Here is a 43,654-nt window from a genome sequence, read left to right as displayed (position 1 = left end):
GTTGTATTGTTATTTTCCATTATTGTCAAGGGGTTAATGGGTTAGACTCTATTTTGAGTTTAGATTTTCGTAGTAGATGGTGGCGGCGAGGAGCGCCGCCATAGGAGTTTCTTATGGAACTATCGGGGCAGGATAGTTCCATAAGAGTTATAATTTAAAAGGAGAATATTTACTTGATCCGATACTTAATAGGGAGGACTTTTCCTTTGAAGATAACAAATATTTCTTTGGTTACATTTGCTGTAATCATTACAGTTTTAAATCACTTTGTTTCTCCAATTTTCTTCGATGAGGGACCTGATAGTTTAGGGCTGGCTTATCAATACTTTTATTAGCTATTGCACTATTAAATCATCTTAGGGAAAAATAATAATTGTACTAATCGGTTGCTTGATATTATTAAGCTTTTTTCTTGTTGCACTAACAGATGTGTTAACTGAAGATATCGGAGCTGTCTTTATGGCAGCTTTTTCTTCTAACGGGGCAATTTAGTTGAAGATGGAACCACCCATTTTTTAGCAATTCACTTAAATTCGATGGCCAACCGGGATACCGAAGATGGCGGGTGTAAACCAATTAGAACGTGATCTTATCCGTATGCGGCAGCGTGAAGGGATTGAACTGGCTAAGAAAGAAGGAAAGTTTAAAGGTCGGTTAAAGAAGTACCATAAAAATCATGCAGGAATGAATTATGCAGTAAAGCTTTATAATGAGGGAGATATGACTGTAAATCAAATTTGTGAAATTACAAATGGTCTAGGGCCTCATTATATAGAAAGCTATCGGAAAGGAACAGTTAATGAGTTATACCAAAAATCGGAAATATATAATAGAAAATAAATTCCATATAGAGGTGGAATTATATGCCTAAAATTGACAATATGTTAGCAATTCTATGGATGCTTCGTTCAGGTGAAAAAGTTACTGCAAAACAAATTTCAGAAAAGTTAGAGATGAATATAAGGACTGTGTATCGTTATATTGATACAATTTCAACAAGTGGCGTACCTATAATTTCAGAACCAGGACATAACGGTGGATACACTTTATTGAACAATTTTATTGAGGCTCCTCTTTTTTTTGATTTTGAGGAGCAAACTTCACTATTTCACGCTGCTGTTTTTGCAGAAGAAGCCGGATATTATGGAAGTGAAGCACTAAATAGGGCCATTTCAAAACTAAGTAAATACTCAAATCAAGAGCAGGAAACAAAGATAAACCAACATTTAACTAGTCTTGAAGTAATAAGTCGATTAAGTTCAATCTCTATGGAACCTTTTTTGAAGGAGTTGGAGCAGGCCGTAGCTGACGGGTACTCAGTAAAAATTCTTTACCATAAAAGTGGCGAAAAGCAATTAAATTATAGATTGGTCGATCCGTACAGAATTATCTATTGGAATAATAAGTGGTATGTGATTGGATTTTGTCATCTTAGGGATGATATCCGTAGTTTTAGAGTAGATCGAATTGAAAGTCTAATGCTAACCGAAAATAAGTTTAACCGGCCAGAAAATTTTTCAGCACGTGACTTTTTTATGAAAAACCTCCTTCCAACTATAGAAGATAAGGGAGGGAATACTTCTTTAATTATTAATGGGAATACAAGGACGTTGGGAGATATTTGCCAACATTGGTTTTTAGGACATTATTTACAAGAACGGACTTCAAATCAAGCAGTATTTCTTCTTGAAAAGGATATGATACATACATATGTACCTTATTTACTTTTACCGTACGGTAAATCTATTCAAGTTATTGAGCCAATAAGTCTAAAGAAAAGACTTATTGAAGTTCTGTCGGAATTAATAAAATTTCATCAAGTATGATAACTTCCCTGACGTTAGCTGTCAGGGAAGTTATATTATAATTGGCTATATCAATTGTGATTGGGAGTGTTATTGGATGCAAACAAAAAAAGTTTATCTATATGTATTTAACACAATGTCAGACTGGGAATATGGATATTTAATTGCCGAACTAAACACAGGAAGATATTTCAAAAAAGATATAGCACCTTTAAAAGTAGTTACAGTAGGAGCTAATAAAGAAATTATTACTACGATGGGGGGACTGAGCATAAAACCAGATATTCCCCTTGATGAGTGTACTCTTGAGAGTAAAGATCTTTTAGTTTTGCCTGGAGGGAATACTTGGGGAGAAGCTATTCATCAACCAATCATGAAAAAAATTGGCGAAGCTTTAAAGCTTGGCACTATTGTTGCTGCAATTTGTGGTGCAACTGAGGCCCTTGCGAATATGGGATACCTAGATTCTAGAAAGCATACAAGCAATAACTTAGAGTATATTAAAATGGTTTGTCCTAATTATAAAGGAGAAAAATTTTATGAGATGGGACCTGCGGTATCTGGTGAGAATTTGGTTACTGCATCAGGAGTAGCTCCTCTGGAATTTGCGATGGAAGTACTGAAAAAATTAGATGTATTTGCACCAGATACATTACATTCATGGTATAACCTAAATAAGACTCACAAACCTGAATACTTCTTCCAGTTAATGAATTCAATAAATAGATGAGCTAAAAAAATCAACTTAGCAGATTTATATTAGTTTAAATAATTACCATGCTTTAGACAATGTCAAAGCATGGTTTTTGAATATAACTTAAAAATGCTTATGGAGTAATGAAAAAGCCCTCAGTGATTTGTCAAATATTGAAACATTAAATCTAGCTGGTAATCAAATCAATGACGTATCATCTATAAACACATTATCTAAATTACACACTGTGAATCTGACTCAAAACTACATAGTGGAAAATCCACTCAATATTGAAAAGATGATAGCAGATCAAAATTTTTTATCAGATACAGCTAATCAATACCAGGTGTCTGTTCCTGAATCAATCCGTATTGCACTAGGGACCAGTCTAGACGTTCCCTTGTCATGGACTTACGACGGCTTAACGCTAACCGACCTCTCTAAGACTCACTTTAGCCAAGTTAAACCTGTGGTTACAACCTCTGAATCTGGACTTCAGATTGATTCTGCATCCATTCAAAAGGTGTCATTAACAGGTCAAGAAGCTGGAACATACCAAGTAACCATTGAACCAGTTCCAGGATATATAAAAACGGTATCAGTCGAGGTTGGCGATTTACCTGAACCACCAAACTTACAGCCCCTTTCCATTCTGAATACGTCTATTACAGGTACAACCAAACCTGGATATACCGTTCATGCAATGGTTGAGGGGAAATCGTATACGGGGACAGCAGATTCGGAAGGTCATTTTTCGATACCAGTCCCATCCCTATACCAAGGTACTAAAGTAGAAGTAAGGGTTGCTGATGCAAGGGGAGTTGAGAGCGATCCTACGTATATTACAGTTGTTGATGGAGTAGCCCCTAAACTGAATGCTGTTACCGAACGTCTTCAAGCTGTTACTGGCTACGTCATCGATGGGCACAAGACCGTCCGCTTACTCGTAAATGGGGTTCCTCAACGAATTGCAACGGTGGAGGAAGACGGGTATTTCACGATTCCAACTCGTTTCATTAAAGTAACGGATACGATAAGCCGCCCTATACGGAATGCCGATCAGATTACAGTGGATTATGGACTGCGGACCCCAGAACATTTACAAGCTCATATGAAGGTGGGGTGGACCATTACATCTCCAATAAGGGTTAACACCGTTGAATCAAAGGCGGACTATGTCACTGGTACAGCCGAAAAAGGGACACAGACGTTGCGTCTTGTGGTCAATGGAATCCCTCAACGTGTGATTACACCTAAACAGGCTGGGGCTGGAAAAATTGAAAAAGACGGAACATATCGCGTCTATAGTCGTTTTGTTGTCACGAAGTCAGGAGACGTACGCCGTCTTCAAAAGGGAGATGTCGTAACGATCGATGAAGGCGTCCAAATTAATGGACAATACACGTCAAATAAAAATGCGACAACAGTTCAATAATACGAAGAGATGTATGGCCAAGGGGCATACTCTCCTTGGCCATACATGAGTTCATAAATGAGAAAGATCGGAGACCTATATGCACCCGATTTACAGCAAAGTTGGAATCGTATCCCTATTCATGATATTGTTCTTCTCACTTTATACGACTGCTTATGGAGAAACGTGTGAAACGAAAGAAGACATCTATATTCAAATAGATAAAGTCTTGTCGTGGTCATCTAGTTTACCCTCTGCATGCAGAGTACCGATAAAAAGGGAGGCAAACCAAACATAGCCCCCAAATACACCATCCATGTAGTATTTGGGGGCTACTTGACGTTTACCTTTATAGCGAATTTACTTAAAATAAGGAACCTTTTTCAATGCCACACAAACTGGAACGGCAACGATAATTCCTAATATATTTTGAACGAGATCTCCAGGTATCGAAGCTAAAGGTGCAATCCAATTACCGTATAGAATCCCTTCACCCATATAATAAACAGCTATCATAAATGGAATGGAAACGATTGTTGCTATTACATTGAAAGCAATGCTAGTACCGTTGCGACCCTTTGACCAAGCAATTTTACCAACTATATATCCTTGCAAACCACGCGCCACAATGGTGATAGGTGCCCACAATGTCCACCCTCCAACTATATCAAATAACCCCATTCCTATCGCACCAGCAAGAGCTGCTTTTTTAGGACCAAATAAAATAGATGCAATAAAAAGCATAGCTGTTCCTAGATGAACTAACCCTCCATTTGAGGCAATTGGCAGTTTAATATTCAAAAAGAAAGTAGATAGGAACACAAGTGCAATCAACATTGCGGTAATAATTAAATCCATAGTTTTTTGACTTGACCTTGAATAACTTTGTGTATTTTGCATATCTGTAAACCTTCCTAACTAGTATTTTCCTATGATTTTAGCAAAAGACTGGTGTCTATAAAAGTGTCAATTTATTAAAAAACTATGAGGTCAGTTGATAAATAATACAGATATTATACGTATTGAAAAGATAGAGGAGATGACTGTTTTTAGCTGATTTATGATAAGATAAATAAAGTTTAAAGTGGATAGGCCATATGGAGGTTATTATGAAAAAAGTTGCTGTACTACAGGATTTATCATCTTTTGGAAAATGTTCATTAACAGCTGCAATTCCGGTTCTTTCGGTCATGGGCGTGCAGGCATGCCCTTTACCAACTGCCATATTGACTGCGCAAACCGGATATCCAAGTTTTTTTTGTGAAGATTTTACATCCAAAATGAAATACTTCATAGAAGAATGGAGCAAGCTTAATGTAACCTTTGATGGAATCTATACCGGCTTCGTTACTGGTGAAGAGCAAATTAATAATATTTTCCATTTTTTAGATAAATTTTATACAAAAGAAACCATTTTACTTGTTGATCCAGTAATGGGGGATATAGGAGAAGTCTATAAACTTTTTACCGATGAATTACTGGTACTTATGAGAGAACTGGTGAAGCGTGCAGATGTCATTACACCAAATGTTACAGAGTGCTGTTTATTAACCGGATTGTCTTATGAAAAGCTGCATAGCTATTCAAACGAAGAGGACTATATTAAAGCGATAGAAGAAGCAGGGAATATGTTGCAGCAAGAAACGGGAGCTCAGGTTATCATCACTGGAATGAATCCACCGTCAGCAGATTCAGAGAAGCAGTTTATCGGAAATATGTATTTGGACGGAAGTAGAACCTTTTATAGTGCGACGCAGTATAACGGTGAAAGCTATTCAGGTACTGGTGATTTATTTGCATCTGTGATTATGGGAAGCATGATGCGTGGAGAGAACCTAGAAAAATCCGTACAGCTCGCAGTGGCATTCCTGACAGAGGCTATCAATGATTCCTCCTTGGAGCAAATTCCTAAAGTAGAAGGAGTTAACTTCGAAAAATATTTACGAATGTTATTATGAATGCTTTAAAAAATGGAAAAAATAGAGTAACAAAAGCTCGGCTTTTTGACTAACCGAGCTTTTTGTATAAATCAAATAGTACTTATATTTTGCCGAATATTGTAAAAAATCACTTGAATAATAAGGAAACTTTCAATTTACCTCACAACAGCCAGTATTTATGTTCGTTAAAGTTTGAAAATATTTAACTTCCATAGACCTTTACTTCCGGCCTTACCACATTTGAAGATTTTGTTTATGAAAATCAGTAACTCTTAATAAATAGAAATTAAAGTATAATAAACTAAGATTAAATGTAAAGGGGAGTATTTTAAATGGGGAATGAAAGATTTGGATAATATGTTAGGCAATATATTGCAGATTGTTGGTGCGGTATTAACACTTACTTCAGGATTGTTGAAACAAATGGATTTTGAGAAATTGAAAGATATAGTGTCGCTACGCTTCTATTCATTCCATAAAGATAGGGTGGCTAGGAGAAATAAATACTATATAAACATAGGTGTTTCCTTAATCATCATTGGATATATTTGTGCTACAATGGGGTGGAATCTAGAAGAACCAAAGTATTACCTTTGGGCTTTTTATGCTTTAATAACTTATGTTTTTTTCATTATTATATTGAATTATATAATGATAAAAAAACAGGGTCTTGTTTCGAAATTTGCATACACATTTTGGAGTTTTTTTTGGTTTTTTGCAGCAATAGGTAGTGGTGTAAGTTTAACTCAGTGGGATTCTACTCACAAAGCAACTTTTACTGGATCTGAGAATGGTTTGCTATCTTTTCGATTTTTATCCTTCATTGTTACAAGTTGGCTATTATATATAGTTTTAATTTGGTTGATAGATATTTTTTCAAAAATAAGAGCAAAAAGGTTACTTAATAATCAAAAATCATTGTAAGGACTTAACTAAAATGTGTCCATAGAACTATACTAACTCCAAAAGCCTCTAATTTTAGAGGCTTTTTATTTTGAGAAATATTGTTGACTTCATGTAAGTTTTTTATTCCACTTTGTATAAATATCAAAAATGTAGTTGAGTAAAAATAAATTTTTATTCATTAAATTGTATATTTATTACTTGAATACCACCTATAATGTTAATTACGTATTGGACTTGGAGGAAATTACACTTGTAGTGAATAATTTTATACATGGCACTTTAAATACTGAAATTAGTGGGTATTGACCATCATTAGGAAAGGGAATATAGTTACTTTAACAGCAAGATCAAGATTCACAACAGAGTATAATTCAATTGAGGAGACGTAAATGTGAATGAATAAAAGGTTTAATAATATGCATGAAAACACCATTGATAAATGAAATTATAAAGAATGAAGTAAGTTTTTATGTACTTTTAAATAATTATCAATTCGTATTTGCCAAATGAAAAAATACCGCTACAATTAGAACTGTAAGGAAGAAACGACAAAATGACAAGACCATTTTGGTATTGTCTTAGTTTCCTATATTCTTTTTTCAGTATTTTGAATAAGAAAGGCAAGTGGAAAGGGCCATTTCTATAAAAAGAATTATATCAACAAGTTTATAAAAGGTCAACAAATAGTATAGAAAGGAGGTGTGAACATGGTGAAAAAAGAAAATCTAATATTTTGTTATGATGTGGTGCTACATAGAAAAATCAAACGTGAAGGCTATTCGTATCTTACTGCAGCAATTAGCCTATCCGATAGGAAGTTTTGGCTATATCCGAGATGTAGCGAAATTGATAATATCATGAAAGAACATACTCAGGCGTCAAATTAATTAATTATTCAATTAAACAATTAAACAGGAGGATGCGTATAGAAGAAACTGCTCAAAAGAAAAAGTTATACGTGCATGTGCCTACTCACATTGTTAGGAATGAGGATATTTACTTAAGCAATGATGAATTTGCAATGTATACACGACTTTGTTTTTTACATTTTAGAAATCCCAAGGAAAAGGGAAATATATTGAATTTGGATCATCGTAAACTGATGAACTTTTTGAAGATAACCGACACGAGAACTTTTAAAAAGAGGATTAACCACTTACATAGTTTGGATTTAATTAAGAACAAAATTGAGAAAGTCCCCACAAAAGGGCAAATAAATATCGTGGTCAATGAGTCAATCGCAGAAAATAGAACATTTACAAAATTATCAGCTTCAATTTTTACATACTAACGATCAGATTGATACCTATGCATTTAGACAAATTTTCTACTATAAGAGTCGCATCAATAAAAGCCTAGATGGGAACGGACATGATTATTGTTTTTCAGGTTTTGAGTCAATGACTAAGAGGTTTCGTATATCTAGATCAAAAGTGGAAGAGGCGAATAAGCAATTAAAGAAAGCGAAGTTGCTTAAAATAGTCAAACATAAATTGGAACCAACTCATGAATAGACGATGAGCTGCAATATGACCGCTATAATAATCATTATTTTGTGGCTGATATGCTCCACTAAAAACAAGGGTTTTCTCTAAGTACTCTACATGCAGAGGTAGCGTTTAACAATGCAGAAGTAGAAAATTAGAATGCAGAGGTGCGGTACTCCTAGTGCAGCATTGGCAGTACTGTAAGTAGTATACAATTTAATATTAATATACATACAAGATAAAACAATATACAGTATTTCAATTTCGAAAAAATACGCTTCGAAATGTGGAATTACATTATTCATATCATAAGTTTTAAATTTAATTTTTACATAATCAATAAACTTTTCTCAATGTGTTGGGAAGAGGTTCGTTAAATAATATTCATTGGTCAGAGATGGTCAAATTAAACAATTATGCAAAGGGGAGAATGATTTAATGGTAAATAATAAAATTGTTAAGGTAAACAAGCCGGTGTACATTCCAAGTATAGAGGCAGAAACAATCATATGAGTGAACGTGGATTAGAAAATATCACTAAGTATGAATATGTCGGCATGATTCCTTGGTCACTTGAATTACTAAAGTTACGCGCACATAAAAAAAGGTTTATTGAAAATGAAATCTCCAAAAATGGAAAAGTTAAATTTCAAACTGATACAGTAATCAATATCAAATTTAAAAATAAAATGAAAAACGGTAAGCAATTCACATCGGCTGTTAGAGGTTATGAAAACCTAATGTCTCGTCTACTGAACCATTTTAAACATCTGAAGAAGACTATAAGGGATAACAAAAAAGAAATAAAGTTATCTAATAATAAACGGATGATTGATAAATTGGAAAAGTCGATTAGTTATTTGGAAAATAAATCTGATCTTGTCAAAGGGCATTATAAACGTATCAAAGTGGATAGGGATAATGTAATTTATCGTGAAATAAAAGCAGATGATTTGCGGAATCACTTATACATAAACGGAATCAACTTTAAAGGTAGGCATTATAAGTTTTATAAACGCACAGCATCAAAATCTAGACAGTCACAGGGTCTTTGGATTTTGGATGAATTGTATGAGCCAATGAAAGAATGGTCACATATGGGACTAAGTTTAATCGGTAAAATTGATGTAGCGTCTCTTTGTGCCTATGAGAGTCTAGTCTCATCTAGCCTAGAATCCATCATAGAGATTAACCCTAAAAATATTTTTGTTATAGATGATAAGTTTAGTGAATTTGAATATCCAGCCATTGAAGTAGGTAATGATTTAAAAGCTAAATTTAATAAGAAAGCTAAAATTAAAAATAATATTTGGGACGGTCAAGCTCTCATTGATATTTCTTTGATGCAAATGGCTAATCGAGGTAATAAGGGAATGGCTTTACTTCGATCACACTTTTTTAAGTCATGTGCATTTAATTGTAATCTTCAAAAGTATTTAGAGGATATACATAAAGAGATGACAAACCCTGAAAAACAGAACTATGATCCCACAGTTAACCCTAATTATACAAAGTGGAAGCTAACGGACAATTTCGGAAATGTGGTATTCGCCAAGGATATATTACTTTTGACGACACCTAGCTCATTAAAATTCCTTAAATTTGCTGGTAAAGGGTATGAAAAAGAAGCATATGCAAATTGGTGTAATCGTGTTCGTGCAGATAGAAATATTATGGGTATTTGTAAATCGGAGAAGGCCAGTAAACATGGTGACAGGTCATTTACCTCATATCAAATGATTAACACGCTAGATGTGGAAAAACAAGATATCGAGGACTTAGCAGCGTTCGAGGTTGACTTTATTAAAGAGTTACAAGGTAAAAAAGATGCTAGTGGCACTTTTGATGAGAAACCATTCATCAATTACCTGATTAAAAATAAAGAAATAACAAATGCTTATCAAATGTTTTCTGATATCTATAATATTAATCCTGAAGTTGTTCGTACACGAATGTTTAGAGACTATCGTGCCAAACAAATTAGTAACTATCGTACCAAGGTAAAGGGTGGAAAATTACGTTTAGAGGCAGATTATTGCACTGTGTTATCTTGCCCTGAATTAATGCTACACTCTTTGATAAGTGGTAATGGCCATAAGTTAATAAGTGAGTTAAAAGACAATCAAATACATACTCAGCTATATGATTATGAGAAAGAATATACACTCGTCCGTAACCCACATAACAGTCAAAACAACTTCTTTAAGTCAATTAACGTAGATAATGAGTTTTATAATACATATCTAAACTTAACAAATAATATCGTGGTGATTAATAGCATAAAGAGTCCTATTTTAGATCAACTGAACGGAATGGATATGGATAGTGATACGGTGTTGATATTTAATTCAAATGTTTTCAATCGTATGGTAAATAAAACTTTGGAAAATAGAAGTTATCCCATTATCCTGAATACCATTGTATCGGAACCTAATCCTGTTGAGTTGGCCAATAAATATAGCAGAAATCGACCGGAGAACTAGTAAAAGCCAGGGGTGGATAGGTGAAGTGACTAATGCTGCACAGTTTCAAGTTAGTGTACTGTGGGACATACAAAACACAGAACCAGATACACCGGAGAGACAGAGGAAGATTGAAAAGATATTGAAAAATGTAGCCGTCTGTGTAGTGCTATCCAATGTAGCCATCGATTACAGTAAAAAGATTGTAGAGGTTAATGTGGATAAGGCATTACGAAATATTAGATCTTGTAAAGAGGCTAAGGTAAGTGCATTGAATAAAAAGGGTAAGAGCAAATTAGTTACTCGAAATAAGCCGATGTTTTGGAAGTATGTCTCCACTGCAGATGTTGAAATGACTGAATATTATTGTCCAATGGATTTACTTATTAACCATATTAATAATGACATTGAAAAAGGGGGTTATCGTAAAAATTTACCTTTTGGTGATTTACTACTCGATCTAAGTAGCGAGGAGTTAGGCGGGAAAGCAGACGATAAGCAAATAGGGGATATTATTGAATTACTAAAGGAGTTTACCAAGGGTATTAACAAAATAAAATCATCAGGAGATGACAAGGAAGGGAAGAAATGTAAGGAGAGGCAGACATTAATAGAAGATTCTTATAATGAACTTGATGCCAAGATAGCTAAAAAATCCATCAGGAAAGCAACTATGTATAAAATTTTAAAGATGATTGCTGATCAGTACGATGGAACAAAATTAAAGAAAACAAATGACTTGTCAGGTATTGTCGTCCACTTATTGAATACCTTATATCGTAATCACAGAACGACATTTCTTAATCTATTAAAAAGTGTTGATTATCCCAAAAATAACTCATTGAAAAGCCTTCAAACCCTTGCTGGGTAAGGCTTTTTCTTTTCTTAATTTGATTCCCTAATGGGAGAGGATGGCGAAACACAAGAGTACTCATTATGTGGCCGAACGACAAAGTATCTTAAAGTCGAAGTAGATAGTCAATGATTTCTCTCTCTTTATTGTTTTTTTTAAAATAAAAAAGTTCATACGATTCCGTAATTATTAATTCTTATGTTAATAATACATCAAGGTGATCCCGATTGCAAGCTATTATTTTTGATGAACTGGATAAAAGTGAACTGTACATTTATTGGAGACTCCACATCTCAATTTAGCGTATATAGAATCCATCTATTAATTAGTTGGATTTTATTATGCGTTAAATTATGTGGTGCTGCAATAAGTGTATAGGCAAACGTTTATACGCTAAAAAAATATGTGGAGGAATGTAAAATGAAAGAAGCAGTAAAAGAATTACCGAGTTTTGAGGAAGTAAAGCATGAGATGATGAGGTTGCCTGAATTTGACGGTTATCTAGTTCATCCACAACTAGGGAAAATATGGTGTCTGAAGAAACAAGGATGGCTTTTGGTTGATGCGATAGGTGTTGGTGATCGGGGGTATTTACTTACTAAATTGTTAAATAACAAAGGGAAGTCTATTCCTGTTCACGAACACGAGGCTGTTTTTTCGTGCGTTTGGGGTAGCTGGAAAAGTTGGAGGGCATATGGTCAGAAGATGGAAATCGACCATATTGACCGCAATCCTAAGAATAACAATATAGAAAATTTAAGGTTAATTGACAGAGCGTCACAGTATACTCCAGAAGTATTAGCTGACATGAGTAAACGAAAAGATTTAAACATGGATATCTAGACAGGTTAGAAGCGATTATGAAAATCGGACTGGTGGTAAAGTGAAATTCTACAAAAGTCAGGCAGAGAAATATGGGACATGTGCTAGAACTATTCAAAATATTATTCTTGGAGTATCGTATAAGGAGAAATCTTAATATAGAAATGGAAATAAAGAATTTACTGATTATAGCTTAATTCCTTAGGAAGTAATAAAGCTGATAAATATTACATAGTAAATCACGATAGAATACATAAGTGATACATAGAATAACAGCAGTCAGGGTGTTTCCGAATGCTCTGACTGCTATACTGGAAGCGAAAATTTATTTGAAGGATTATTGAATAGTATAATGGATAAAAATTAAAAAAAGAAGGTAAAATATGGTATAATAATTACAGGGATTATTAATCCGCTTGATTAGGTATTCAAATTACTAAACGGGAGGTAAAGAAAATGAGAGTTGGGGAGGATAAAAAAGCAATGACGCAATCAGAAGCTATCAAGAAAATAAGAAGTGTAATGCAGCAGCATATGAAAAAGACCGGATATACGTATGAGGATGCAAAAAAATTAATGGATGAGTATAAAAATGGGAGATAAATTAGTTGTAGATACAAATGTCTTTGTTGAAAGTTTCTTTGGTCCGGAAGAAAACGCTAGTTGTCATCTGCTGACCAATCTTGAAGAATTAGACATTCGACTATTATTCTCTCAAGATACAGTTGGTGAATTGTTTTATATTTTAAAAAGAACGTGCAATGAATCAGGATTAGAACTTGAAGATGCGCAAGATGTGCTCTATGCGGCAACTCAACTATTCCAACAGGGAAAATCTATAAATACAAATTACCACAAGCATAAAATTAATAAATTGCTAATCAATGATGAAAATGACCAAATGTTTGTGGACACTGCTTTTGCAGGAAATGCTACTCATTTAGTAACGTTTGATATTAAAAGTGGGATATTAGGTTTGAAAAAAGTACCCTTTTTGCCGTGTACTCCACACCAATATTTACAAATTAGATATTCACCTGAGCCTTCTAGTTGATAGCATTGTTGATAAAAAAAGCACTTTACCTTAATGGTCAGTGCTTTTTTGTGTATGTGAGAATGATATTATTTAGCAAATGGTCGAGATACAAATAGATGTTCTTTTCGGTTATAATGATGATCATTAATTTTAACATAGTCATCAGTAAATTCTTGAATAAAACCAGTTGTAAGAACGGCTTTGTCTTCTGTTAAATACTCTACATGAACAGCTGTTAGTAAATGCTGATGTGCTTCAAAATCTTTATCAGACTTAAGAAAGTCACCATCTTTAGTAACGTACATTTAAATCCCTCTTTTATTTACAATGGTAGAATATGTGGTGTTTTTTGGACTTGTCATATCAGGGTTTGTCTTTCTATGCTTGGACATACGAAGAAGCAGAGGAGTTACGGTGAATCAATACATTCCCCCATACTTCGTGGAATTAGACAAATGTAAAAGTCCTATTGAGAAGAAGGTACTGAAAGCATTGTGGATGAGGGATTACAAAGCAACTACCCAGTATCCAATAAGAAGGTATAGAATTGATGTAGCACTCCCAGAATATCGCATTGCTATTGAATGTGATGGTAAAGCTTTTCACTCAAGTAAGAAAGCTAAAGCGCACGACAGAAAGCGAGATGCATACCTAAAATCAATCGGATGGAAAACGCTACGATTCAGTGGAAGTAATATCAATAGGAATATGAGCAAGGTAATTACTCGAATTGAATCTGAAATACAGAAGAAACACTCTGATTAAAAAGTGTTTGTTACGTTTTCTGTCACAAATAAAAAATAATTGCTAATCTATTCACAATACTGTCACGAGGACTTTTTACCTATATAATGAATATATAGGCTATGAGGGAGGCTGATTTTGTGAAATTGAAAGAATTGAGTTTTGAGCGAACCGGTTACATAAAGGCTAAGTTACAGTTATTTGATGATCATGTATTCTTAATGGCTGAGGATTGTATGCCTGTGAAGTTGTGCCGTGAAAAGTATAGTGAAGAAGAAGCAATCCAATTTGCAATAAAGGAATTGAAAAACTGAATAATGTAATTTTGACGTAATCGATTGACATTTGGAGGAATAAACATGCGCAACCTAGAAGGCTTAAAAATAATTGATACTGATGAATACACTTATATAGAGGGAATTGGTACAGCTACTGAAGAGGGTACTCTGGACTTAGAGGGGTTAATTAAAACACTTTTACAGGAAAGATATTTCCGTTATCTATAGAAGGGAAATTTTCCCCTTCATTTTTTTTGACTAAACTAAGAACAAGTGTTCTATAATGTATTTATAGAATGAATGGAGATGTTCTTATGTCTATAAAAGATCGTGGAAAGCTTAAATGGCAACCTGCTTTGATGCTGCCTGAATACGTTAAATTATTAAATGACGTAAATAAGGATTATTACCGTCAAGTAAAGCCGATATTAGATGAGTACCAGTTAGAAGAGTTTGAGAACAAGATACACACTGCTATGGAATTTGCTTCACCTGTAATGTTTACTGTTTGGGAAGATGGTTTTGATTGGGAGTATGTTGGGATGATACATAGGTTAGATCAGTTTACAAAGGTGATTCATCTGGAGTTGGAAAATGAGAAGGGACATATTATCAGGGTGAAGTTTGAGGATTTTGTAGCGGTAGAGATAAGGGAATGAAAAAAATGTATTTAATTAAATGGATTGAAAATGGTGAAACTAAAACATTTGTCGCTGAAGGACACATTGAGCATTTGGCATATCAAGAAAAATTAGAAGAGAGAAATATTACCTTCTCAACTGAAGCATTATAGGGATCAGTGTTAAGGAAAAATTAAAAAACAATACAAAAGTATTAGATTAATATGGTAAAATTACAAAGAGTGTAATTTTTAGGGGGATTATAAATGAAAAAAGTAATAGCTGGTCTAGTTGTTTCAGTAGGACTATTAGCAGGATGTGGAGCAGAAAAACCAACTGATACAGTTGACGAGTTTTTAACAGCATTCCAAAAAAGTGACTTTGAAAAAGCAGGAAAACAAATAGATGAAGGCTTGGAAGAGTTACAATCTGAAGAGGAATCAATGAGTAGTGAGAAGTTTCTAAAAGCGATAGCTAAAGATTATAAGTTTGAGAAACCAAAAGAAGTGTCAAGCGAAGACGACAAGGCTAAGGTAAAGGTTGAAATTACATCAGTTGATGTTGGTGTAGCAACTACGGCTGCGATTGCTGAGGTAATGCCAGTAGCGTTTGCAACAGCGTTTGATGAAGATTCAGAGAAGGCTGATAAAGCAATGGAGAAGCTAATGGAATCATCCATGCTTAAGCATATCAAATCAGAGGATACGCCAAGGGTTACTCGTGAGGTTACGTTAAATCTTAAGAAGAATAAAGACGGAGAATATAAAATTGTATCAGATGATAACTTTAAAGAGGCTGTATTAGCAAACTTTGATCAAGTTGAAGATGCTTTTGGGGAAGATGCAGAAGAGACTGATTCTGCTGAGAATCAACCAGAACAAAAAGTTGAAGTGCTACGTGAGATAGCTAAAGACAAAGAGTATGATGCAAATCCAATCAAATTTAAAATTGAAGAAATCTCTTTTAAAAAGGTATCTAATGTAAGTGTAGATGAGCAAGATAGAATCTCCATGTATACAGAAAAAGAAGTCGGAGATGAATTCCAATATCTATATATTAAATCACATGCTGAAAACACATCTGATGAAGACTACAGTTTCCAAAACATTCAAGAGGTAACTGTATTCGCTAATGGCAAACAAGAAACAGTAGACTCATTGAACTATGACTTTATCGATTATGACGAAGGTGAAGATGATAATTATTATGGCAAGGTTAATAAAGAAAGTGAAGTAGGAGTAATTTTTAATACTCCTATAGAGGATATTGAAAAGATTAGACTTCAAATCAGTCCATCAAACGATGAGAACTTTGAGAATGGAGTAGATCCGCAGGTAGCTGAATTTGAAGTAAAGTAAACTAAACAATGGAATACACCTTAGCTCAAAAGAGGGGAAATTCATGAGTTAAAACGCAAGCTACAATTGTATTATTCACAATAAATTACCTTTTATACAAAAAACCACCAACAGTTTATTTTGATTGGTGGTTTTCTTCTGTTTGAATCAATTCAATTTCAAATAAGTCTTCTATAGATATCCCTAACGCTCTAGAGATTAAAACTGTATGAGTATCCTTGTGACTTTCTAATTTATCAAACCTTGAAATGTTTCCTTGAGCGATTCCTGTAAGTTCACTCAATTTAACTTGTGTCATTCCTCTTTCCTTCAATACTTTACCTAATCTTGGAGTGACCTTCACTGTAGTTTTCATTCTCATACAACCCCTTTTATTTACTTATATAATTATACTATATCTTATATCGTCTAGAACATAAAAAGATAATTTGGAAAAGTTGTAATTTATTGTTGATATAATATATACTATATAGTATAGTTAACTTATCAGCAAGACGGACAACGAAAAAATCCAAACAAAAAACAGCCGAAAGGCAAAAGGGGATATTTAATATGACAACAACAATCGAAGCTAAAAAGGTATTCGTAACTGACAACGAAGCACAATGGATCGTATTTGAAAAAGAAATGCAAGCAGGGTTCCAATATCAACTTGCTTCTATTGAAGACCTACACGACTATGCAGCTGGAACAGGTGAAGTATTTACATACAACGTTGAAACTGCAGAAGGTGTGGTTCAATGGCATGAAGAACAATTTCCTTATGATTCTTCAGTTGACTATGTTTGTGAGTACCGGGTGATCAACTAATCTTATGAGAAAAAAGAGAATCTACCTAAACGTAGCAGGGAAGGGGAAATTTATAACTTTGGAATACAAGAACATGAAGTTGTATGAAAACAAGTTCTAAAAGAAAAGAGCCTAAGTAGCAGTATTTACTTAGGCTCTTGATAAGCATGCATTTCTAAAAAAATATATAACTTCTTAATTGAAAATAGAAGTTAGTAGTTAAATTTAAGAGTATTAATAGTATTTTAAGGGTCTAAAATTGATCACATACTGCTCACATTTTTGCTCACAAAACCTTCCTCAAACCTTCCTACTAATCCGCTCCACAATCTCCATCAAATCATCCGGCCTATGAAACTCAATCGGCGAAACGCCTTTATCGAACTCTATCGTATCGGATTCTATCATTAATACATATTTTCCATTAATCTTCCCTAAATGAATGCTGTCGCCAAAATCGGCTAACAGTCCTTTGATAGATGTACTGCCAAGCTTCATTCGTAATTCAGCTTCAGGTGTGTGTTCGACAATCTGGGCTGTGGCTTCGACGACCTGATGTGTTTCTAGACGTTCCTGGATTTCACGCTTATCGCTGGTTTCCCAGATTTCCAGGTCCTGTTCGAATTTCTGCAGTTCGTCACTGTTTTCTTCGAATTGAGCAGATACATGCTCATGGACCATGTGGATGACCTGGTTTTTCATGATTTCTGGCATCGATTCGCCATATTCAACGAATTTCAAGAAGTCCTCGAAGTAGCGGGCATGTGAGGCCTGATGGATTTTCAGTTCGCCTTCTTCGACCATACCTTCTTCGGGCATGTATGGAAAAGGGTATCTAAGCCTTTGATACAACTAGTATTAGGTTGCGATGATCACAAAATTGGTCACAATTGAAGTATTTTATCAAGTTCAATTGCTACACTTTGCTGCATATTTTGCGAAACGTGACTGTAAATATCAAGTGTCGTTGAAATATCAGCATGACCTAATCTTTCACTAATTAGCTTTACGTTTACATTTTGCTGAATTAGAAGAGATACATGTGAATGTCTAGATGAGTGAAATTTTATTCGAGGTAATCCAATTTTATCGGTTAAATTGTAAAACTCTTTCCTGAAATTTCGTGGAATCATCGGCGTTCCATGTTGTGTGCAAATTATTAAATCATTATCTTCATACTTCTCACCTAGTAAGAGTTTTTCTTCAATAATCATTTGTCGGTGACATATAAGTTCGGGTATTAATTTTGCAGGAATACTAACTGACCGAACACTAGAATTATTCTTTGCTCCTGCTTTAATTTCAGCCTTTTGAGTTAAAGTTTGACGTATATATATAGTGTTAGTATCAAAGTCTATATCTTTCCATCTAAGTCCCATTATTTCGCCTTCACGGCATCCACATAGGAAACCGATAAGGAAACCTACAAAGCAACGTGTTAATCGTTTAGTCTGTTTAGAGGCTGCTATAAAATAATTAATCTGTTCAAGAGACCATATTTCAATTTCCTTCTTTCTAATTTTAGGTAATGTAATGCCTATGGAAGGATTCGTCTTGATCAGTCTAATAATAGTTGCCTTTTTTAATGCTGCACTTAAGACACGGAATATAAGGTGAATTGTGTATTCAGAATAATGGTTCTCTTTCACTAAATCATTTACAAATCTTTGAAGAATCATTGGAGTTATTTTTTGTAATTTAAAATGACCTAAGCGAGGCTTTATGACAGTTCTAAAATAAATATATTGAGTTTCATAAGTGCTCGCCTGTAATTGGATTTTACGTTCCTGAAACCATTCAATCATAAACTTTTCTAAGCTTAATGAAGATAAATCAGTAAATTCATCTTGAAGAATTTCAGATTTAACTAGTGTCATAGCATCTAAAGCTTTTTGTCTAGATAAAAAACCTCTGCGGCGAATCTGCTTTCGTTTACCTGTCAAAGGGTCTATTCCACCATTGAAGACAAAATCCCATTTTCCTGTTTGTTTATTTTTAGTTATACTTCCTTTCACAGTAAGAACAACCTCCTTAAAAGCTGCTCTTTAAACCTGAAAAGATTTCCTAGGTATATTTTAACATGATTATTTTTAAGCGGACAGAGATTGAACAAAAACATAAACAAAGGGTTAAAAGATATAAAATTTTATGTACGAATATACGTTCGCTATAATAAAATAAATAAAGAGATGGCAAATGAGTTTGGCGGCTCTACCATCTCTTATTAAGAATATCGCAGAAGAATTAAACTTCTACATGAAACATAGTAGCAAATCTACTTCTTCTGTGTCAAGGGAGATAGACTATAATGAAATTAATGTCAATTTTAAGTGGTAAAGGATTTGTAATGTACAACAAAGATTTAGCTCATTCTGTRTCAGTAAATGGAGCCATCATATTTGGACAGTTGTGTTCAAGTTATGAAAGTTTCGGCAGCAAAGGAATGTTAACTATAAGAGAGGACAAAGAATTCTTCTTTTTAACTAGTGAAACTTTAGAGAAAGAAACTTCTTTGACATACAAACAGCAACTTAAGGCTGTTAAAGAATTAGAAGTCGCCGGTTACATAGCAACAAAAGTAATGGGTGTTCCTTCAAAAAAATATTTTCACATCACAGATAAGATTGTAGATGAATTACTATTGGAGAGTAATCCTAAGTCTGAAAAAAGGGAAGACCAGAACATACCACCAAATCAAGAGCATGAAAGACAAAAAGTAAATCCCAGCTATGACAAAAGGGAAACCCTAGCCTTGACTAAAGGGACCGGCAAGCCTTTACAAAAGGGCTCAAGTATTAAAAAGAAAAATAAAAAAGAACAATATAAAGATAAAAAAGATTATATTGTTAACAAGGAATCAGTTAACAATGATGATATAATTTTTAAATTAACTAACGAATATCGAATCAGGGGACTTAGTAAAGAAGTTTGTTATAGGGTCTTAAAAGAGGTAGAAGCAAATCCTGATATAGATAACTTTGGAGCTTACTTTAGAACTTGCTTAGAAAACACCTTATATAAAAGCCAATTGAAGCATGGACAAATTGATCCTTATGAGATATTTGAAGAAAGATTAAAAGATTCCAATGTTCAATTAATTAACTGGTAAGATTTGTATAGTACCCAGAAGTCTCAGGATGCTCTGTATTGGTTTCCAATAAATTTTATATAGAATTTATATAGGGAATAGTTTAATGGCCAATACAGAGTGATTATTAACCCCATCTAATCAATTTAGATTTTGAGGATTAATAACTTATGCTCAATTTTTTTATTATAAGATAAAAATTTTATATCTATCTATATGGTTACTTAATAGTTTAAGATTATTTGTTAATAGTATATGTTAATATAATAATGGTTAGCTTATCCATAAAAGGATGTAACTGAAATGAGTGATAATCGAACTATGACTCGGAGGAAATTACAATGAACAAATTTAGATGGTCAATGGTTGGACTTATAGCAGCTGCTGCAATTATCTCGGTGGTAATGACAATGTATCAGAACGCTAAAAATTATGAAGCAAAGCGTGAAAATACAGCCACCCCCGTGGAAATTTTGAATAAGGATGAAGAAGAAGACATGGATGAACAAACTGCAGAAATTGGTGGAGTACAAGATGAAACTGGTCTTACCCAAAATTCAACTCAAGAAGAAGTCATGGATGTTATGCACCATATGACTCATCAAAAAGTTATTGCAGAAGAGAAATGGGGAGCAATTGAGATGAATTCCGAAAACATCAATGCAGTTTACGAGATTGTGGCTGATAGCGAATTCATGCTTAAAGGTGATTTGTTAAATATCGTAACTGGTTGGAAAGAAGGAAACTTTGACAACGTTGCTCAAGATCATAACTACTTTTGGGATTATCAAAATGGGACTGTTGGAAAAGCTACTGGAATCCTTAACTCGGATGAAGAAGCAGAATTTATCGATAATAACTTTTAACAAAAAACGAGCCAATCAAGACGAGCCCATCAAGGCTTATTTTTTATTTTAAAATCAATATTTTATGTTAAAAATCTGGTAATTTTCTAGATTTGCGTACAAGCTTTATTACTAATGTTACAATATATTGCAGATTGAAACAGAATCGGTTAATAAAGAAATATTTATAAACATCGGGGGAAAATCATTATGAAAAAGAAAATTGCTGGATTACTTTTAGCAGTAGGAATTATTGGAGGAATTACATCTAACGCATCAGCAGAAATGGTTGCCCAAGATGTTAAACAGACAGACCCCTTCTACAGTGATGTTCAGTATGTGTTGGGTTATAATATCATGAAAAACAAATTTGAACAGCCAGAGTATAACAGATATGAATTTAGACCATATGATACAGTTCTAAGATATGAACTTGCAGGCAGTTTCTTAAAGTTTAGAAACATGCTGTATTGGAATGAATTTAAACCACTTCAAGACCAAGACAAAGCCATTAATGAAAAGTTAGGAAATCTTTCATCTGAAGTTCAGGGAACCAAAGGGAAAATTAGCACATATGAACAAGAAATCAATGCTCTCCAAACGGGAAATGAAACTTTGGAAATTGAAAATCAAGAATTGAAAAAACAATTAGAAGATCTTTCCGCTCGTGTTGAAAGCCTTGAAGAAAATGCAAAACTTTGGAATGAAAACAAACCACAATAAATGAATAGATTATGAAAAGGGACCTTCGGGTTTTCTTTTCAGATGAAATAAATAATAACGAATGAATATTTATGAGAAGGGAGCGGAAAATCTCCCTTTTTTTATTTGGCCTTACAGCACTATAAGTTTAAGATGTAATTAAAATTCTCATTATATATCTTTAATCAATCCTCATACCTATCCTCAGAAGCTCCAAATTGACCCGTGCTGGACTCTAATTATCTGACTAATGGATATATATTAATCTTCTTAAAAGTCCCCTAGAATTCATTCTAAAAAAGTTTTCTCCAGTTGATTTACGTTTTGCATGCATCGGATATAGTACATATATATAATAAATCCAACTAAAACGGAGGCTTTATCAAGATGCAAACTAAAACCATTTCTTTCTCAATTCCAGAATTTTTATATGAAGAATTTTCCAACTACTGTAAATCGAATGATTTAAATAAATCAGCGATATCACGAGGATTAATTTACTCGTATTTAAAGGACAAAATTCAAAATGCTTCATCACCAATTTTTCAAATTATCGAAGAATGACCTTCCTACTACTGGAAGGTTTTTTAATTTACAGAAGAACATTCAAATAGGAGGAACCATCCAATGTCAAACAATCCAATTTCAAAAAAACGTATATTCAAAAGATCGCTTGCTATCAAGTTAACTGAGCTAGGTCATAAGATTTTAAAAGTTGAAAAGAACAAATATAGTCCTGGCTACATGGTTTATATTTTCGAATCATCCCTGCAGCTGCATGAAGATTTATCCAAAATCACTGATAGGTAACATCGAAATGTTCCATACATTTATATATATATATTGGTAACTTTTAATGTTACCTATTCACACATTCTAAGAAAACTGAGGAGACATTCAAAATGATTGAACTAAAAACCTATGCCACTAAAGAAATCTGTGAGGCTCTTAATATAAAGCAGACCTCTTTTAAATCTCATAAAGAAAAATTTCTAAAAGACTATTATTATATAGAAACTAAAGTCGGACGAAGCAAAGCTTACACTGTTACAGGTTATAAAGAACAAGAGAAATCTGAGTTCATTAGGCTTTGCGAAAAATTAGCTGGTACCGAAGTTTCTTTTCCTAAGGAAAGAACAGCAGAAAAAATATTGAAAGTTTTGTTTCAAAAAGATTATACGATTCTTGATTATGAAGACTTAGGATACGAAATACCGGATACTCTCAAAAGACATACAATCGGAAGGTACATTGATTTATTCAGAAAGTATCAAATTCTCCCTCCAAAATTGCCGAAAGAAATACGATATTCTTTTGATAAAGATACAGGAGAATTATTCTCAAAACTTCATGATCCTAATAAATACGTTTATTACTCCGTTTCTAGAGGGGACGAATTTCGAGAAGAATTGAGCGAGCGAGAATACCTTGAAATGAGAAAGTTTGTTGAAGAAAAATATTCTGAGTATCTTTCCTATTTTATGACCGCATTGGATGGACAAGAGCATTCAAATGAGGAAAGAGTTCAAACAATAAAAGATTACAAGGAAGAAGCTAAAAAATCAGCTTATAAAGATTGTAAAAGAAATTACACTGGCGTTCCTATGAAGACCCTTTCTAAAGTTCCTACCATAGAAGCACTTGAGATTTTTTCTTCATATTTTAGCTTTTCCGAGGCAGCCTAATGGCTGTCTTATTTTTTTGAGAAGTTTTCAAATCTCACTTGCGTTTTATTATGAAATAGTTTCAGAAAAAGTGTCTAGTATGTAGCACTCGTATATATATGAATTAGGGAGATAAAAAAATGCTTTAAAAGCAATTATTTTCCAATATATCGTACCAAGCACTTTAGATATGTATATATATTTATAGAGAGATAAGTTTATTCCAATTCTCTTTCCTCTCTGTTTCTTTCGTAATTGAGTGAAACGTTTTTCCTTAAGAGTTTTAATATTCATGATTTAAGTTGAATGTTTAGTTAGCTTCCTCTTTTCTTCCATTTCGGAGAAGTTGGCTATTCATTCAACCTCCTTAATAATTTGATTCTTATAATAAACAACATAGGTTTTTTGTTGCCATAAATGAATTTCTCCGATTTTGATTTTAGTTGAGTTGCCGATGTTGTTTATTATGAGAAGCAGAAATATTTAGTGCCCGAAAGGGTCATATATATACAGTTGGCGTTTTGTACGAATGCTATGGCCAAACTTTCTATTCTTGCCATGACGATCTTTGCCTAAATCCGAGCGAAGTAGAAAATCAAGAGTCATACCTTCGGGTATGGCTATTTTTTTACGATTTTTTAAGTTTGCTTTCAAAGCAAAATATTAATTCGAAGGAGACATATCATGTCGAACTTAAACAACGATGAAAATACTTATAGATGGGTTAAAAACGAACGGATATATACCCTAGAAAATTCAGAAAGAAAAGTTCTTCGTACAGCAGAAGACCGAACTTGCAGTGGAAACTTTATCATAGATTCCATACTAGAGGATTTAGCTGCTGAATGTTTTGAAGAACTAGAAGGGAAGTAGAAAATATGAAAATGGAACTGCGTGCTAATTCAACTGAACTACGTTCTAATGGAGACGGAACGATGACTGTAAGTGGATATGTTAATAAAACGGAACAGCTTTCTGAGACTCTAGGCGTCACTAAGCGCTTTAAAGAAAAGATTGCAAAAGGAGCTTTTGCTCGTGCAATTCAAAATGCAAAACTAGATATTGATTTTTTGGCAGAACACAATTCAAAAATGATTCTTTCGTCCACTCGCAATGGAAGCTTACAATTAAGAGAAGATGATAAAGGTCTTTTCTTTACGGCGACAATTACTTCTACATCTTGGGGACGTGATTATTATGAATTGGTTAAGTCGGGAATTTTGAAAAATCTCAGCTTTGGCTTTCGTACTATCAAAGACAGTTGGAGATCAATTGAATCGGGTCTTTATGAACGAACAATTGAACAAATGGAGCTGTTCGAAATTTCGATAGTTCGCAACCCTGCATATAGCCAAAGTTCAATACAAGCCCGAGGAATTGACTTGGTAGAAGAAGTTGATATTCCTAAAAATGCACAAGTGTCTAACGAAAAGACTGAAAATTCAGTTAACAAACAAAAGGAGATAAACAATACAATGAAAACTGAACATCGATATGGAACCACTTATAAAAATGAAGTAGAGGAAAAACGAACTTTAGAAAGCCAAGCTTTTAATGCATTTGTTGCAGGCGAAGTTCAAGAGGCTCGTACACTTGGTATTCAAACAACGGTAGGAAACGGAGCTGTAATTCCAACAGCAGTTGCTGACACTCTTGTTGAGAAGCTAGAAGAAAGTTCCCCAGTATTTGCTCGTGCTCGTAAGTTTCCATCTGTGGCTGGTACATTAAGAATTGCTAGAGAAACATCCGTTGGAACTGGTGCCTTTGTTGGCGAAGGACAGTCACTAACTGAAGGTATAATCGAACTTGGACATATAGACCTTGCTCAGAAGCGAGTAGGAGCATACATGGCTTTAACAATGCAATTAATTAATGATTCTGCTATGAATATGGCTGAATATATCCCTAACTTACTAGCAAAACGCACCTTCAAAGCTGTTGAAAAATCAATCCTTCGGGGTACGCTTGATGAAGACTTTAAAGGTATTGTTCCAAATGAAGAGATTGGAAAGTTTACTTTACCAATAGCAGTTACTGATATTGAATTGTTAGATAAGATTCTTGACATGGTAACATCAATTCATCCAGAATATCTACAAGGTTCAGCGTTCATTGTTTCAAGACCTTTCTTTAACAAACTTTCTAAGTTGAAAGATGGAGCAGGACATTTTTATATGCAGAATGGTATTGTAAATGGCCGTCCAACTTATACTTTCCTTGGTTTAGAATTAACAGTTACTAGCTCATTAGAAGATGGTACTGATGTTGGACAAGTCCCATGTGTGTTCGGAAATATTGAAGCTGGATACGCAGTTATGATTAAAAAAGATCCACAGCTTATTACAATTCAAGATACTGAACAAGCTCTTAAAGGTTCAGTTGGATTCCTTCTTGATGCCTACATGGATGGGGCAGTTTATAATCCTGATGCATTAGCTAAGTTAACTATTACTACTTAAGTATTCAACTATATTTGAAGTTCTTCACATTCGAAGTCAGATTAATTTCTGGCTTCTTTTTTATTTTTATAATTGAAAGAAGGTAAATAAGAATGGCAAAAAAATCAGGAATGAGATGCAAAGTATACATCCATAAAGCAGGAACAAATATAGCATTAGCTGCCCAACGAAATGCTACCTTAAGTCATTCAGTAGAAAGCACTGATACAGAAGTATTCTCAATAGCTTGTAATAAAGCATTCGTTACTGATAGTGAGGCATATGCAACATTAAGAGAAGAGCACTTTCAAGGAAATAATGTTGATGTATATATCGACCTACCATCTGGAATGAAGTACTTTGGTAACTGCGCAATAACTACTTTTGATAATGATATTCCATATAATGAGTTAGGCACCTGGCCCATATCATTACAGGGTTTAAGCACTCAGTTAATAGTAGTTAAGTAAGAGAGGATGGAACATCAAATGAAAGAGAAACTAAATCATTTACAAATAGTACGTGGAATTATAGATGAAGATAAGTTTAGGTTTGCAGCTGCAACAATCTTAATTGATTACTACTTAGATGAGATGAAGAACAAGGGTAAGGATATGACACGAACAAACCTGTTAGATAGGGTGAACTTATCCTTAAGATCAATGGGTAATGCCGAAGTCTCTTATGGTTTCATAAGGCGATGGTTTGAATAAAACATTTATATAGGATGAGGGGTACCGCCTATCCTCCAGAACAAAAACAGTGTAAGTACTGTAATAACCACCATAGGTACACTTTCACTACCAGAATTTTTTATAAAAACTATTTTTATGTATAAATATGTAAAGGAGAATTAATATGAAAGCACCTGAACATTTTGATGAAACTACCATACGTTATTTTGACTATGTGGTTAAAGAGTTAGAGAAAATCGGAAAACTTGACCCAACTAATCAAATCATAATTGAACGACTAGCATTTAACCTAGCAACAGTTGAGGCTTGCGAACGTGAACTTTTTCAAGATGGTTATACTGTCATGGGTCCTCATGGAAAAAAAGAACATCCGTCGGTCAGTACAGCAATGAAAGCTCAAGCTAAAATTATCGAGAGTTTCAAATTGCTTGGATTAGATGCAGCTCAGAAATTCAAAGAAGAACAAGCTAAACCGGAGGATTTGAGTAATGACCCGCTTCTTAAAATTCTTGGAAGAGTATAAAAATTATTGTTAGAAGTATAATTAATGAGAAATTCTTAAATTTGCTGTTTATTTTTTTTCCTTCCAGCAAGACTTCTACATTATTCCTAAAAAATTCACAAAATTTATATAAAAAGGATATATAATGTAAGTAGTTGTAAATTGTTGGAGGTAGATAGTTTGAATTCACAAGTTAATGCGGCTCCGGAGGAAAGGGATGGAGGATATTACGCAATCAAGGGTTTTTTATATCAATTTGATATTACACTATTAGAAATATTAAATAATCCCGGAACAAGAGTCCAATTTGAACAAATACAGGATATTAATTACGACAATTATGTTATTCAAGTAAAACATAAAGAAACACAAGATTACAGTGATAGTAAGATTAGAAAACCCATAATGCAATTAATAGATATATTTAATCAAGATAATAGTAAAAAGCTTAATTTATATTGTCATTTTAAAGATCAACCCCCTTGTATTAAATCACTAAAATTGTCTGAACTTGATAAGATATTAGGAGATGAAAAATCAAGATATAAGCGCAATTTAAAAAGTCAGTTTATAAGAAATTTTCAAGTAATTTTTTCTAACGATTTTAAATCTCAATTTATTGAACTTATAGACTTAATTAAACGACTATATACTAAAAATGATTATATACTTGCAATATATTATCACTCAATTTTTAGATCTAAATTATTAGATTTAGCTATCCAAGAAAAAAGTATGAGAGAAATTAACAAAATTGACTTGGATGGACATATCAAAGATGTGAAAAAAGTTATCTTTCATTCTTCCTATGCCGATTTTTTAACTAAAGAGCAATATGAGAAATTGATAAAAAAGGAGTTTTTTACAATTAAAACTCCCAATATTAATAATTTTGAAAGGTTATTTGTAATAGAAACAAATGAAAAGGATCATATTGTTGATGTACAGAAAACTATATATAAAATAATGAGAAAGTATTATCGTCCTAATAAATCGCCGGCCCCGTTTATTTGTTTTAGTAATATAGCAGATGGAAATTTGAACATTATTAAACAGTCCCTAATAGATCAAGAGTTTTTCTTTATGGATGGTACTTTTTTTAATGGTGATAAATTTAGAATAGACAAGATCATTGAGAGAAATGAAAGTGTGCAGGTAAAGATTATTAATATTGAGGATTTACCAGAAGTAGTTAGGAAAATGAATTTCAATGAAATATATCAGTTTCACAATAATAAGCAAGTACCATTAGATACAAATTCAAGTACAAAACATATCCAAATATTCACTGAAGATATACAGCAAATCTTAGGAATGATTTCATAGGGGGAATAAAGATGGAAGCGACTTTTGAACAAAAAATTGCAAAGGTTATTTCAGTATTGCCGAACAAAATTAAGATAGAAGTAACTGACATTGAGAAGTTTAAATTAGAAGCTGAGAGATTTTCGGTAGGATCATATATTCGAGTATCGGATAGTGAAGATTGCGCCTTAATTTGTATAATAGAAAATTTTTCAATTCAAAAAGAGGGTAGTGAAAGTCAGTATATTCTAGAAGCGATGCCCCTTGGATTTTTGGATAGTGATGGAAAGTTTACTAGAGGGGGAAATAATATTGCAATTCCACCGACAGATGTGAAGCTTGCAAAAATAGAAGAGATACAGACTATTTATGAGGCTGTTGAACCTATAAAAAGGTTTTGCTTTTCAAATTTAACACAAGAGAAAGAAATAAATGTTCCGGTGAATGGTGATAAGTTTTTCAATAAACATATTGCTGTTGTAGGTTCTACTGGTTCTGGTAAGTCTCATACAGTTGCAAAAGTACTACAAGAGGCTTTAGCAGTTAAAAATAATGGATATGAAGGGTTAAACAATTCACATATTGTTTTATTCGATATTCATTCAGAATATAAGGAAGCATTTCCAGGAGCTAACTATATTGATGTAAATAACTTAGTATTACCTTTTTGGTTAATGAATAGTGAAGAATTAGAAGAATTATTCATAGATACTGAAGCAAATGATCATAATCAAAGAAATGTGTTTAAAGAAGCAGTAACCCTTAATAAGAAAAAGCATAATCCAGGAGTGGATCCAAAACAAGTAACATATGATGCGCCATATAAATTCGATATAAATGAAGTATTTACTTATATACTTAACAAAAACAATAATAGAAAAAATAAAGAGAATAAGATTGTTTGGAAAAATACTGAGGGTCACGAATTTGAGATTACAAGTGATAATATAAATTTAATGTTTGAAGATATTCTAACTCCAGCAGGTACTTCAAATGGTCCTAATTTTGGGGATTTCCTTAATTTTATATCAAGAATGGAAAACAAATTAAATGACAAGAGATTAAGTTTTTTACTCACCGGCAGAGTAAAAACAATTTCTTTTAAAGATACTATCAAACAGTTTTTAGGGTACGAAATAGAAGGGCAAGAAACCCCAACGAATCATAATGTCTCAATAATTGATCTAAGTGGGGTTCCTTTTGAAGTTCTAAGTATAACTGTTTCTTTAATATCAAGGGTGATTTTTGAATATGGGTATTATTTCAAAAAAACTTTTAATGATGATTTTGATAAAACTCCAATAATGTTAGTTTATGAAGAAGCCCATAAATATATCCCAAAAATAAAATCATCTAAATATAACTCATGTCGAGTTTCAATAGAAAGAATTGCTAAAGAAGGTAGGAAATATGGGGTCACTGCAATGATTGTGAGCCAAAGGCCTTCTGAAATTTCTGAAACCATTTTTTCACAGTGCAGTAATTTCATTTCTATGAGATTAACAAATCCAGAGGATCAAAATTATGTGAAAAGGTTACTTCCAGATAGTTTAGGGCCTTTAACAGACTCCTTACCAACATTAAAAGAAGGTGAAGCAATACTTATTGGTGATTCTATTGTAATGCCATCTCTAGTAACAATTAATCCATGTGAGCCAACTCCATCATCAAATGATATTAGTTACTTACAAGAATGGAAGAAAAAATGGGCAGATGTGGATTTTGAGATTCTTGTTAATAATTGGAAATGAATAAAGGTACACTAGATTATGAAAAACGATAAATAAAATATCAATTTTATATTATTAATAATTGAGTAATATTACTTTTAAAAAATATAGGGGTGCAGTTTTGGGTAAAAAAGAATATGCTGGAATGATTAAAGGAATACTTAATGATCCTGAATATAAAGTTTCAGTTATTGAAAATTTAAGTGATTTAAGTACTGAGATAATAAAAGGAATGCACTACAACGATAATTATAAGTCAAGAGCTTTAAATATGTTGTTTGTAGATGCATACAAAACTTTTGAATCATTTATTTTATTAATGGAGAACAGACAAGTTAATTCAAGTACAATATTAATGAGAAAAATTATTGAGATACTAATTAGAATGGAGTATTTATCAATAAGTAATCAATTTGAAAATTATTGTCGCTCTAAAAGTAATGATCAAGCTAAAATTTTATCATCATTATTAAGCTCCCGACCAGTTAAATATGTTACAAAGACATCGTTGTGGAGAGAAAGATACCAAATAATTGCAGAGTGTAAAAAGATTTATTCAGACAAACAAAATGGAAAATATCTAGAAATGCCAAATTTAGACAAGATGGCAGAATATTCAGGCTTATATATATTGTACATAGAAAAGTACAGTCCACTTTCTAAATTTGTTCATAGTAACATTAGTATAGAAAACTTTTATTTGTTCAAAGATGAAGAAGGATTACATTACTCTAAGGAAACTGATGAAGTCATAAATAATGAAGATCGAGTCCAGATTATGCTTGATGATACAATGTATTGCTTTTATAAAATTATAAAAAGGTATATTGAAGAAATAAAAGTTAAAGAAATTCAATTGAAAAAATTTGAAGAAAAGTTTTTTATATTTGCTTCTCTTGATTTAATTACAGGAAATATAAAAACTAATGTTGATATTACAAAGAATATTATTAGAAATTTAACAGGGGAAGGTTTACCTACGGATCCAGAAGATGAAAAATACGAAGTTTTGTTTTTGGAGGATAATCTTGAAACTTTAAGACATGATTGGACAAAATTAGAACGTTTAGTCAAAGAAAAAGAAAAGGAACTAAATATACGTAAATAGTTTACATTTCTCTAAACCTCGATATAAGAATATCGAGGTGATTTTTATGTTGCCAACAAAAGAGCAACTAATACAACATTTAACAGACAAAATGACAAACAAGGACATAGCCAATATTTATGGAACAACCTTTCAGAAAATAATACAACTTATTAAGAAGAATGGAATTAATCCAAATGAACTCAGGAAGGTAAACACCCAAATCGTTTATGAGCATGGGCTTAACGGAGTTGTTGTTTATATTGGAAGTGGAGTTTGGTACCGTTGTAGAAGATATACAAATAGAGGAAACTTGGAACATAAGAAGTTGATGCAAGAAGGGAAGCTCACTTATAAGTTTCTGGCGGAATTTGATTCAGAAAAAGAAGCAAGACAATATGAAGCAAAACTAATAAGAAAATATAAAAAGCAAGGGTTATGTACATTTAATAAAAGGTTGTATTGAATTGAAGTATAAATATAAAAAGAGAATGCTATTTCATAATGCATTCTCTCTTAATGATAATAATCCTTTAGGAAACCTTTTAACAGGAATAAGAGCCATTTTTTTGTTAATCTAGCGGTCACACTATCGGTCACTAATATTGCCGAGAAAACCTTTGTAATCGCTGTTTTCTGTTATTGTCACACAATGCTCAAAATACACGTATAAAATCCCTCAAACCTTCCTACTAATCTTCTCCACAATCTCCATCAAATCATCCGGCTTATGAAACTCAATCGGGGAAACGCCTTTATCGAACTCTATTGTATTGGATTCTATCATTAATACATACTTTCCATTAATCTTTCCTAAATGGATGCTATCGCCAAAATCGGCTAACAGTCCTTTGATAGATGTACTACCAAGCTTCATTCGTAATTCGGCTTCAGGTGTATGTTCGACAATCTGGGCTGTGGCTTCGACGACTTGGTGTGTTTCAAGGCGTTCCTGAATTTCCCGCTTTTCACTAGTTTCCCAGATTTCCAGGTCTTGTTCGAATTTCTGCAGTTCGTCACTGTTTTCTTCGAATTGAGCGGATACATGTTCATGGACCATATGGATGACCTGGTTTTTCATGATTTCCGGCATCGATTCGCCATATTCGACGAATTTCAAGAAGTCCTCGAAGTAGCGGGCATGTGAGGCCTGATGGATCTTCAGTTCACCTTCTTCGACCATTCCTTCTTCGGGCATGTAGGGGTATTGGATGGATTTCATATTTTTAGTGGTGATTGCCATTTCAACGTGCCTAATCAAGGTCCGTTCATCCGAAATGGAAGCAACTTTCGGCTCGAAATCACATTTTAGTAAGAAAACGAATGGTTCATCAAGATATTTCGTTAATTTTGCCGATGCGATTATGAAGACACCGCCACGGACGGCACTCGTATCAATATAAGACCGCGTGAATTGTTCATTTTCCTCTTGGAATTCCTGTTTTGTTTTAGCATATCGAACACGGTTAAATACATTGTAATTAGGGTTGGAATCAAGTGCATGTCCTTCTTCGACAATAAAAGAACCAATTTTCGTTGGTATTTGTTCAGTTTTTGGATGACGGTCGACTTTCCGTTTGGAAATCTTCATCAATTCCCCATCCAAAAAATCCTTTAGAGGACTTTCTTCGTATTCTTCAGTATCAAGAGTTTGGAAATGTTTAAAACGCTTATCAGCCTGATCGCCTTTTCCTTCGACTTGGATTAAATAAAAAGACAGATAGGTAATTGCAAAATCCATGAATGTCACCTTCTTCAATTATTAAGCATAATTCCCGTACTTTTTTTAAGACTTAATAAGTATAGTGATGTACTTTGATTCCGTCAAACTATTGGTGCATGAATGATCAGGATAATATTGGAGTATTATTTCATAATAATACTTATACAAAAATAACGAATGAACTTATATTGGATTAAAAATATTAGAAACTTATACAAGTAGCGCACTTTATTAATATTAAAATAATGAATTGTTAATCCTTATTTGTTAAATATTGATATTCCTGTTGAATATTAAGGATTCCCTTCCAAAGAAAATTCAAAAAACAGAATTTTACAATAATAAATCATTGACGAAGGAAGGGGTAATACGTATAATTTGAAAGTCAGACAATTCAGGAATTGTAGAAATTTGTCGAAATTTCTTCGATATAAATGAAAGTGAATTTATTTGTCTGTAGTTTTCAGAATAGTTTATAAAATTTACGGAGGAAAGAACATGAGTATTTTTAGGAAGAAGTCCATTGAGGACTTGTTGAAAAACGCCGGTTCCGGCGGTAAGGGATTGAAACGAGAACTAGGGGCTTGGGATTTAACGATGCTAGGAATTGGAGCGATTATTGGGACAGGCATATTTGTATTAACAGGTACTGGTGCAGTGAATGCTGGTCCTGCACTTTCATTATCTTTCGTCATTGCTGGGCTTGCCTGTTTATTCGCTGCACTTTCTTATGCAGAATTTGCAGCATCCGTGCCGGTATCCGGTTCGACTTATACGTATGCTTATGCAACTTTAGGTGAATTCGCCGCTTGGATAATCGGATGGGATTTAATTCTTGAATACTTATTGGCTGTTAGTGCCGTATCGGCTGGGTGGTCGGGCTATTTCCAATCATTTTTAAGTGGATTCGGAATTAACTTTCCAGAGAAATTGACGGCAGCACCAGGTTCGGTCGAAGGTGTCACGACTTATATGAACTTGCCGGCCTTTTTGATAGTCATGGCGATTACCTTTTTGATTTCCATAGGTACGAAACAAACGACCAGAATCAATAATATAATGGTCGTTATTAAAGTATTGGTAGTGTTGTTGTTCATCGTTTCTTCTATCTATTATGTGAAACCGGAAAACTGGCAGCCTTTCATGCCATTTGGTATCGATGGAGTATTTTCAACTGCCGCATTAATGTTCTTTGCCTTCATCGGCTTTGATGCAGTTGCATCTGCTGCTGAAGAAACAAGAAATCCTGGAAAGAATTTACCACGCGGAATCCTCGGTTCCTTGGTCATTTGTGTTGTGCTTTATATGATCGTAAGTTTAATCATGACAGGTGTGGTACCGTATGCACAATTCAGCAAGGCTCTTGATCACCCGATTTCTTTGGTCTTGCAAAGCGCAGGACAAAATTGGGTTGCAGGAATCATCGATCTAGGTGCCTTCCTCGGAATGACAACGGTGATCTTGGTTATGTTGTATGGCCAAACGCGAATCATGTTTGCGATGTCACGTGATGGGCTGATGCCAAAATCCTTATCAAAACTTCATAAAAAATATAAAACACCTTATGCAGCTTCATGGATATTTGGTATGATAGCGGCCCTATTGGGAGCCTTCATACCACTTGGTGAATTGGCAGAGTTAGTCAACATTGGAACATTGACTGCTTTTACGATGATTTCCGTAGCTGTCATCGTTTTAAGGAAAACAAGACCGGATATGAAACGAGCTTTTTATTGTCCGGCAGTACCGCTCGTTCCTGGCCTGGCAATCGTTTTTTGCGTATTCTTGATGATTCAGCTAGGGAGTCATACATGGATAAGGTTTTTAATCTGGATGGCTATCGGAGTAGTCATTTACTTCGCTTATTCCCGTAAGCATTCCAATCTTAACCAGCATGAAAAAAATCATTGAAAAAGACACTTTTTGAGAGTTTCAGTTTGACGACTAAAGGGGTTAGGAAGGCTGAAGGCTATCTCCCCGAACCAAGATTTTAAATGAAAGCTTGGTTATCCTTCATGTTTTTTGTTTTTTCGCTAGCCAGTTAAATTCAGCAGGAGTGTCGCGAATTTCTTCAATCTTGTGAGGGTTTCATAGATATGTAAAAAAACCAAAAATATAAACTAGTCTTATTCAAGTGTTCGAAATGAGTCCAGCCTACAGTTTATTCTTAAAATAGATTCCAGTTGATTGGAACGGAAGGTACGAGACTCCTGCGGGAAAAGAGCGCCGAGGAGGCTCCCGGACCGCCCGCGGAAAGCGAGTGCCTGAAGTGGAAATCAACGTTCATATCCTACACTCTCTCAATAAAGTATACGATCTGAGACACTCTCTGGAGTGTCTTTTTTGTTTGGACATATATCGTTCATAAGTCTTATGTGAAAGAAGAAAATTTCTCAAAGTGAATTAAGATAAACAGACTTTATGTCGAAATAGTATATATGGGCTAAAAAATGGGGGGCAATTCAATCATGAAAAGAATATGGAGAAATAAACAAAAGATAGATTCTATAGACTATATGCAATATAAAGAACACGTCGGTATCAATATCAAGGAATATCCGAGCGTGTTGAATCAAGTGGACATGATTCATTTGAGCATCGAGGATTTGTGCATAATTCGTTCTTTACAGGAACAAGTGAAGGAACATTTGACACAAATTGTAGGGAATTTTTATAAAAATCTAGAAAATGAACCCTCTTTAATGAAAATCATTAAGGACAATGGTTCTGTTGATAGGTTGAAAAAGACACTGCATCGTCATATGTTCGAAATGTTTAGCGGAACCATTGATGATGCGTATATTAAACAGCGTTATATTATCGCACAAGTACATGTGCGAATTGGACTTCAGCCAAAATGGTATATGAGTGCATTTCAGGATTTATTGCAATCATTGATCATTCATGTGATTTCCAACATAAAAAATATAGAGCAATATCAAGATAACATTCTGGCTGTCACTAAAATTTTTAATTTAGAGCAGCAAATAGTTTTAGAGGCATATGAACTTGAAAATGAGAAGATTCGCCAAAAAAACTTAGCAGAAAAAGAGACGATTAAACTACAGGTCAATCATAATGCAGAGGAATTGGCAGCAATCAGTCAAGAGACCAGTTCAGCAACTCAATTAATGGCAAGTAAGGTAGTGGAAATTCATGATTTCACCCAAAAGGGGTCAGAAATAGCCATACATGCAGAGGGAAAGTCAAATGAGGGAGTCGAACTGTTACAGGGATTAGAGAAAAGATTGGTAAAAACGCAGGAGCAAATGACGATCATTTCAAAAGATATGGAGCAGCTTTCCAATACTTCAAAGGAAATTGAACGAATTGTCACGATCATCACTTCAATTGCCGAGCAAACGAATTTGTTGGCGTTGAACGCAGCGATTGAAGCGGCAAGAGCTGGTGAAAATGGTAAAGGATTTGCGGTTGTGGCTGGTGAGGTAAGGAAGCTCTCCGAAAATACCAAGGACTCGGTTTCTGAAGTAGTGAAATTGGTTAATGGAATCGCTCATTTTACCAATGTCATGAACACGTCAATTTCCATGGTTAGCGGGGAAATTACTAAAGGTACGAAACAAGGAAAAGAAACGGGCATATTTTTTACTGATATAGCAAAGGCCATGCTTTCTGTTAAAGAGCAGAATATTAAGATCACCAAGGAAATGACAGAGCTGAATGATATATTCGAGGAAATTAATGAAGCGTTCAATCAAGTGGCCGTTTCCTCGGATCAATTGACTCAATTGACAATGAACTTGTAATGAAGTTGAACGGTTTTTGAGATCAGCTCTATAGGCTTATTTGTATTTAAATAAACAACTCGATAGAATATTTTTAAAAATCCCCAAAGCGGTCTATAGAATATGAACAAACTATAAACAGGGATTTAAATCACTTCCCATTGGATGCCGTTAACAGGCTGCTCAATAAATTACTTGATAAAATATAAGTTTAATGTTATATTAATAAAGCGATGAGCTAATTTGTGTAAGTCGAAGAACAAGCTTTTAGCTAAACGTCGGGATGTGGCCTGACGGTTCTGCGCCACAAACGCATCAAAGACGCCTGCTGCGTGCAGGCGTCTTTTTCATTTTATCGATTCTTTTTTTGCAGCTTGTACGTCATCTTTGAATTCCTCTTGTATTTCTTCTGTTATTCCCTTGGTTGCATCCTTAAATTCCCTAAGTGAGGTGCCGACTGCCCGTCCGATTTGAGGCAGCTTGTTCGGTCCAAAAACAATTAAAGCTAAAAGAAGGATTAAAATTAAACCGGGAAAACCAATGTTTGAAAGCATAATCAGTCACTCCAATCAAATCTATTAGTTAATATTATAGACTCCTTCCATGTATTTGCAAATGGTATTTAGGATATATTATAGTGTTAAACATCCGATGATTTTCGCAAGACAAACACTTTCAATTTCCGTCTCCATTTTATCTTGCACATTCTATCTTAAAATATTTACTTACCCAAGTATGATATTCCCTAAAAAGATATCAATGAAAATGGGGGACGGATAGTGAAACCAGAGTGCCATTTGACGTTTTGGGCTTGAATTTAATTTGGCTGCACCAGTGGCATGAAATTTTTTTCTTGCATGGGAATGATTAAACTTGCAAGTTTGAAGATATTTCGGTATTATAACTATACAAGCTGCGTTGTTCGTAATGATAATTAAGTTTTAACCTTTAAGCTGTAATAGGGAGTTTTATATTGAAACAGGAATGTTATGCCTCGTCACTGACTTGGACAACAGGATTGCTTCTGCAAACACCCACTTTGAGGAGTGGTGGTTTAAAACTTTCTTACTTGAATACGGCAATTGCGGCTTACCACTTTAATAATTAGAAACCAGTCCGATAAGGGACTGGTTTTTTGTTGTTTTATGGTTTGGAACGTTGAAGATCGGTATAAAAAAAGTTGATATCCAGAAATTGCGAATACCATGTTAGTAACCGGGTTATGTGAAGGCTTCAAGATTATGAATAATATGTGAAAGTTTTTGTTGAAATATCAGATAATTAGCATTTATAATAACAATTAGATAACTCGGTTCACTATTTGTATAAAAATATGTGAGTCGAATATTTTTTGAATGATTACGTAAGCGCTATCATTTGGATGGAATTATTGCAGTCACCTAGAGAGGAGAAAGATTTTATGGCTAAAATTAATACGACCGAGGTAATTAGCAACAGTAAATTTAACCGCTTTCATTTAGGATTGCTGGCATGGTGTTTTATCATTATCCTTTTTGACGGCTATGACCTTGTCGTTTACGGAACAGTCGTCCCGTTATTAACAGAGGAATGGAACCTTACTTCCGTGGAAGCTGGGGCTATGGGCAGCTACGGTCTATTTGGAATGTTGTTCGGGGCCATCTTCTTTGGTACATTAGCAGATCGGATTGGCAGGAAAAACGTAATCGCGATTACACTTATTTTATTTAGTTTATTTACGCTTTTATGTGGATTTGCGGATACGCCTACGATGTTTTCGACTTTCCGATTCCTGGCGGGGTTAGGGCTTGGGGGCATCATGCCGAACGTCATTGCCTTATTGACGGATTATGCACCGAAAACGATGCGGAGCATGGTCGTTTCAATCGTTTTGTGCGGTTACTCATTCGGAGGGATGCTTGCGCCGATACTGGGCATCCTGGTTATGCCGACACTAGGGTGGGAATCAATATTCTGGTTTGCCGGAATACCATTGTTGTTTTTACCCTTCATGATGAAACGTTTACCAGAGGCTTCGACCCATCTGATCAGAATTAACAAAAAGGAAGAACTGATCAGAATATTATCCAAGGTAAGTCCGGAAAGTAAATTCGACATCAAGGACGAACTTGTGGAAGTGAAAAAAACAGAAGCCAATATGCCGATTGTTGGATTGTTTAAGGATTCCCGTACTCTTAGCACATTGATGTTCTGGATCGCCTTTTTCATGTGCTTATTGATGGTATATGGATTGAATACATGGCTTCCAAAGCTAATGATCGAGGCAGGGTATGCGTTGAATTCAAGCTTAGGTTTCTTGATCGTCCTTCAAGGCGGCGCTATCGTAGGCACGCTTATCATCGCTAAACTTTGTGATCGTTATGGTTCCAAGAAAATGCTTGTGCCGATGTATGCGCTTGGTGCTGTAAGTTTGACGCTATTGGGAATGGGAGGAAGCTCATTTGTGATTTACACATTGGTAGCGATTGCAGGAGCCTGTACCATTGGTGCCCAAAACCTTGTACAAGCCTATGTTTCCCAGTACTATCCGCCAAATATTAGATCGACTGCACTAGGGGTGGCATCTGGTATCGGAAGGATTGGCGGTATGCTCGGGCCCATACTCGGCGGATTTTTATTATCCATCTCGCTACCCATCCAATTGAATTTCATTGCCTTCGCCATTCCGGGCCTCATTGCTGCGGTTGCCTTATCATTCGTTCCAGTGAAAATGGCTTATTATAAACATGATCATTCGGAACCAACGGAAGAAATGGACGTAGAATCCAATAAAATGAACGTCTTGTGAACTACAGGCATGAAATGCACAGTGCTGGGATACCCTCGCTGTCATTTCATGCCTATTTTTTTTTTTAGACTTTTTTTCCATACTAAATAAATGGCAAATTGACAAGAAATTGCTTAAAGGTTTTCCAGAAATTGTTTGGCGTGACCTGCTTTTGTGAAAAGTTGCTTAAATGTTCATAATTTCGCAATATGAGTTACTCTTACTATAAAGAATAAATGGTAGAATGAAGGTACGGATAATTAATTCTCCCTTGAAGTGGAGCGAACTAGAAATTAATCTCATCTTTTGTGAGGAGTCAATACTTTGAAAATTTTAAAACATATAATTTTTTGGTTATGCATTATAGGGACATTATTCTCTATGATCTATTTCTTTGTAGCGGACATTCCGTTATATGTTAAATTGTTAGGCGGAGCCATCATCCTTTATCTTGGTTATGATCTAATAACAGAATCAAGGAAAAGAAAGCGTAAAGAAGCCTTGGAAGCTTAATCCTTATACACATTAAAAGCCCTCTTTGATAAGAGGGTTTTTTTGTTGATTAATATGGCTAATCAACTTTGTTTATTGACAATATTCTAAAAACTAAGTTAATGTATAGTGAACTTAGTTCTATATATGTATAATTTGTATTTTTAACTACAATAGAAGTTGTCATTAAATGTTAGCTCGGCCAAAAAAATATAGACATCCTTAAGACTACGTCAATAGGAAAGGCAGAAAGAGGGGAAGGAAATGCGCACAATCCAAGTGTCTGAAATGATTGATGCAAGAATTTAACCGTTTTTATTTACAGATTTTATTATGTTGTATCTTTATCATCATTTGTGACGGATATGATATGTTCATGCTTGGGACGATTCTGCCATCTTTGATGGCGGAGTGGAGGATAATTGCTGTAGAGGTTGTTCAGCGGACACGCACTAGGGGGAGTTGTCGCTTCATTGGGGGCGATGTACCTGATTCCGAACTTTGGTTGGCGGGCAGTGGTTTGGCTTGGTGCACTCCCATTAATTTTCATGCCCATACTATATAAATTGCTGCCTGAGTCAATAAATTATTTCATGACAAAAAATAAGAAAAGCAAATTGGTGAGCGTTCTGAATCAAGTGAAGGTAGACGGGCAATACACCATTAATGATCATTTTGTCCTTCAGGAGCAACTCAAAAGTGAAATGAAAGGGTTTCCAGTTAAGCAGTTGTTCAAAAATGGCAGGACTTTGAGCACCCTCATGTTCTTGATTGCATTTTTCATGTGTTTGTTCGTAATGTATGGTTTGAGTACATGGCTGCCAAAAATCATGGGAGGGGCAGGATATGAATTAGGTTCAAGCCTGACATTCTTAGTCTTATTGAACCTTGGAGCAGTTTTTGGGGCGATCGTTGGAGGGAAGCTTGCAGACAGATATGGTTCCAAGAGGATTCTGGTTACTTTCTTGGTCATAGGATTCATTACCTTCACGATGCTGAGCTTCAAGCCAAGCATGGTCATGCTGTATATACTGATTGCCATTGCAGGAGGTACGACAACAGGTACACAAATCGTAACGAATGCATATGTATCCAAGTATTATCCGAATGAAATCCGTTCTACAGGTGTCGGCTGGGCATTGGGGATCGGCAGAATTGGCGGAATACTCGCTCCTACTTTCTGTGGAGTCCTGCTGGATATGAAGTTGTCATTGCAAGTCAATTTTTTAGCTTTTGCCATACCATGCATCATTGCAGCAATGGCGATTTGGTTCATACAGGATAACTTCAGCAATTTGACGGCAAACAGGCAGGAAAAGAAATTGATATGATGTACACCCAAGCTGGATCACTGTATGGAAATATTCAAATGAAAATCGGTCAAAACAACAAATGGAGATCGTGGTAAAAAAATCAAAGGGCCTTATGCCCTTTAATTTTTTTACTGTCTAGGGCCCCATATAATGACTGAAACACCGACCAAACAGATTACAGCTCCAATCCAGTCATATAAATCAGGGGTTTTCTTATCGATGCCCCACCCCCATAAAACAGAAAGAACAATGAAAACCCCGCCATAGGCAGCATATACACGGCCAAAGGTAGGGAACGTTTGGAAAGTTGCAATGATGCCGTATAACACTAACCCGAAACCTCCGGCTAAGCCTAGATAAATGGATTTACCTTCTCTTAACCAAAGCCAAATAAGATAACCGCCGCCAATTTCCGCCAGACCAGCCATAAGGAAAATTACAATAGTAACTAACATATATGTATACCTCGCTTCCTCGTTGAATTTTATCATAGATGAATTGTAAATGATCATCCTATAAAGTGCTGTTATTGAAATTAACTGGGCATCCCCGTTAAGATGAATATGATTCTTCATAAAAGAGATATTGTTATCATGTTGTTTGTGCTGATTTGGTGTCCTTCTATCTGTTGTGTTCGATGGGGTTAACATTGCTGGCGCCAAGCTTGATGCTTAACTTGATCAACACAGCCTATTATGGTTTTGGGCAATTCCTGCCTGGATTATTATCGATTTTCTTTTTCCGCTCCATATGACCTGCAGGTATTGCAGCCGGCCTCATTACAGGGGATCTGTTCGCCATAGGTATGCATCTAGCTCAGATGAATTTCTTGAATATTAATATTGGCTTAATCGCTTTATTGATAAACTTCACAGTTGCTTATGCCATCAGTATGTATTTGAAAAGAAAACAGAAAAGTCGGACATCCTTTGAAGAACCAATTGCCTACAATAGTATTGAATTAGAAGAAACCTATCCAAAAAACTCTGTCATTGTCGATTAATATTACTTACGATTTATGCATTCGGATTTAATTCGACCATACATTATTGTAATAGGCTCTAATTCGTTACATATCCAGAAAAAGACCAGTTTTTTACCTCTAACTTGGGTTGCAATACAGATGCAAAGGGTACTATACCTAAATAGGAATATAGTAATCTAGTTGAGGAGTTGCAGCCATGAAATCCCGATCATTTGCATACATGTTAGCGCTATTTCATTCAAGTATTGTCGGCCTATCTTTCTTATTCACGAAAATGGCGATTGCTGAATCGAATCCGCTTGATACTTTGGCGTTCCGGTTCACGGTTTCTTTCGCCATCATTTTGTTGCTGGTCGCCGTAAAAGTCATTAAGGTGAACTATTCTTGGGAGTCGATTAAAAATCTTGTACCGCTTTCTCTATTATTCCCAACTCTTTTCTTTGCCTTTCAAACTTTCGGGCTTAAGTATTCGCAATCCACCGATGCTGGAATTCTTTCTGCCGTCACTCCAATTCTAACATTGATGATAGCTGGATACTTCCTTAAGGAGAAAACATCTTTATATCAAAAACTTTCGATTGTCTTGTCGGTAGTTGGGGTCATTTTCATTTTTGTGATGAAAGGGAGCACCATCAATTTTTCCGACATGCTTGGGATGGTGTTGATCCTGCTATCCTGTATTGCAACGGCTTGTTATACAACGATGACCCGTTCACTTGCCAAGGACTATACACCAGGTGAAATGTCTTTTTTCATGATGGGAACAGGCTTTGTCATTTTTAATGCAGCTGCACTCGTTACCCATTTAAAACAAGGTACGATGCCGGAATTCTTTACACCATGGTCGAGCATGGAATTCATCAGTTCCATTTTGTATTTGGGGATATTGGCTTCATTGGTCACTTCATTATTATCCAATACGATTTTATCAAAAATAAAAGCGTCCCAAATGAGTGTGTTTGCAAATCTTTCCACTGTTGTCACGATTGCAGCAGGAGCTCTCATTCTAAATGAAAAGCTTACGATCTATGATATATTGGGTTCGATACTAATCATTTTAGGTGTAATAGGCACGAATTATTTTGGAGTGAAGAGAGAGCATTCAATAAAAGTGAATCTTGAGTATAATGAAGGGAAATTGTAAATGAATGAAAAAGGTCCATCCCAATAGGAATGGACCTTTCAGACTGTAGACAAACTTGAACTGCCCCGTAAATGTTAGACACCAAACTAACATTTACGGGGTGTTTTTTATGGCTAATTTTTCTGCCGAACAGAAAATATTCATTGTACGACTTTACCTTGAAGGAAAGCACAGCTATATGGATCTTCAGAAAATATTTGAAGTCAGAAAATATTTGAAG

Annotated in this window: 45 protein-coding genes, 1 other RNA gene and 3 pseudogenes; 41 read left to right on the top strand and 8 right to left on the bottom strand. The window is 34.6% G+C overall.

The features are described 5' to 3' along the window. Nucleotides 1-549: 549 nt before the first annotated feature. From AC1DIV_RS23610 to AC1DIV_RS23595, 4 genes and pseudogenes are all read left to right on the top strand, one after another. Nucleotides 550-800 (top strand): annotated as a pseudogene (locus AC1DIV_RS23610) (helix-turn-helix domain-containing protein); the annotation flags it as partial. A gap of 63 nt (nt 801-863) precedes the next feature. Next, entirely contained in the window at nt 864-1,826 is a 963-nt protein-coding gene (locus AC1DIV_RS23605) for a helix-turn-helix transcriptional regulator (protein ID WP_340876335.1), read from the top strand. Nucleotides 1,827-1,902: 76 nt separating this feature from the next. Beyond that, nucleotides 1,903-2,535: a type 1 glutamine amidotransferase family protein gene (locus AC1DIV_RS23600; RefSeq protein WP_323599650.1), complete on the top strand. Its 633-nt coding sequence runs from the start codon at nt 1,903-1,905 to the stop codon at nt 2,533-2,535. 127 nt (nt 2,536-2,662) lie between these two features. After that, complete coding sequence (locus AC1DIV_RS23595) at nt 2,663-3,934, top strand: Ig-like domain-containing protein (protein ID WP_340876338.1); 1,272 nt, start codon at nt 2,663-2,665, stop codon at nt 3,932-3,934. Between the two features lie 339 nt (nt 3,935-4,273). Here AC1DIV_RS23595 and AC1DIV_RS23590 read toward each other — a convergent pair whose 3' ends face one another. Next, the gene (locus AC1DIV_RS23590; protein ID WP_340876339.1) at nt 4,274-4,813 is read right to left on the bottom strand and encodes an ECF transporter S component; all 540 of its coding nucleotides are present in this window, start codon (nt 4,811-4,813) and stop codon (nt 4,274-4,276) included. A gap of 209 nt (nt 4,814-5,022) precedes the next feature. On the opposite strand from AC1DIV_RS23590, the gene AC1DIV_RS23585 reads away from it, so the two are divergent. The 8 genes from AC1DIV_RS23585 to AC1DIV_RS23550 all read left to right on the top strand — a co-directional run bounded on the left by AC1DIV_RS23585 (nt 5,023) and on the right by AC1DIV_RS23550 (nt 13,437). Then, on the top strand, nt 5,023-5,871 hold the full coding sequence (locus AC1DIV_RS23585) for a pyridoxamine kinase (RefSeq protein WP_053346497.1): 849 nt from the start codon (nt 5,023-5,025) through the stop codon (nt 5,869-5,871). Nucleotides 5,872-6,192: 321 nt separating this feature from the next. Then, the gene (locus AC1DIV_RS23580; protein ID WP_340876341.1) at nt 6,193-6,777 is read left to right on the top strand and encodes a hypothetical protein; all 585 of its coding nucleotides are present in this window, start codon (nt 6,193-6,195) and stop codon (nt 6,775-6,777) included. Between the two features lie 689 nt (nt 6,778-7,466). Beyond that, complete coding sequence (locus AC1DIV_RS23575; protein ID WP_340876343.1) at nt 7,467-7,646, top strand: hypothetical protein; 180 nt, start codon at nt 7,467-7,469, stop codon at nt 7,644-7,646. A gap of 1,109 nt (nt 7,647-8,755) precedes the next feature. Continuing rightward, a complete protein-coding gene (locus tag AC1DIV_RS23570) occupies nt 8,756-10,729 on the top strand; it encodes a hypothetical protein (protein WP_340876344.1) in 1,974 nt (657 codons plus the stop codon). Nucleotides 10,730-10,754: 25 nt separating this feature from the next. Next, entirely contained in the window at nt 10,755-11,579 is an 825-nt protein-coding gene (locus AC1DIV_RS23565; RefSeq protein ID WP_340876345.1) for a hypothetical protein, read from the top strand. Nucleotides 11,580-11,981: 402 nt separating this feature from the next. Then, the gene (locus tag AC1DIV_RS23560) at nt 11,982-12,404 is read left to right on the top strand and encodes an HNH endonuclease (protein WP_340876347.1); all 423 of its coding nucleotides are present in this window, start codon (nt 11,982-11,984) and stop codon (nt 12,402-12,404) included. A gap of 435 nt (nt 12,405-12,839) precedes the next feature. Then, nucleotides 12,840-12,986, top strand: coding sequence for a hypothetical protein (locus tag AC1DIV_RS23555; protein WP_340876349.1), 147 nt, complete (start codon nt 12,840-12,842; stop codon nt 12,984-12,986). Further along, nucleotides 12,976-13,437 (top strand): putative toxin-antitoxin system toxin component, PIN family, encoded by a 462-nt coding sequence (locus tag AC1DIV_RS23550; RefSeq protein WP_340876350.1) that lies wholly within the window; start codon nt 12,976-12,978, stop codon nt 13,435-13,437. Before AC1DIV_RS23555 ends, AC1DIV_RS23550 begins: the two co-directional genes overlap by 11 nt. A 68-nt stretch (nt 13,438-13,505) precedes the next feature. Here the strand turns inward: AC1DIV_RS23550 and AC1DIV_RS23545 are convergent, their stop codons facing one another. Next, nucleotides 13,506-13,724 carry a hypothetical protein gene (locus AC1DIV_RS23545; protein ID WP_340876352.1) on the bottom strand — a complete coding sequence of 73 codons (219 nt, stop codon included), beginning with the start codon at nt 13,722-13,724 and terminating at the stop codon, nt 13,506-13,508. Between the two features lie 109 nt (nt 13,725-13,833). Between AC1DIV_RS23545 and AC1DIV_RS23540 the strand changes: the two genes are divergently transcribed. The 6 genes and pseudogenes from AC1DIV_RS23540 to AC1DIV_RS23515 form a co-directional block, all read left to right on the top strand. After that, nucleotides 13,834-14,184 carry an endonuclease domain-containing protein gene (locus AC1DIV_RS23540; protein ID WP_340876354.1) on the top strand — a complete coding sequence of 117 codons (351 nt, stop codon included), beginning with the start codon at nt 13,834-13,836 and terminating at the stop codon, nt 14,182-14,184. A 119-nt stretch (nt 14,185-14,303) separates the two neighbouring features. After that, nucleotides 14,304-14,477: a hypothetical protein gene (locus tag AC1DIV_RS23535; protein WP_340876355.1), complete on the top strand. Its 174-nt coding sequence runs from the start codon at nt 14,304-14,306 to the stop codon at nt 14,475-14,477. 45 nt (nt 14,478-14,522) lie between these two features. Beyond that, nucleotides 14,523-14,669, top strand: a complete 147-nt coding sequence (locus AC1DIV_RS23530) for a hypothetical protein (protein WP_340876356.1) — start codon at nt 14,523-14,525, stop codon at nt 14,667-14,669. 86 nt (nt 14,670-14,755) lie between these two features. Continuing rightward, nucleotides 14,756-15,100 (top strand): YolD-like family protein, encoded by a 345-nt coding sequence (locus AC1DIV_RS23525; RefSeq protein WP_340876357.1) that lies wholly within the window; start codon nt 14,756-14,758, stop codon nt 15,098-15,100. Next, nucleotides 15,097-15,234 carry a hypothetical protein gene (locus tag AC1DIV_RS23520; protein ID WP_340876358.1) on the top strand — a complete coding sequence of 46 codons (138 nt, stop codon included), beginning with the start codon at nt 15,097-15,099 and terminating at the stop codon, nt 15,232-15,234. Before AC1DIV_RS23525 ends, AC1DIV_RS23520 begins: the two co-directional genes overlap by 4 nt. A 93-nt stretch (nt 15,235-15,327) precedes the next feature. Beyond that, a pseudogene (locus tag AC1DIV_RS23515) lies at nt 15,328-15,897 on the top strand (hypothetical protein); the annotation flags it as partial. 637 nt (nt 15,898-16,534) lie between these two features. Here the strand turns inward: AC1DIV_RS23515 and AC1DIV_RS23510 are convergent. Beyond that, nucleotides 16,535-16,774 carry a helix-turn-helix domain-containing protein gene (locus tag AC1DIV_RS23510; protein WP_340876359.1) on the bottom strand — a complete coding sequence of 80 codons (240 nt, stop codon included), beginning with the start codon at nt 16,772-16,774 and terminating at the stop codon, nt 16,535-16,537. A 197-nt stretch (nt 16,775-16,971) separates the two neighbouring features. On the opposite strand from AC1DIV_RS23510, the gene AC1DIV_RS23505 reads away from it, so the two are divergent. After that, a complete protein-coding gene (locus AC1DIV_RS23505; protein ID WP_340876360.1) occupies nt 16,972-17,229 on the top strand; it encodes a hypothetical protein in 258 nt (85 codons plus the stop codon). Between the two features lie 279 nt (nt 17,230-17,508). Here AC1DIV_RS23505 and AC1DIV_RS23500 read toward each other — a convergent pair. Then, a pseudogene (locus tag AC1DIV_RS23500) lies at nt 17,509-18,036 on the bottom strand (DUF3898 domain-containing protein); the annotation flags it as partial. A gap of 56 nt (nt 18,037-18,092) precedes the next feature. After that, nucleotides 18,093-19,223, bottom strand: a complete 1,131-nt coding sequence (locus AC1DIV_RS23495) for a site-specific integrase (protein ID WP_340876362.1) — start codon at nt 19,221-19,223, stop codon at nt 18,093-18,095. Between the two features lie 293 nt (nt 19,224-19,516). Here AC1DIV_RS23495 and AC1DIV_RS23490 point away from each other — a divergent pair, with 293 nt between their 5' ends. From AC1DIV_RS23490 to AC1DIV_RS23425, 14 genes are all read left to right on the top strand, one after another. After that, on the top strand, nt 19,517-20,317 hold the full coding sequence (locus tag AC1DIV_RS23490) for a hypothetical protein (protein ID WP_477577505.1): 801 nt from the start codon (nt 19,517-19,519) through the stop codon (nt 20,315-20,317). Nucleotides 20,318-20,637: 320 nt separating this feature from the next. After that, nucleotides 20,638-21,162 (top strand): DUF6241 domain-containing protein, encoded by a 525-nt coding sequence (locus tag AC1DIV_RS23485; protein WP_340876365.1) that lies wholly within the window; start codon nt 20,638-20,640, stop codon nt 21,160-21,162. Between the two features lie 189 nt (nt 21,163-21,351). Further along, a complete protein-coding gene (locus tag AC1DIV_RS23480; protein WP_340876366.1) occupies nt 21,352-21,864 on the top strand; it encodes a hypothetical protein in 513 nt (170 codons plus the stop codon). Nucleotides 21,865-22,470: 606 nt separating this feature from the next. Next, nucleotides 22,471-22,653 carry a hypothetical protein gene (locus tag AC1DIV_RS23475; RefSeq protein WP_340876367.1) on the top strand — a complete coding sequence of 61 codons (183 nt, stop codon included), beginning with the start codon at nt 22,471-22,473 and terminating at the stop codon, nt 22,651-22,653. Between the two features lie 92 nt (nt 22,654-22,745). Next, nucleotides 22,746-23,528 (top strand): hypothetical protein, encoded by a 783-nt coding sequence (locus AC1DIV_RS23470; RefSeq protein WP_340876368.1) that lies wholly within the window; start codon nt 22,746-22,748, stop codon nt 23,526-23,528. Between the two features lie 663 nt (nt 23,529-24,191). Continuing rightward, the gene (locus AC1DIV_RS23465; protein ID WP_340876370.1) at nt 24,192-24,380 is read left to right on the top strand and encodes a hypothetical protein; all 189 of its coding nucleotides are present in this window, start codon (nt 24,192-24,194) and stop codon (nt 24,378-24,380) included. A gap of 5 nt (nt 24,381-24,385) precedes the next feature. Further along, entirely contained in the window at nt 24,386-25,966 is a 1,581-nt protein-coding gene (locus tag AC1DIV_RS23460) for a phage major capsid protein (protein WP_340876371.1), read from the top strand. Between the two features lie 92 nt (nt 25,967-26,058). After that, nucleotides 26,059-26,415 (top strand): phage tail protein, encoded by a 357-nt coding sequence (locus AC1DIV_RS23455; protein WP_340876373.1) that lies wholly within the window; start codon nt 26,059-26,061, stop codon nt 26,413-26,415. A gap of 18 nt (nt 26,416-26,433) precedes the next feature. Beyond that, the gene (locus AC1DIV_RS23450) at nt 26,434-26,658 is read left to right on the top strand and encodes a hypothetical protein (RefSeq protein WP_116821441.1); all 225 of its coding nucleotides are present in this window, start codon (nt 26,434-26,436) and stop codon (nt 26,656-26,658) included. A 145-nt stretch (nt 26,659-26,803) separates the two neighbouring features. Beyond that, complete coding sequence (locus AC1DIV_RS23445) at nt 26,804-27,163, top strand: P27 family phage terminase small subunit (RefSeq protein ID WP_340876374.1); 360 nt, start codon at nt 26,804-26,806, stop codon at nt 27,161-27,163. Nucleotides 27,164-27,322: 159 nt separating this feature from the next. Next, nucleotides 27,323-28,468, top strand: a complete 1,146-nt coding sequence (locus tag AC1DIV_RS23440) for a hypothetical protein (RefSeq protein WP_340876375.1) — start codon at nt 27,323-27,325, stop codon at nt 28,466-28,468. Between the two features lie 11 nt (nt 28,469-28,479). Next, a complete protein-coding gene (locus AC1DIV_RS23435; RefSeq protein WP_340876376.1) occupies nt 28,480-30,198 on the top strand; it encodes an ATP-binding protein in 1,719 nt (572 codons plus the stop codon). 100 nt (nt 30,199-30,298) lie between these two features. Continuing rightward, on the top strand, nt 30,299-31,285 hold the full coding sequence (locus AC1DIV_RS23430) for a DUF5677 domain-containing protein (RefSeq protein ID WP_340876377.1): 987 nt from the start codon (nt 30,299-30,301) through the stop codon (nt 31,283-31,285). Between the two features lie 46 nt (nt 31,286-31,331). Beyond that, nucleotides 31,332-31,730, top strand: coding sequence for a hypothetical protein (locus AC1DIV_RS23425; protein ID WP_340876378.1), 399 nt, complete (start codon nt 31,332-31,334; stop codon nt 31,728-31,730). Between the two features lie 213 nt (nt 31,731-31,943). Here the strand turns inward: AC1DIV_RS23425 and AC1DIV_RS23420 are convergent, their stop codons facing one another. Next, nucleotides 31,944-33,005: a DUF3900 domain-containing protein gene (locus AC1DIV_RS23420; protein WP_340876379.1), complete on the bottom strand. Its 1,062-nt coding sequence runs from the start codon at nt 33,003-33,005 to the stop codon at nt 31,944-31,946. A 480-nt stretch (nt 33,006-33,485) separates the two neighbouring features. On the opposite strand from AC1DIV_RS23420, the gene AC1DIV_RS23415 reads away from it, so the two are divergent. Beyond that, nucleotides 33,486-34,898, top strand: coding sequence for an amino acid permease (locus tag AC1DIV_RS23415; protein ID WP_063593482.1), 1,413 nt, complete (start codon nt 33,486-33,488; stop codon nt 34,896-34,898). A gap of 557 nt (nt 34,899-35,455) precedes the next feature. Beyond that, nucleotides 35,456-36,754, top strand: coding sequence for a globin-coupled sensor protein (locus AC1DIV_RS23410; protein ID WP_340876380.1), 1,299 nt, complete (start codon nt 35,456-35,458; stop codon nt 36,752-36,754). Nucleotides 36,755-37,080: 326 nt separating this feature from the next. Here the strand turns inward: AC1DIV_RS23410 and tatA are convergent, their stop codons facing one another. Further along, complete coding sequence (gene tatA / locus AC1DIV_RS23405) at nt 37,081-37,287, bottom strand: twin-arginine translocase TatA/TatE family subunit (protein WP_048686086.1); 207 nt, start codon at nt 37,285-37,287, stop codon at nt 37,081-37,083. Nucleotides 37,288-37,640: 353 nt separating this feature from the next. On the opposite strand from tatA, the gene ssrS reads away from it, so the two are divergent. From ssrS to AC1DIV_RS23385, 4 genes are all read left to right on the top strand, one after another. Then, a non-coding RNA gene (gene ssrS / locus AC1DIV_RS23400) (6S RNA) lies at nt 37,641-37,828 on the top strand. A gap of 325 nt (nt 37,829-38,153) precedes the next feature. Then, complete coding sequence (locus AC1DIV_RS23395; RefSeq protein WP_289349919.1) at nt 38,154-39,521, top strand: MFS transporter; 1,368 nt, start codon at nt 38,154-38,156, stop codon at nt 39,519-39,521. Nucleotides 39,522-39,824: 303 nt separating this feature from the next. Next, nucleotides 39,825-40,013, top strand: a complete 189-nt coding sequence (locus AC1DIV_RS23390; RefSeq protein WP_340876382.1) for a hypothetical protein — start codon at nt 39,825-39,827, stop codon at nt 40,011-40,013. A 413-nt stretch (nt 40,014-40,426) separates the two neighbouring features. Continuing rightward, nucleotides 40,427-41,323 (top strand): MFS transporter, encoded by an 897-nt coding sequence (locus AC1DIV_RS23385; protein WP_477577503.1) that lies wholly within the window; start codon nt 40,427-40,429, stop codon nt 41,321-41,323. 110 nt (nt 41,324-41,433) lie between these two features. On the opposite strand, the gene AC1DIV_RS23380 is transcribed toward AC1DIV_RS23385, so the two are convergent. After that, nucleotides 41,434-41,760, bottom strand: coding sequence for a YnfA family protein (locus tag AC1DIV_RS23380; protein ID WP_251539444.1), 327 nt, complete (start codon nt 41,758-41,760; stop codon nt 41,434-41,436). 350 nt (nt 41,761-42,110) lie between these two features. Between AC1DIV_RS23380 and AC1DIV_RS23375 the strand changes: the two genes are divergently transcribed. Together AC1DIV_RS23375 and AC1DIV_RS23370 are read left to right on the top strand one after the other, a co-directional pair. After that, entirely contained in the window at nt 42,111-42,308 is a 198-nt protein-coding gene (locus AC1DIV_RS23375) for a hypothetical protein (protein ID WP_340876384.1), read from the top strand. Nucleotides 42,309-42,486: 178 nt separating this feature from the next. After that, the gene (locus tag AC1DIV_RS23370) at nt 42,487-43,434 is read left to right on the top strand and encodes a DMT family transporter (RefSeq protein ID WP_048681971.1); all 948 of its coding nucleotides are present in this window, start codon (nt 42,487-42,489) and stop codon (nt 43,432-43,434) included. The last annotated feature ends 220 nt before the right edge of the window (nt 43,435-43,654 follow it).

This window comes from Peribacillus sp. 05N428 (assembly GCF_056397085.1).
Note: the sequence above shows the minus strand (reverse complement) of the source record. Positions and strands in the feature narration are given on the sequence as shown.

Bases quoted from the DNA above. Each gene is read 5' to 3' on its own strand.
- AC1DIV_RS23445 (WP_340876374.1), top strand. From the start codon at position 26,804: ATGAAAGCACCTGAACATTTTGATGAAACTACCATACGTTATTTTGAC.
- AC1DIV_RS23465 (WP_340876370.1), top strand. From the start codon at position 24,192: ATGTCGAACTTAAACAACGATGAAAATACTTATAGATGGGTTAAAAAC.
- AC1DIV_RS23375 (WP_340876384.1), top strand. From the start codon at position 42,111: ATGCATCTAGCTCAGATGAATTTCTTGAATATTAATATTGGCTTAATC.
- AC1DIV_RS23510 (WP_340876359.1), bottom strand. From the start codon at position 16,774: ATGAAAACTACAGTGAAGGTCACTCCAAGATTAGGTAAAGTATTGAAG.
- AC1DIV_RS23435 (WP_340876376.1), top strand. From the start codon at position 28,480: ATGGAAGCGACTTTTGAACAAAAAATTGCAAAGGTTATTTCAGTATTG.
- AC1DIV_RS23580 (WP_340876341.1), top strand. From the start codon at position 6,193: ATGAAAGATTTGGATAATATGTTAGGCAATATATTGCAGATTGTTGGT.
- AC1DIV_RS23585 (WP_053346497.1), top strand. From the start codon at position 5,023: ATGAAAAAAGTTGCTGTACTACAGGATTTATCATCTTTTGGAAAATGT.
- AC1DIV_RS23460 (WP_340876371.1), top strand. From the start codon at position 24,386: ATGAAAATGGAACTGCGTGCTAATTCAACTGAACTACGTTCTAATGGA.
- AC1DIV_RS23450 (WP_116821441.1), top strand. From the start codon at position 26,434: ATGAAAGAGAAACTAAATCATTTACAAATAGTACGTGGAATTATAGAT.
- AC1DIV_RS23600 (WP_323599650.1), top strand. From the start codon at position 1,903: ATGCAAACAAAAAAAGTTTATCTATATGTATTTAACACAATGTCAGAC.
- AC1DIV_RS23525 (WP_340876357.1), top strand. From the start codon at position 14,756: ATGTCTATAAAAGATCGTGGAAAGCTTAAATGGCAACCTGCTTTGATG.
- AC1DIV_RS23420 (WP_340876379.1), bottom strand. From the start codon at position 33,005: ATGGATTTTGCAATTACCTATCTGTCTTTTTATTTAATCCAAGTCGAA.
- AC1DIV_RS23485 (WP_340876365.1), top strand. From the start codon at position 20,638: ATGAACAAATTTAGATGGTCAATGGTTGGACTTATAGCAGCTGCTGCA.
- AC1DIV_RS23560 (WP_340876347.1), top strand. From the start codon at position 11,982: ATGAAAGAAGCAGTAAAAGAATTACCGAGTTTTGAGGAAGTAAAGCAT.
- AC1DIV_RS23590 (WP_340876339.1), bottom strand. From the start codon at position 4,813: ATGCAAAATACACAAAGTTATTCAAGGTCAAGTCAAAAAACTATGGAT.
- AC1DIV_RS23470 (WP_340876368.1), top strand. From the start codon at position 22,746: ATGATTGAACTAAAAACCTATGCCACTAAAGAAATCTGTGAGGCTCTT.
- AC1DIV_RS23370 (WP_048681971.1), top strand. From the start codon at position 42,487: ATGAAATCCCGATCATTTGCATACATGTTAGCGCTATTTCATTCAAGT.
- AC1DIV_RS23545 (WP_340876352.1), bottom strand. From the start codon at position 13,724: ATGTACGTTACTAAAGATGGTGACTTTCTTAAGTCTGATAAAGATTTT.
- AC1DIV_RS23555 (WP_340876349.1), top strand. From the start codon at position 12,840: ATGAGAGTTGGGGAGGATAAAAAAGCAATGACGCAATCAGAAGCTATC.
- AC1DIV_RS23530 (WP_340876356.1), top strand. From the start codon at position 14,523: ATGCGCAACCTAGAAGGCTTAAAAATAATTGATACTGATGAATACACT.
- AC1DIV_RS23475 (WP_340876367.1), top strand. From the start codon at position 22,471: ATGTCAAACAATCCAATTTCAAAAAAACGTATATTCAAAAGATCGCTT.
- AC1DIV_RS23415 (WP_063593482.1), top strand. From the start codon at position 33,486: ATGAGTATTTTTAGGAAGAAGTCCATTGAGGACTTGTTGAAAAACGCC.
- AC1DIV_RS23380 (WP_251539444.1), bottom strand. From the start codon at position 41,760: ATGTTAGTTACTATTGTAATTTTCCTTATGGCTGGTCTGGCGGAAATT.
- AC1DIV_RS23410 (WP_340876380.1), top strand. From the start codon at position 35,456: ATGAAAAGAATATGGAGAAATAAACAAAAGATAGATTCTATAGACTAT.
- AC1DIV_RS23425 (WP_340876378.1), top strand. From the start codon at position 31,332: ATGTTGCCAACAAAAGAGCAACTAATACAACATTTAACAGACAAAATG.
- AC1DIV_RS23395 (WP_289349919.1), top strand. From the start codon at position 38,154: ATGGCTAAAATTAATACGACCGAGGTAATTAGCAACAGTAAATTTAAC.
- AC1DIV_RS23455 (WP_340876373.1), top strand. From the start codon at position 26,059: ATGGCAAAAAAATCAGGAATGAGATGCAAAGTATACATCCATAAAGCA.
- AC1DIV_RS23570 (WP_340876344.1), top strand. From the start codon at position 8,756: ATGAGTGAACGTGGATTAGAAAATATCACTAAGTATGAATATGTCGGC.
- AC1DIV_RS23575 (WP_340876343.1), top strand. From the start codon at position 7,467: ATGGTGAAAAAAGAAAATCTAATATTTTGTTATGATGTGGTGCTACAT.
- AC1DIV_RS23520 (WP_340876358.1), top strand. From the start codon at position 15,097: ATGAAAAAAATGTATTTAATTAAATGGATTGAAAATGGTGAAACTAAA.
- AC1DIV_RS23605 (WP_340876335.1), top strand. From the start codon at position 864: ATGCCTAAAATTGACAATATGTTAGCAATTCTATGGATGCTTCGTTCA.
- AC1DIV_RS23480 (WP_340876366.1), top strand. From the start codon at position 21,352: ATGAAAAAGAAAATTGCTGGATTACTTTTAGCAGTAGGAATTATTGGA.
- AC1DIV_RS23505 (WP_340876360.1), top strand. From the start codon at position 16,972: ATGACAACAACAATCGAAGCTAAAAAGGTATTCGTAACTGACAACGAA.
- tatA (WP_048686086.1), bottom strand. From the start codon at position 37,287: ATGCTTTCAAACATTGGTTTTCCCGGTTTAATTTTAATCCTTCTTTTA.
- AC1DIV_RS23550 (WP_340876350.1), top strand. From the start codon at position 12,976: ATGGGAGATAAATTAGTTGTAGATACAAATGTCTTTGTTGAAAGTTTC.